This window comes from Christensenella sp. KGMB01412, from assembly GCF_055522415.1.
Map to the genome: position 1 here is coordinate 56,990 of NZ_JBVFVW010000006.1, position 57,671 is coordinate 114,660.

Sequence of the window (57,671 nt, forward strand, 5' to 3'; positions counted from 1 at the left end):
TTTGTAACCGTGAGGTGTTTGTCTCCCGGGGCAATATACACCCATCCGGGTTTTACAACATCGTTATCCGCGGCTTCCTTGACCGAAACGGCACATTCTTTATCCAGCCTCTGTGCGTACATATTGGTAAAAACCGGCGGCATGTGCTGCGTTACAACCATTCCCGGAATATTTTTAGGAAGTCTCCGCAAAATAACGCTCGTCGCTTCCGTTCCTCCTGTCGAAGCCCCAAGCGCAATCAGTCCGTGGGGATTACCCACAGTCACTCCCGGAGCTACATTTACCGTTTTTGTATTTGCGGCAGGCTTAGCCGGCCTTTGGAATCGTTTCATGGAAGCTTTGGATGCAATTACAATTTTGGCTGCAATTTCCTGGGTAAACGATTCGAGACATCCTTTTTGGCCGGCGGATGGCTTCGCGACAAAATCAACCGCACCCGCACGCATCGCTTCAAAAACAATGCCCGATACGGAGCTTACCACCACAACCGGCATCGGCCTTTGCGGCATCATAATCTTTAAAAAATCAATGCCGCTCATTTTTGGCATCTCAACGTCCAGCGTCATAACATCCGGTTTCAGGGCAAGTATTTTATCCTTTGCGTCAAATGGGTTTTCCGCAGTGCCCACAACCTGTATTTTAGGATGATTGATCAGCGAATTTGCGATTGCCGTCCTGTAAAATACGGAATCATCCACAATGAGCAGCTTTATTTTATTTTCGTTGCCGATAGCTTTCAAAGAGTTCTACCCCATTTCCGCTCAAATCAAATCGTTTGCATTTGGCATATTAATTTCCGTAATGCGGATTCCATAATTATCGTCAATGACAACTACCTCGCCCTTGCCGATACACTTTCCATTCACAAGGATGTCCACCATGTCCCCGGCTATTCTGTCCAGGACGATCACCGATCCGATATTAAAATCAAGAATATCCCTGATCTTTTTATGTGTTTTACCAAGCTCCACAGTTACGTTCATCGGAACGTCCATAATCATCTCGATATTGTCCAGCGACGGTATCTGCGGGTTCCCGGATATATTATTAAAGCTTGGAAATTGCGGTTCCGATACCCGTATGTTCTGCCGTTCCCGGATTACATTATTTTCCGGAGCGTTGTACGCCGGCTGCATATCTCCTTGCGGCTGCACATATTCGGCGGCAGGCTGCGGGTTGCTTTGCGGCTGCGCCTGCTGTGCAGGCGTCGCCGGTACTTGCGCAGCGGGCACAGAAGTCAATGGCTCTTCCGTCATTCCCGTGTCCTCCTGCATTTGACGCCAAACGCTGTCCGCCGTACTCTTTGCAAATTCCACCGGTATAATCTGCATAATCTCGCTCGTAAGCAAATCTTCGATTTCCATTTTAAAGCTGATCTTTACAAGCGGGCTTTCCGGATCCGCAAAGGAGTCCGACACTACGCCGCTGTCCATCACCAGCCGTCTGGTGGTCGGTGTGGAAATATTCACCAGCTTGTGCAGGATATCTGCGAGCGCCGTCGCCGAAGATCCGACCATCTGATTCATGATCTCCCCCATAGCGCTCATATGTATCTCTGTAAGCTCAATATGATCGGGATCCACTTCCTCCTCATCGCCAAGCATCAGATTTGTTATCAGCGCTACGTCATATTCTTTTAAAATCAGTAAATTATTTCCCTCAAGCCCCTCGGTATACTGCACCTCGGAAACCACAAGCGGCACAGGATACTCCCTGCTCAGGGAATCGAGCGTGTGGATCGATATCATCGGCGTTGTGATTCCTACTTTTCGTCCAAGAAGCGTAGACATTGTAGTGGCTGAGGTGCCCATACAGATATTGCCGATTTCGCCAAGCAGATCCTGTTCATTTTTTGTCAGATAATCATCCGTTAACAGGTCCGGCCCCTCACTCACCTGCCCTGCCTCTACGAGCATCTGCTCAATCTGGTCCTGGTCTAAAACTTCATTACTCAATGTTCTCATTCTCCTTGATAATCTTTGCTACCTGTACTGCATATTTATGATTTTCCGTACCGATCACACCCATAAATTTGGGAATCGATTCAACGCTTACATTAATCCCGTCCCTGATTCCATGATCCAGGCAGATAACGTCCCCCACCTGCATACCGATAATTTCAGAAAGAGGCGCCTTTGTTTCGTTAAAGGTGGCCTGCAGCGTCACATAAGTATTGTTAAGCTGCTCCTCCAGTGTTTTTTGCTTGCTTTCCTTTGCTTCCGTCACAGTATCGGCGAGCGTCCAGTTTACGGTATTCAGTTCCTTTGCCACCGGCTGGATCGAAAAATGCGGGATACAAAAGGATATGATTCCTTCAATCTCGTCCAGCTTCGTATTCATCGTAACAATAGCCGCCGGTTCATTCATAGCCGCGATCTGCGTAAACTGCGAGCTGTTTTCAATGCTTGTCAGGATGGGGTGCACATCCACGATCTTCTCCCACGCTTCCTTGAGCACGCCAATCATCTGGTGCAGAATATTTTCCACAATAGACATTTCGATTTCCGTAAACGATTTTTCGTTTTGCGAATAATCCGCCGCACCGCCAAACAACCTGCTGATCAGCGCATAGACGAGCGTTGAAGAAAGCTCTACAAGGATCGAACCCTGAAACGGCTTCATATCGATCACCCCAAGCACAACGGGCGAGGGAAGCGAATTATTGAATTCGCCAAAGCTTTGTTCCTCCACCGACACGACCTCCACCGTACAAACCGTGTGCAGGAGCCCTGTCAGTTTATTGGCAAACAGATACGCGAAGCTGTCATATACGACATTAAGGGTTCGCATCTGCTCCTTATAAAATTTATTTGCAGTTCGAAAATCATAGATTCGCACGCTGTTTGAATGATCGTTCGTTTCGTCGCCAAGCGAAAGGTCCTCCCCTGCGTTCAGCGCATTCAGCAGCTCGTCTATTTCATTTTGCGATAATACATTCGCCAATTAGCTTCCTCCTAAAGACTATTGCAGTTTCTGAAATTGTGGCGCATGCAACATTTGCATAAAACTGCTACGCAACAACATTTCCATGCGCACAGCGTGCGCTATGAATTGTTTGTATGCTGTAAAATATATAAGTAATGGCCTTTTTCTGGCTACTGTATAACGAAATCACTGATAAAAACCTGCACCAGGTCAGTAAGCTGTAACTCCTCCTGAATTGCAGCCGTCATTTCCTGCTCCAGTTGGTCGATTGCCCCCGGAGTGCGGAGGTCTTCTTCATTATGCGAGCGCAGCACCTTTACAATTTCGTTTCTGATTACCGCTACATTCGTTTCCAGGAAAGTAGTCTGATCCTTACCTGAAAGCGCAAGCGAGGTACTGGTTTTGCACAGCGCAGTGCTGTCTACAATATTTGTTACGAAATATTCACCGGGAACATAGTAATAAATTTCTTCATAATTGGTTCCTGTCGTGCCCTGATCCGTCTCGTCTTTATTCGCAAAAAAGTTAAAATATACAAAGAATGCCGCTGCAACTACAATTACCACAATTATGATCGGTACAATTTTCTTCTTCATCTTTTCCTGTATCCTTTGCTGTTATCGTTTTCCAATACCTCTATGCCCGTTTATTTGTCAGGCGGGGCGTTCATGCTCTGCACAATGAACTTGACGCGCCGGTTCTTCTGCCGGTTTTCTTCCGTATCATTTGGGGCGACGGGATCCTGATCCGCCCTCCCCGTCGTGTAAAACTTGTCATCCGTCAGATCGCTGTGCTCCGTCATATACCGCTTTACTTCATTCGCACGTTCGGAAGAGAGCGACCAGTTGTCCTTGAACTGCGTTGTGTTTTTGATGGGCGTACTGTCCGTGTGGCCCTGTACCGTAATCGCCCTGACGCTGTTTTGCGAATTTGCGATCATAGTTGCGACATTATTCAGAATATTCTCGGCATTCTCATCCCTGATATCGGCCTTTAGTTCGTCGAACAAAATTCCGTCCAGAACCGTAATATAGATATATTCCCCTTCCTTTTCCAACGCAATCGTGTTTTGCAGGCCGTTATCATTTACATACTGCTGGAGCTGCTCATACAGGTCATTAAATACCGCCGCAAGCTCCTGGTCGTATTCGTTCTCTTCAGGATTGTCATTACTGGCCTTATCTTCTTCCGTCTTATCCCGCGGCGTAACCTTTGGAATATAGTCGCTGGGCGCAAACCCCGATGTGGGGTTTAAGGGATCAATCGGCTCCACGATCGACGCAGCCGGTTCCCCGGTAAACGATTCCACAATACGAATCCATTTCGATTCACTCATCTGGGAAGATGCAAACAGCATAACGAAAAACGTCAAAAGCAGCGTCACAAAGTCACCATAGGTGTCCATCCAGTTTGCGCCGTCTGACTCGCGCTTTTTCTTCTGCCTTTTATCGCTCATTTGCCGTCATCTCCCGCTTCTTCCTCTTCTGTGGCGGTTTCCGGCTTCTTTTTCCCGCCGTTAAGGTCCGCGTCCGCAATGAAAGCATTGAGTTTATCCTCGATGACGCGTGGATTTTCACCATCCTGAATTGAAAGGATGCCTTCGATGATAATATCTTTGCAGACCTGCTCTTCCTGGTTTTTTGCACGTAATTGCGACGCAATCGGATTGAACACAAGATTTGCAAAAAGCACGCCGTACAGCGTCGTGATCAGCGCCAGAGACATAGAAGGCCCGATGGTGTCCATGTCGCCGGTCAGGTTTTTAAGCATATTGATCAGTCCAATCAGCGTACCAACCATTCCAAATGCGGGAGCTGCTTTTGATCCCGTTTCAAAAATCGAAATATAGTTGGAATGCCGCTCGTCCATAAAATACGACTCTGTCTCCATCATGCTTTTGACAAGCTCCGGATCAGTACCGTCAAGAATCAGCATCACACCGTTTTTGATAAACGGATCATTGATATCGGCAAGCTTATCCTCCAGTGCCAGCAGTCCGTTTTTTCGCGCGATATTCGCCATCTCAATAATTTCCGCAACCTGCCTGGAATAATCGGTATCGCTTTTTTTGATCGCAATTTTGATCAGCGTCGGTATTTTTTTCATATCCGCCATCGGATATGCTGCAATAATAGCTCCGATCGTACCGCCCGCAACGATTGCAAAAGATCCAAGATCCAGAAAATTTCCAACCGAGCCACCGTTGGTCATACCGATTGCCGCTGTTACAAATCCTATAACGATGCCTAAAATAATCGTAATGTTCAAGCCTATACACCTCTTGCCAGTCCTGTGTTTGTTCTAAGGTCTGCTACCCTTCCTGTTCCAAATTCTTCGCCACTACCCTGGGCAAACCCAAATAGATCCTTTGTTTGTACTCCACGATTTCATCTACAATTTCGGACGGCTTCTCCAGCACCAGGATTTTTTTTCCTGATGCCAGAGTAATCAGCGTGTCCGGAATGGTTTCGATCAAATCAATGGCTTCCGCGTTTACCATAAAGTGTTCGCCACTTATTTTAGAAACCTCAATCATACTTTATTCCTTTACCGTTTCAGGTTTACCAGTTCCTCCAGCATGGAATCCGTGGTGGTTATGATCCTTGAGTTCGCCTGAAATCCCCTTTGCGTGGTGATCATATTGACCATCTCCTCTGAAAGGTCTACGTTTGACATTTCAAGGGACGAAGGCGTGATGCTGCCCGTGCCGCCCGCGCCCGCGAGGTTATAGGATACGCGGCCCGTATTCGCAGTAGATGCGTAGAGGTTCGTCGCGACCTTTTCAAGGCCCTCCACATTTGGGAAGTTAGCAAGCGCCACATACCCAAGCACTACTTTTTCTCCCTTTGCCATCGTCTGTGCGCCGGGAATCGGCTGTCCGTCAGGGCCAATCGGAATCCCTTCCTTCTTGAGCTGTGCAATCACCGCTCCTTCCTCGTTGATCGTTACGTTTTCATACACGTCCTGGTCAATGATGATATCCCCAAGGCGGTTTCCCGCAGTAAACGTATCGTTGTTCTTTACCTCAACGCGCATATTGTCAATCACTGTGCTGAGATCTGAATAAACAGACGTGTTGAAATCTCCTGCGGCCACGTTTGCAAGGGCGTTAAACTCAAGCTTTCCGAAACCTGTATCAAGATGGTAGGTATCTCCCGCGGTCAATGCTGTCGCATCCGTTCCGTCCGCCGCCTTGATTTTCAGGTTGCTCTGCAGGATACCGTTTTTGTACATATTGACGGTTCCGTCCGCCTGCGCCTCAAACGTATAACTTCCGGCAGGCTGTGATTTTGCCGTTGCCGCATCCGGCGTCCATTTGAAGGTGTCATATTTCCCTGCAACCTGCGTATCGTTGGTTATGCCCACCGTAGTCGATGCGTCCCCGGCCGTGCCCTGCTGATAGATCGCGTTATATCCCTGAACAAAATATCCGCTGGGGCTTACGAGGCTGCCGTTGCTTGAAACAGACAGGTTGCCCGCACGCGAATACCGCTCTCCCGCGCCGGTACGAAGCACAAAATATCCGTCCCCGCTGATTGCAAGGTCCAGCGTATTTCCTGTATACTGCGCCGCGCCCGGGGTATGCTTGATTACGATCGAATTAACGTTTACGCCAAGCCCTACCTGCTGTGCATTAATACCGCCCTGCGTTGCCGAAGGTGCGGACGCCGGCGTTACCGTCTCGCTGTAAAGGTCAGCGAAATTTGCGGCGCTTTTCTTAAAACCAAGTGTGTTTACATTTGCAATATTGTTACCAATTACATCCATTCGAGTCTGGTGTGTCTTCAAACCAGTTACGCCCGAAAAAAGTGCTCTCATCATAATGAGCTGCCTCCTTAGTATGCTGTCTCTATGTCAATTATTGTTGTATCCATCATTATTATCCCTGCCATCATTGCAAATAATGTGGTACCTGCTGTACTTCCATATATCCGTCACATCCGTATGCGTCAGTCTATTAACTGATTTTTGTGATATATGAAACAGGGACTTCCTCTCCCTTAACGGTATTTCCATCCGCATCCACCGTATCCTTGAGCTTCGCGTAGAGTTCACCCGTGTTCTTGATCGTGATATACTCTACCTCGCCCTTTACGGTTACCTTTTGAGGTGTGATTGCGCCTGTGGCTTCATCCTTCACATCTTTTACGATCGTTGCTTCGACCGTTTTGCCGATCAGGTTCGCCGCCTGCGAAGTAAGCGCATTGGAATCCATTCCATTGTCGTACGTCGCCGTTACCGCACTGAGCGGCACATAGAAATCGCCAACCATCAGGTATTCCTTGCCTCCCTGGCTGGCTACCCCGCCTACCTTTCCGTAGACCTGCTGCTGCGTGCCGTTTTCATCCGTCACATTCCCAAGGATATATTTGCCGATCAGGGAATATGCCTGTGAGCTTGAAAACGACTGGTTCAAATTCTGCATTTGTGTCAATGAATTAAATTGAGCCATTTGTGCGATAAAGTCCGTATCCTCCATCGGCTGGAGCGGATCCTGGTTTGCGAGCTGTACTGCAATCAGCTGCAAAAATTCCTGTTCCCCAAGCTCGCTTGAAGGCGTTCTCTTGTTCGCGTTTACGGGACCGTTCGTGCCGCCCGTCGTTGGTGTTACTGCACTCGTATTTGCCATAATTACTCAAACAATCCTTTCAAAATTACTGTTTTCTTGCGTTTCTAAGCACTAAATTCCACAGAACCTCCCTGCTCTGCAAGTACATCGTAATAAGACAGATTGTCGTAAAACGCTGTTGCACTCTCGATGCTTTCCTGCGCCCCTCCGTGGCCGCCTCCCTTTGTTTCGTTCCATTGCCGCGATCCGCTGTTATCCTTGGAAGCAGAATCCGTCATCTGACCGTAGATCACTTCCATCTGAACCACATTGATGCCCTTATCCCGCAATGCTTCCTGCATTGCCGTCATATCGCTTTGCATCACCTGCTGCACATCTTTGCTTGAAGTCATCAGCTTTGCCACAATACCTTTATCCTCTGCCGAAAGCAGAATCGAAAGTCCACCCAAATGCTCCGGCTTCAACTGCAGGAAAAATTCCGTTTTTTCCTTTGTTACCGTGCTCTTGATTTGGTCAATCAGCTTTGGCAGCAATTCTTCCTTTTGCTGCACCTGTTGGTACTCCGGCTGCTGCTCTCCTGCAAGCTGGAACTCGACCTTGCCTTCTTTTGTGACGTTTGCGGTCATTGGAGACTGCAATGCAGTTTTTTCACCGCCGCCCTGTTTTTCTTTGCTGCGGGCTTCTTCGCTTTCTCCTGAAACCGTTTCCTCAGGCTGCAATGCCGGGACGGCAAATGTTTGATCTGTTTTTCCGGAGCCGCCTGCTTGCTGTCGTACAATCGCGTCCGCTTCACTCAGCGCCTGCCGTACAAACGGCTCCGCCTCGCGGTCTACCAAAACCGCAGCCTGCTCAGGCTCGCTGCTCGCTTTCTCCGGTTGCTTTCCAACCGCTGCATTCGCCTGACCGTCCAACACGTCAACCGCTTCCTGCAAAACAGGTTGTGTCTGCTGCGGCAACGGTCCAGTCCGGTCCACTGCTTCAGCAGCAGGCATTGGCGTTGACTCCACCGTTTGCGCGTCCTGCGCCGGTATGCTTTCCAGCGGCAACGCTACGGCTGCTGCAACAAGGCCCGCCTGACCGGCGTCGGGTTGCTTCTCTTCAGGTTCCGCTTTTTCACCGGGCGCCTTTTGCACGACGTCAGCTTCCGTTTCTTCCGGCTCCTGAGCTGCAACGGAATCATCTTTTACGGTTTCCGCTTTCGAGCTGTTGGCCTTATCGAGCTCCTGTGCAAATCCATCGTCTGTTTTTCCGTTTTCCGGAACGGTCGCAGTGTTCACTACAAGCTCCGTCACGTTTGTTATCTTCATCATCCTTTCTCACCTCCTTTCCTCACTTCTTTTATTTCAATGAGAATCATTGATTCATTTGCTGCGCCACGCTGCCCGCCTTTGCGGAATCCATAGCGCCCAGGATTTCAGCTGCTTTTTTCTGGTCCATCGCGCCCAGTACGCTTGCAATCCACTGGTCGCTGGCGACATTGTTAAAAATCCCTGCCGCCGCGTTCTTGTCCATATTTTCAAAAACGGAGGCAACCTCTTTGCCGGACGCTCCCTGTGTCGAGGTGCTCTTTGCGGCCTCCTGCGTCGTAAGCGCCGCTTCCCGCTCGTTTAACTGCTTTTCCCTGGTAACAAGTTCCTGCTGCTTTTGCTCAAGCTCCTGTTTCCCCTGCTCGTACGCCGTCTTTTCGCTCAGCATCATTTCGTATTGCGAATCCTGGGAAATAAAAAACGAAATAACCTTTGTTTTCACGCCAAGAAGGTTAAAATAGTACATCGCGCCGCCACCCGCTATCAGGATGACCACAATAATCGCTGCTACGGCTTTCCCGCTCAGCTTTTTCTTTTTGCCTTTCGGCCCCTCTTCCTGCGGTATTCCCTGTATTCTGTTATTTTCCTGCGCCGCTGCACGACTGTTATTCACCGCCACGTCTTTCTCCGTTCCCCGTTTAAATCGCCAGTGTTTCCGCTTTTGCCTGCATGAAGTCTTCTATGAGCTTATCATTATCCTTCTGGATCTCCGCCTTATATTCCTCAAGCTGCTCCTCGCGCATCCGTTCGAGCACCTTCTGCTCGTTCATCAGGCGCGCAAGCTGCTTCCTGCATTCCTCTATTTTTATATTGCAGTCCGCAATTTCGCGGTCTTTCCTGCTCATTTCAACGCTCAGGTACTGGAAATATTCCCCAAACATTTTTACTTCCGTCATACTCATTCCAGTCTTGCATTTCCTGCAATAAACCGCTTGTTGTCCATCGTAGGTTTGCTGCATGTCCACCCGCTGCGTTTGCAGTCCGGTCATCACCTTGTCAAGCCCCTTCAGTTCAACCCTTTTCTGGTTTTCCTCCGACTGCTTTACGTCGTATAGCTTATGTAGTGTAAACACAAATTTTTTCATCGCATTACTCCATCGTGCCTGCCGTTATCTCCCGCAGCCTGTCAATCGTTTCCTCAAATGTGGAACCTTCCCCAATCTCCTGCTTCAAAAATCCAAGAATCGGTTCGTGCAGGTTGATTGCCGTATCGATCCTTGGGTTTGCCCCCTGCTTGTAAGCTCCAATACTGATCAGGTCCTGCACCGCATTGTATTCCGACATCATGTTCTTGACATACCCCGCCATCTTCCGGTGCTCCGGTGTAACGATATCCGTCATCAGCCTGCTCACGCTCGCCAGTATATCAATCGCCGGATACTGGTTGTTGTTGGCGAGCTTTCTGGAAAGTACAAAGTGTCCGTCCAGAATGCCCCGCACCGTATCCGAAATCGGTTCGTTGAGGTCGTCGCCTTCTACAAGTACCGTGTAAATTCCCGTAATACTGCCCTTTTTTGACGTACCCGACCGCTCCAAAAGCTTTGGCAGCATCGAATATACGGAAGGCGGGAACCCACGCGATACCGGCGGCTCGCCCACCGTCATTCCAATTTCGCGCTGCGCCATAGCAAAACGCGTCAGGGAATCCATCATCAGCATCACCTTATATCCCATATCGCGGAAATATTCGGCGATCGCTGTTCCTACAAGCGCGGATTTCAAACGGAGCAAGGCGGGCTGATCCGAGGTTGCCACTACCAGTACAGACTTTTTGAGCCCCTCTTCCTTCAGGTCCTTTTCCATAAAATCAAGGACTTCCCTGCCACGTTCTCCCACGAGAGTAATTACGTTGATATCCGCGCTTGCGCGCCGCGCTATCATTCCCAGCAGGGTGCTTTTCCCGACGCCGCTTCCCGCGAATATCCCTATCCTCTGCCCCTGCCCCATGGTAAGAAGTCCGTCAATCGCCCGTACGCCAAGAGGCAGAATTTCCTTAATGCGTACCCGCTCAAGCGGATTGGGCGGCATATTCTCAACCGGATAATGCCCGTCTGTCACGACGGGGCCTTTTCCGTCCATCGGCCTTCCGAGTGCGTCAAGCACTCTTCCCCTCAAGCCTTCTCCTACCGCCACCTTATATTCGGTGCCTGTTGCAACCACTTTATTTCCCGCGCCGATGCCCGAAACATTTCCAAAGGGCATCAGCACCACATTCTCATCCTTAAATCCAACCACCTCGGCCAGAACCTCTTCGCCGCCGCTGTGTGGAAATATTTTGCAGATATCCCCCATTTTGACCATAGGGCCTTTGGACTCTATCGTCATGCCGACTACCTTTTTTACGGTGCCGCTCATCTCCAAAAGATTCGCGTGGTCGATCACCTGCTTCAATTTTTTGATTCTGTCTTCCAGCATTTTCAGCCTACTTCACGCAGCGCGTATCCCATTCTCTTAAGTTGCGTCCTTACGCCGGAACGTATTGTCCCGTACTCTGTTTCGATTACGCAGTCTCCCTTTTGCAGGGATAAATCCTGCTTTACCGTAATTCCGGAATTTCTCAGCTCTGTCACATATTCTTCTTCTTTTGCAAACAGATACTCATATTCGTGCTTGCTGACCTTTAAAATCATATCGCTATCGCTTTGTACCCTGGAAAGCGTATCGCTAAGTACATTCAGGAAGGCTTCCTCAGACTGGTCAAGCTTCTGCTTTACGATGTGCTCCGCAATGTAAAGGCTGATATCGAGCACGCTCTCCTCAACCCCGTCCATCATCTGCTCCTTTGCACGCACAAGCGTCATCAACGCCTGCTCCGCGGCTTCCTTTTCCTTCTGTCGTTCCGTCGCCGCAGCTTCCGCCGCGCCGGAAAGCCCGTCCTGATATCCCTGGGCCTGGGCGTCCCTGCGTATTTGTTCAGCCTGCTCCTGCGCCCCCGCGATGATCAGTTCCGCCTGTTTCTTTGCCTTTTGTATTTCAGCCTCAAGCCGCGCAAGTTCGTTTTGTTTTTTCTCTGCCGGGGAAGCGTCCGGTTCTTCCCGTTCCTGCGTTATTTCTTCCTCCTGAGAAGTGGAAACCAACTCCACGAGGTCCTCCAGCTTTGGCAGTTCAACCATCTCTGCCGAATATGTATCCTCTGCCGTCAGGGAATGCTTATCAATCCTAAACAATGAGTTCTTCCTCCGCTCCGCCTCTTGCAATCTCGATCTCGCCCGCATCTTCGAGCTTCCTGATCGCATTTACAATCGTCTGCTGCGCCTGCTCTACATCGCGTACGCGTACAGGTCCCATGTATTCCATATTTTCCACAATCATATCGTGCAGGCGCTTGGAGATATTCGCGAAAATCTTCTCTGCGATTTCCTCGCTCGCTCCCTTGAGCGCCATGGTGAGAACATCGTTGTCGATCTCTTTGAGCGTTTTTTGCAGATCCACGTCCGTAAGCTTGACAATATCCTCAAATACAAACATCTTCCGGTGGATTTCGTCGGCAAGCTCGGGATTATCCATCTCAATTTTGTCGAGTATGCTTTTCTCCGTACTCCTGTCGATTGCGTTAAGCATCTCAACAATCGTATCCACGCCGCCAACTGAGGTGTTCTCTTCCTGCCCGATACTGCTGATTTTGTATTCCAGTATCTTTTCTGCTTCCCGGATATATTCCATGGAAACAACGCTCATATTCGCGATCCGCTCAACGACCTTCGCCTGGTTTTCTTCAGGCAGCAGCGCCAGAATGTTTGCAGACTTTTCCGGTTCCAAATAGGAAAGGATCAGCGCAATGGTCTGCGGATGCTCGTTCTGGATAAAATTACTGACCTGCGTTGGATCGGCGCGTCTTACAAAGTCAAACGGCCTTACCTGCAATGCTGCCGAAAGCTTGCCGATCAACTCGTCCGCCCTGTCCCCGCCAACCGCTTTTACAAGAACGTCGCGCGCATAATCGATCCCGCCTTCCGAAATATATTTTTGTGTGACGCAAAGATCGTAAAATTCCGATATCACTTCATCGCGCGTTTCCTTGTCAAAGGCGCGCAAGCCTGTAATGCTCAGCGTCAACTGCTCTATTTCATCATCGGTCAGGTGTTTATATATTTTTGAGGAAAAGTCTTTCCCCAGAGCCACCATGAGGATCGCCGCTTTTTCCTTGGGCATCAAATTTTCAGTCAAAGCAATCCCCCCTAAAAGTCGTCAGAAAGCCAGTTGCGCAAAAGCTGTGCAATCGCGTCCGGATCTTTGTCAACCAGTCCCTGTATCTGTCCGAGCGTATTGTCATCCTTTTTGAGCAGCTCCTCAACCGACAGTTCGTCATCCACGGCAACATCGATATGCTGCCCTGTCGTATCCCCGCTCCATTCCTGCATTCTCTGCTCTTCAAGCTCCTGCTCGCGCCTTTTTCTCCTGTTCGACATAATCACGAGCAGGAGAATCAGGATTCCTGCAACGATTGCAATCGGCGGAATCAGCGTTTGAAGCATCTCACTGCGCTGCTGCTGTTCCATTGCCGCGGCTTGTTCCTCCAACGCCTGCTGGTAGAGCGTATTTTGCGTAAAAGGCATGCTGGATACAGTGATTTTATCTTCCGATACGCCAATCGCCGTAGCAATCTGCTGGCGCACCTGCGGCAGCACATCGGCGATAGAGTCGTCCCCGTTTATGATGAGGGTTGCTGAAAGTTCCGTAATGTCCCCCTGCGCCTCTTCAATCTGCTGGCTGATTTCGTTCACTTCGGCGTTGACCTCATTTACCGTCTGGTAATAGGTGCTGTCCTGCGCCGCATCATCTATCTCCTGATAGGTTGGCGCTCCTCCGTTCGGATCCTGTCCCGGTTCCCCTTCAGGCGTTGTACCGCCATTTTGCAGCCGTTCTTCCGTCTGCTTCATGCTGGTGATAATTCCCATATTTTCCGCATCATTTGTGGGAGGCGTCAGAGTCAGGGAATTTGTCGTCGTCTTATCAAAATTCAACGTAACGTTGACGCTTGCAGAGAGATTTTCCGGCCCAAACACCGGCGAAAGCAGATTGACAATCTGCTGCTCCAGGTCGCTTGCAACCTTCTGCTGCAGATTTACCTGCGTATCCACCTGGTTCACACCACTTGAAGCCGAACCCGATCCATAAGAGTGCATATTCTGGTCAACAACCGAAATATTTTCCTCCGTAAGCGATGGAACCGATTTTGTTACAATCGCACGGATCGCATCCACATCGCTCTGGGAAAGCATATCCGAGCTTGATTTCAACACAACCATGACGGCAGCCGTAGAGTTTGGATTGGAGTCGTCCGACAGTACAAACCCGCTTTTGTCCGCAAGGGAAAGCAAAACCGTGCTGCTCTTGATCTTATCCATCTGATTGATGATCAGCGACAGGTTTTGCTGGAGCTGCGCCTGCTCGTAATAAGCCTTGTCCTTATCTGTAGAACCAAACGCTCCGGCATTTGTGGAATACAGGTCGTAATCGAGCGTATCGCCCGCGGGTATCCCCTGAGCCTGAAGCTTGTACTTCAACTCGTCCCTTTGGCCTTTGGGCACCATCAGAGTGCCCCCCGGAAGAGATTTTACATCAATCCCCATTGTTTCGAGTTCGGTCACCACGGTTCCGGCTTCCTCATCGTTAAGACCTGTAAACAATGTCTCGTATTCCACCTGATTAGCCATTGTAACGACAACGCATAACGCAACTATGGTGAGTGCGATCACTGCAATAATCAGTATTTTCTGTGATTTTTTTGTCTTTTGCCACGATGCGAGCATTTTCTTGCCCATATCTGCGAATGCGTTATTCAGCGGAATTTCCTCCTTCGTTGTCCTGCCTTCAAAGCGATTATCCGGCCTATAAGGCCGGATATTTCAACCCCTCAGCCTGCCTTAATACTTTTCTCCGGAGAAATCCATGGAATCGTCCATTCCATCAGAATAGCTCCCGCTGTCGTACATATTGATCGAATCAACCGACTGGTTTTTAAGCCTGAACCGGCTTACCATCTGCTTCATCATATCTGCCTGGCCGGAAAGCTCCTGACTTGCGGCAGCGCTTTGCTGGGCTGTCGCAGAATTTGTCTGAACAACAGTAGAAATCTGCTCTACGCCCTGGTTTACTTCGCCGATTGCGCGCGCCTGCTCGTCTGACGAATTTGCGATATCGTCGATGTTCTGGCTGATCTTCACAGAGCTTTCCACAATACTCTTGAGTACGTCGGCCGTATCCAGCGCATTCTTGTTTCCAATCTGTACCTTCTGCACAGAACCTTCAATAAGCGCAGATGTTTCCTTTGCCGCCTCCGCGCTCTTTGTCGCCAGATTCCTGACTTCGTCCGCAACGACCGCGAAGCCCATTCCCGCGCTTCCTGCACGTGCCGCCTCAACCGCTGCGTTCAGTGCAAGAATATTCGTCTGGAAGGAAATATCGTCGATCACCTTGATAATCTTGGCAATCTCCGAAGAGCTTTTGTCAATCGCATCCATAGATTCCAGCATTCCCTGCATATGGACATTGCATGCCCCCACCTGATCGGCTGTTTCCTTAATCAGGCCCTGTGTTTCCTTTGCGTTATCCGCATTGCGCTGTACCTGGTCGGAAATCTGGTTGATCGAAGCAGAGAGCTCCTGTACGGAGCTTGACTGCTCCGTAGCGCCCTGTGCGAGCGCCTGTGCGCCCCTTGACACCTCGTTTGAACCGATCGCAACCTGCCCTGCGGACTGATCCATAGATTCAAAGGTTGCGTTCAGGGAAAGTATCATCTTATTGAGCGATTCTCCGATTTGCGTAAAATCACCCAGATAGTTTTCTTTTGTCTCAACCGCGAGGTTGCCATCCGCCATTTCGCTCAGCACGTCGGAAATCTCGCCGATATAGCTTTTCAGTGTGCCGACCATAGAGTTGATATTGCCGGAAAGCGTGCCGAGTTCGTCATTCGAGCTGTATCCGACTCCCACGTCCAGATTGCCTTTGGCAATTTCCGTCGTCGCATTCGCACATTCCTCGATTGGTTTGCGGATGCTTCTCGTAATCGCGATCGCAAGGAGCATCGCAACGACAACCTCGACGACGATCAGAGCAATGATCGCAATCAGGACGACAAACGCCATTTGGTCGGCATCCGCCTTGAAGGTGGACGCTTCCGTATTGATCGTATCCTGCATCTGGTTGATCACCCCGAGCGCCTTATCGAGTAGCGGCGTAAACTGGTTGCTCATCATCTGCAGCGCGGACTGCGTATCGCCTTTGCTTTGTGATTCCAGCATCTGGTTGATAAGCGGAGCCGCTTCCCCGACGATCGATTCAAAGCTGTCGACCGTAGAAGCCGCCTCCGGATAGATTTCTTTTAATTTGGCGGACGCCGCCATCATCTCAGTGTTCTTGCTTTCGACCATTTTTTTGACGTCCTCGAGCTGCGCCTGGTCTGACGTCATCATTGCGCCGTAAATATATTGCGTCGCCTGGTTGATGTCCACCTTGATCGTGGCGATCTCCTGCTGCGCGGCATACGGCCCATCATACAGTCCGTTGATTTTCCCGCTCATCATATTCGATCCGATGATCGAAACAGCGCCCAGTATGATCGTCAGGATAATCGCAATCAGGAAGCCGAAGAGCACCCTCGTTCCAACCTTCATCTTCTTTAGCATCTTATTTGTCCTCCCACTTTACTCATATTTCTTCTTTCCTATTCAAAATCTTGATCCCCAATGACCTTTTCGCAGGACATCAGTAATATCAGCTTGTTTTCCTGCACCGCAATCCCATTGATATATTGATCCGCTTGGGCACCGGTGCTGTGCGGCGGCGGATTAATTGTACTTTTGTCAATATCGAGCACTTCGTTTACCTCGTCCACGATAAGTCCAATTTCCATGTCATTCACATTCACGACGATAACGCAGGTTTTATCGGTGTATTCCTTCTCCTCATAGCCTACCCTCAGGTTCACATCGATCAGCGGTATGATAAGCCCCCGCAGATTGATAACGCCCTTCAGGTAGGGTGGGAACTCCGGCACCTCCGCAACATCCTGCATTCCGATGATTTCAATAACAAGTGCTATCGGTATTCCATAGCACTGCCCATTAATAAAGAACGTGAGGTATTTTTCTTTGTTTTCCGCCTCATTTTCCTGCTTCATTTCCTGTTCATCCAAAAGCCATTCCTCCTTGCACCGGCACTTCAGGTCTGCTATTCCAAAAGATTGTTGATATCCAGGATAAGCGCGATTCCGCCATTACCCATGATGCTGCAGCCATTAATCCCTTTTATTTTTCCAAATGATTTCACTACGTAAGGCGGCATTGGCTTCACAACCGCCTGCTGTTCTCCCAAAAGCGTATCCGCAAAGAGGCAGGCCGCCCCGCTGTCGCTCTCCACCAGCACCATAATGCCGCTGTTAAAATCTTCCACTCCATTTGCGACGTCAAATACCCTGTGCAGTCTTATGATCGGATAGCATACCCCGCGAATCATGATCATTTCGTTGCCGTTTGGCTCAACTATAATTTCGTATAATCTGGGTTCTAAAAATTCCCTTATCACAAGCGTGGGCACAATATAGATCGATTTCCCAACCGTGATTTTCATTCCGTCCATAATTGCAAGCGTGAGCGGAATGTGCATCGTAATCGTCGTTCCCTTGCCCGGTTCGCTGTCTACAGAAATACTACCCCCGACATTATCAAGATTTTTATGGACTACGTCCATGCCGACGCCCCTGCCGGAATATTCCGTCACTTCATCATTTGTAGAGAATCCCGGAAGCAAGGTAAATCCATAAGCTTCCTTATCGGAAATTTCATTCTCCGTTTTTGTGGTCAGCCCGTTCGCGATTGCCTTCTGGATAATTTTATTCCGATCCATACCCGCACCGTCGTCCATGACGCGTACGATTACGTCGCCGCTTTGATTACACGCCTCAAGCGTCACAGTGCCCTTTTCGCTTTTTCCTGCCGCAAGACGTTCCTGCGGCGTTTCGATGCCGTGATCCATTGCATTACGAATCAGGTGCATAAGCGGATCGGACAAATTATCGATAATATTTTTGTCAACCTCCGTATCCTCGCCGATAATCACCAGCTCAGCCTGTTTCTTTGTTTTTTTGCTGATATCGCGCACAATACGCTGCATTTTATGAAACGTGGTTGCAATCGGCACCATACGGATCGACATAACAATATCCTGCAACTCGTCCGTCAGCTTACGAAGCTGTCTCGCCTGTTTCTCGAAATTTTCCAGATGCAGGTCTGCAATATCCGTATTTTTCGTCACCATGGATTCTGTGGTTACAATTTCCCCCACCAGATTCATCAGCTTATCGATCTTATTGACATTTACGCTGATAAAGCTTTGTTTCAGGGCTTTTTCTTCCTTCGCCGCTTTTTTGACGGTGGATGGCTTATCCTGAGCCGGAGCCTCCTTGCTCTTTGCAGGCGTTCCCTGCGCTTCTGCCGCGCCGTTTGGTTCCCGCGGTTGCCCTTCTTGCTCCGCCTCCGGCGCATATTCCTCAAAATCCATCGTGGACAGGAACATCGTTTCAGAAATTTTCTGTTTGATCATTTCCGCGCATTCTTCCGTGGTGGATACCGCAATCCAAAAACCATGGTTTGCAATTTCTTCATCGTGGTTTTCTTCCACCTCTTCCGGATAGGTCGCAATCGCCGAATAGAGCTCCTCGATGGACATCAGCGCCCCATAAGCGCGAACAGTCTCCATCTGGCAGCCCTTATCCAAAAACATCCTGATCCAATAGATTTTCTCCTGCTCCTGCTGCTTTATCCGGGAAATCAGATCCCTGAGAATCTTTGCGTCCTCTCCCGCAGCGTCTTCTCCGTCTTCTGCCTCGCCAGCCTGCATTTCTTCGTTTACCGGTTCTCCTTCTTTTTCCCCTTCAATCAAGGCATTGAGGATATCGCCAAGCTCCCTGCACAGCTCGTCCGCCTGCTCATCGGGCAAATATCCCTGTTGCAGCTTTTCAATTTCATTTTTGAAAAAATCGATAGATTCCAGAACAACATCAAAAATACGCTCCCAATCGGAATCCTGAGGTTCCTTTTCCCTTATTTTGGAAAACAGGTCCTCAACGGCGTGTGCAAGCGTCGTCATCGCGTCATAACCCATCATTGCCGAAGAGCCCTTGATGGTGTGCATAACCCGGAACGTTTCATCTATTTGTTCCTTGCCAAGTTTTTCATTTTTTTCGCCGCCCAGCAGCAATTCCTCCAGCTGTTCGAGCAGTTGGCTGTTTTCCAGCACAAACATGGTCAGCATGGAATCATTCTCGCCCATTTGGCTTCACCCCCTCATTTGTATGCGCCTGCATACAAATAATCATTTGAATTTACTGAGCGCCTGAACAATGATATCTTCCTTGAACGGCTTTACAACAAATCCTTTTGCCCCAAGCATGACAGCTTCTTTTACCATGCCCTCCTGCCCCAGGGCAGAAACCATAACAACGTTTACCTTTGGATTTATTTTCATAATTTCTTTTAGCGCGTCGATTCCCGTCATTTCAGGCATCGTAATATCCATTGTAATAATATCCGGTTGTAATTCGGTACACTTCTGGATTGCCTGCGCACCATTCTCTGCTTCGCCTACTACATCAAAGCCATTTTTCGACAGCATATTTTTAATTGTAAGCCTCATAAAAGCAGCGTCGTCTACAACCATTACCTTGTTCATAATTTTCCTCCTAACAATATAATTGCTTTTCTTTCCATAATTTATATCAATTCATCAAATCGTCCTGGTTCCTTTGCCAACGGTTTTAACCATCAGGCTTCCATCCTCTGTATTGAGCTCGATCGTGCGCCCATAGCTTCCGCCCAAATCTTCAGCCGCGATTGGTATACGCAGTTTCAGCACCGCTATTTTACTTTTGAACGCGTTGCGTTCCCCAACCTTAAGCGTATTGCTTTTGCTGATCCCGCCAAACATATGTGCGCCACCCGCCACCTTGGCAACCATTGCCTGCTTGTTGGCGCCGGCTTTCAGCATTTGTTTCAAGAGCTCGTCTACGCCGGTATCGGCAAATTTTGCCCGCGCAGCATCTGTCCTGCCATTGCTTTCCGGGAGTACGATATGGACCATCCCGCCGATTTTATTGATCTTGTCAAACAATACAACCCCTACGCACGATCCAAGCCCAAGCGTCGTTATACGCTGCGGGCATTTCACAACCCCCAGCTCCGCCATACCAATCACCATCGTTTTCATAGCTTATATATACAACGCTTTCTTCAATACTTCGAGCGACTCCATCGTCGGCATCAGGAAAAAGTTGCCATTGATATTCTCCGCCGCCCCGCCAAATTTTGTATCCAGCATCAATACGGATTCGCCAAGTTCGCCATATACCAGAACCGGTACGTTCATAATGGCCATTGCCATATCGATCGTCATCTCCGGCACTGTTGGAATAATATTCAGCTGCATCATGGAAGAAATCGCTGAAAGATACGTTCCAACCAAAATATTGCATACCTCGCGCATTGGTTCATAGACCTCGATATTGAATTCCTCTGACTCGCTGATTTCCTGGCCCATCAATACCTTAATCGTATTTCTCGCATCATGAAGCTCCTGCGCAAGCAAAATGAAACCTTCAATATCACCGCTCATCTGGACAAGCATCCCAAGGATCACATTTTCTGCGCCGCCCATTTTATCCGCAATTTCCGAATAACCAATCATTTCACATTTTGGAACGTTTACGCTAACCGGCAGCCCCGTCATCTCCGACAGCGCGGAGGCAGCGTTTCCTGCACCGATATTCCCGATTTCTTTGAGCAAATCCAGATCTGCCGCACCAATCTCCATACTTTATCCTCTTCCTTCATGAAACAATGTTGTATTTGTCCGGTATTTTTTTGTGTTATAATTTAACTATCCTTTTCAGGTATTGTTTAATGAAAAACAACACAAAATACAGGCATCCCCTGTGTACACCTGTATTTGGTAATTCCCCCAGCTCACTGGAACGATGCGTTCCTCTGCAACAACACAACCCATTTTTCCGTCCTTCTTCTTTGTCCCCCGCTTTTACCTGACGGACAAAATTTTAATGCCATTGCTGTAATCCTTAATGTTACCACCGTTCCATAGTTGGTATCATTATATCGTAGGCCTACTACCTGCGGCAGGACGACGCCGGATACGGGTACTTGCTTTGGAAACACCAATCAGTTTGTTTCCATTGACACCCTGTTTCCGCGCTTACTCTTTCGCAATATATTGTATATTACGAACTTTTTGTTTTAAGAGTATTGCCCTGCATTTTTTTCGTGCCCTTTTGACGGCGGCTGACGGTCTAAACTTTTTAACAAGCGACCTTTTTGAGCTTTTTAATCGATTTCATTTTATTTTCACGCGTACAATGTGCATACCGTGAGAGCGTAATTTGCGGAGTGCTGTGCCCCAGCAGCTCGCTGAGCGTCTCTATCCCAATGCGCTGTTCAAGGCAACGCGTCGCGAACGTGTGGCGTAACGTATGGAAATGTACGTTATCTATCCTAAGCCTTTCCATGAACTGCGAAAAACGTTTTTGGACGGTTCTTGGATCGAGGTAGCTTCCGGTGCGGTTTTGAAAAACAAAGTTTTCACTTTGGCAACCGCCCTGTTTGAACTTCCGGGATAGTTTATCTAAAATGAAAAGAGGGACAGGTATCTCCCGGATGGATTCATCGCTTTTCGGTTTTCCCAATATGACTTCTGTTCGCGTGCTTCTTCCTTCGCATTTAACGCGCTTCACCGTATGGTTTACGAAAATAATTTTATTGTCAAAGTCTATGTCCTTCCATTTGAGGGCGCAGACCTCGCCAAGACGCAAACCTGTATACAGGCAAAGTATATATTCAAGCTTCCCTGTTGCGAGGGCCTCACGCTCAAGCTTTGCCTGTTCCGACAGAAGGAGTACGCGCGGCGCGCGCGTCTTATTCTTTGGTTTCTTGATGTCCCGGTAAGGGTTTTCGCGCAGCAATCCATGATCCTGCGCTTTTGTCAGGGCGGATCGAAGCAACCTGCAAACATTATGCAGCGTTCCTGGCTTTAGCCTGCTGCTTAGTTCGTTCACAAAGTCCTGGATTTTTTCCCTGCTGAGGTCCCTGAGATATAATGCGCCGAAAGCCGGATTGATATGGGTTTCGATCAGGCTCTGGTAAGAGTTAAAAGTAGACTGACCGACGTAAGGCTTCGTGGAAACCATCAGCCAATAGTCCAGCCATGCCCGAACCGTGCCGTTTCCATATGCCTGAACTGAGCAATCCGATCCTGAATATTCTGCACGCAGGATGGTAAGCTTGCGCTTTACCTCAGTATACTTTTTCGCATAAACATATCCGTATTTTGTACGGCCATTTTCATCCTTCCCTTTCACATATCTTCCTTCCCATCTTCCGTCTTTGCGCAGATAGATATTTTCTCCATGTCGTGCCATATATTATTATCTCCTTTTCGACTTTTATTGACGGCGTAACTGACGGCGTAAAAATCACGTAAAATTTAATGGTTTCCGTCTCCTTGGGTTTGCTTCAGATATTGTCGTAACAAAAGCATTCCACAGGATTTCAAAATCATATAGCTATTGATGTGAAAGTCATTGACACATGTGTGATCTTTTGATAACATACCTATGAAGCTATTAAATTTTGACGTATTTTACTTATTTTTCGTAATATACAATATATTACGAATTTTTTTTACGATATTTCATCGATTGGATCAGTTTATCGTTAATAATCGCTAAAATACGCATGGTGTAACAAACGCTTGTTTTCGTGTAACAAAAGATTGCAGGGAAAACGATAGGTTTACGATATGTTGCAAATTTATATCTGTGATGACGAGCCTTCCGTGCTGAAATACCTTTCCGGGTTTATCAGTCGCATTGCGCAAAAAAACAATCTGGAAATTTGTTTGTCTTGTTATGAAGATGCGAGGCAGTTAATCTTCGATCTGGAAGATCATATAAACGGAGCGGATATCATTTATCTGGACGTTCTGATGAATTCCTGTAACGGGATTGAGGCCGGAAAAAAGATCAGGGCGCTCGGATGCGAGGCGCAACTGTTGTACCTTACGAACAGCAAGCATCATGCGATCGCATCCTTTGATACTTCCCCCTTGCACTATATTTTGAAAGATGATATTGCTTCGGAAAAATTCGAGCATATTTTCCTTGCCGCTGTAAAAAAAGCACAAAAAAAGACACAGGACATATTTTATTACGAGTTCCAACAGGAGCTCGTATGTGTTCCTGTGCCTGATATTATTTATTTAGAAATTTGCGGCCGTATCGTGACGCTTCACACCAGCGCCGGCCCGCACCGGTTTTATTCCTCGATGAAAAGCCTTTCGGAACGCTTATCGCCTTTCGGCTTTATCCGCACGCATAAGTCCTTTCTCGTCAATCCGCGTTATATTGAACGTGTATCAAGTCATAAAATTATGCTGCGCGGTCAGGGTGAAATTCCTGTCGGCAATAAATATGCAAAAGAAATCAGGCGATCAATCCTGCATTATTTTAATCATATGTTTGGCAACCCTCCGTCCCTGGAATCGCAATCAATGCCGTAAAGCGTAAAACTCAGGGTAAACACGCCGTCCTTTTGCTCATATTCCAGCGCCCCGTCATATTGTTCGACTGCCCATCGGATGGCAAGCATTCCCCTTCCATGAAACCGTTTATCTTTTTTTGTCGTCTGCATGGAATCGCCCCTTCTGATAATCTTATCGTCGTCCGACGTGTTCGCAATACTGCCAAACAGCACATTCCCTTCCATTCTTATCCGTACGGAAATAAAACGCTGTGTTTTTTCAGACCGTTCGCACGCCTCTATTGCATTATCCATGATATTGCCCATCAATACGATCCAATAAGCAAGAGGAACGGGAATTTCCTTTGGAATCAACAGTTCCAGTTGCATATCAATTCCCAGTTCCTTCGCCATCCTCATTTTTTCCGTCAACAGGGAATCAAGCACCAGGTTACCCGTAGCCAAAAGATCCTCCCTGTTTGCATACGCGCCGGCAGTCAAAGCGGCATAGCTCTTTGCTTCTTCTATTTTGTCATCCCGCAGAAACTGGCCCAGCACCAGCATATGGTTTTTTGCATCGTGCCGAAAAAGCTCCATCTCATCGTTCATTTTCTCCAAATTTCTGCAATACTCCGTCTGTACTGTCATTTGCCTGCGAATCGAATAAGTCATTATCATTTCCTGATGGGCCTTTGACAAACTGATGATTGTAAGCGTTGTAAGTACGCTGATAACGGCAGCCACTGGCAGTGCGATATCAAACCGGTCTATCCGGACGCCGGATTGAAATATGGTTATCACGATGCTTACCGGCGTCAACAAAACCGCTACAAGCAAAATTAAATATTGTACTCCTGCCTTATGCAAAACCGCACGAACCAATACAACTAAAAGAACCACTGTCTGCCCTATGATTGAAAAAATTGCATACTGATAGCTATGACTGAAGTCAAACACCTGTGTCAGTTGACCGATCATGGCAAAAAGCAACATGCCAGCCAGCACATAGATCAGAATCAGTACCGGCCTGTTTTCACTTGATGGAAGGAAGTGGTAAACTGCAAGCAAAAATAAAATCGATATCAAAAGTCTGCATACGTTCTCAAGTATGAAAAAAAACGCATTGTTATTATACATAATTCCCCAGATATAAGACTCCGAAATGAGCCAAAAGCTAAGGCAAATCGTAAGCAGCGATAGATAGAGCACTGTTTTTTTACGCAGGGAATAAAGCGCATTTGATACAATATAAAAAATCAGCAGCGTGATTCCCACGGCAAATTGTATAACCGCCATTGTAAAAATCGGAAGCTGTGCCGTCACCATGTTTAAAACCAGTTGCGCCTTTGTCCCCATATATACAATCGGCGCATTTTCTGCCTTCAGCCCCGTAGAGGTGTCCAGCATTATGGTGATTTCTTTCCCTTCCGCAGCCTCAGCCAAAGGTATCAGTGTCAGCCGGTTTCCGGAGGTGCTTTCCAGTTCGTCCTTATCCAGTTCCTCATCATACTCCACTCCGTCGATGTAAACCTTATATTCCTGATTCGATGTCAGTATCATCAGATAGAGATCATTCTTGCCGTTTTCTTCAAGCTTTTTGCTCAGGTAAACTTTCTTGTTGTCAGGATTGTAAATCCGTTCCCCTTTCATTTCGGTTTCCCAACTTTGTCCATCCCCTTCCAGCCTGACCAGCCAGTCTTTTTCAGAATATGTATCAATGCCGTCCTGCAATCTCGATTGCTCCATTGGCAGTGCCTGTATCAACAGTGTTGCAATCAACAGCAAGATTACGGCCATAATTAGTACCGTACTTTTTTTCATACTATATAAATACCTCCTTTCCGCAGTCGTTATTCATTCCCCTGCTTTAATTAATTCATTATTCACATTTAAAAAGTACTATCCACTTCCAATAAAATGGTTTATAATACAATACATATCAAAATAAGGATTGATTGCGTTATGATATTTATACCTGTCGACGATTTGGAAGTTGGAAGCGTTTTGAAGGAGGATGTGTATTATTTTCACGTCGCCAGACTTGCGCTACTCAAAAGAGGACAGAAAATCACAACGCAAATCATCGATCGCCTCAGGCAGCATGATGCGCCGGGCGTGTACATGAAAGACATTGTCCCTGAAGGCGTCAAGATACCCAAACCGCTGATCAGTGACAAGCTGAAAAAAGAAGCGCTTGTGGCCCTTCAAAATATGTTTGAGACAACCGACGCGCCGCCCATCGGTGAATTAGGCAGCGTTGCCGGCGAGCTTGTCGATACCATTACCAATCATAAAAACGTACTTGTCAATATTTTCGATTTGAAATCTTATGATGATTATACTTACCACCACTCTGTAAGCGTTGCCGTAATATCGATTGCTATTGGTACAGAGATGGAGCTTCCAAAGCAAAAGCTGCATCAGCTTGCGTTGTGTGCGCTCTTGCACGATATTGGCAAAATAGAGATTCCAAAGGAACTGATCAATAAGCCCGGTAAGCTTACGTCCGACGAATTTACGGTCGTTAAGCAACATGCGGAATTTGGAATCGAATATCTCCAGCAGCACAAATTTGACGGTGAAGAAATTTATTCCGGCGTTATAAGCCATCATGAAAAATACAATGGCAAGGGTTATCCAAAACAGCTCTCCGGCGAGGATATTCCACTTTTTGGGCGCATTATTTCAATCGCCGACGTATTTGACGCGCTTACCTCAAAGCGCCCCTATCGCGATCCTATGTCTCCTGCCGATGCTGCGGAATACATTATGGGCAACAGCAATATTGCGTTTGATTATGAAATTGTGAAAGTCTTCATGAATAAAATGGAATTCTATCCTATCGGTACGCTTGTAAAGCTGAGCACGGGAAAACTGGCGGTTGTAGTACAAAGCAAAAAATCCCTGCGTCCGGTGGTCCGCCTGCTGGAAAAGCCCTTTTCAACGCTTGACCTTTATAACGACAGTCAGAATTTAAACATAACGATCATAAAAACGTTCCAGAAAATTTCCGAAGAAGACGCCATTCGCAGCGCCAAGGTAGGATAGAACTATTTGTGCCGCGGATTGTCTTCAACCACTTTAACGCCTTCCATGATTGCGGCAAGAATATCGGCCTGTCCCTGCGTGGTCTGGGCTACATGCCTTACCATAGCGTCGCCCACTTCAGTCGAAACATAATGCGGCGGTAGTTGGTTGAGCGCAAAGGCACGCACGTCGGCTTTGCAGATTTCACAAGTGCACATCCCACGTTTTTCCATACATTCGTCCACATACAGTTCAACGAAGTCCTCATTCAAATTTCTGATGGCGATTTTTTCTCCCATTTTCTCTCCAACGTTGCAATTTCTTTATAGCGTCAGCCGTTCGAATTCATAAAGCGGCATCGGCTTTGAGAATAAGAATCCCATACCGAAGTTGCAACCTGTTTGATTCAGAAGCTCGGTATGTTCCTGTGTCTCAATTCCTTCGGCAACGACCATAATGCCAAGTTCGTGGGCCGCCCGAATAATATTTTCCATAATGACGGCAATACTTTTCTCCGGCTTTGCATCCTTTAAAAAGCTCCTGTCAAGCTTAATCAAATTAATCGGCAATTCCTGGAACAGCCCCAATGAAAGGTATCCCGCTCCAAAATTATCCACCGAAACCCGAAACCCTTCCTCGCTAAGCTCCCGCATACGCTGACTGATATTCCTGCTGTTCTTCATAATTGCAGATTCACTCATTTCAAGCTCAATCAGGCAAGGCGGGACCTGGTATTTTTCGGTAATCTCAATAATCCTTTTGATAAATCCTTTTTTGTAAATATTAAGCGGTGAAATATTAACCGAAAGCGGCACCGGCATTTCCTCCCGCTCAGTCCATTTTTTCACCAATTTACATGCCTGCTCCAGCATATACATATCGAGTTCGATGATTTGTCCGTTTTGCTCAAGCATTGGTATAAACACCTGCGGCATTACGATCCCCTGATCCGGATGCTGCCAGCGTGCAAGCACATCCGCGCCCACGATGCGCTTTGTATTCAGGTCGTACTTTGGATGAAAAAACGGAACAAACTCCTGCTTTTGCATTGCGCCGCCCGCGTCCTGCATCAGTTTTCTCATCCGGTTTATCTCCTCGCGCATATCCTTTTTGAAAAAACCAAACGCGCTGTTTTGCTGACGTGCTTTTTTTCGCGCAAGCTCCGCCATATCCCTGATGTCGTCAAAGCTCTCTCCCTCGCCTGTTACCTCAAATACGCCGCATGTAAACCAGCGCGGATATTCATATTTTGAGGTTCTATCCGTGATCTCTATGGATGAAAGTATCTTCAGGAGCCCTTCTACGCGCTGCAACAGTTCGTTTTCCCCATGATACCGGAACAGAATATCAAAATGGTCGAGCATATCCCTGCACACGCTTTCATCTTCATGCAGGTCTTCACGAATCGCATCCGCAACAGCAACCACATTAAGGTGCCCTGCGTCGTAGCCAAACAAATCATACAACTGGAAAAAACGTTCCATGCAAATTGTCATGTACGCATATCCTGCGCCGCCCGCGGGCAGCGTTTCAAAAAAGCGTTCCATTCCTTCCCTTGTCGGCAAACCGGTTACCGAATCATACGGCATGTTTACCCCTATGTAACGGTCCTGTTCCTTGCGGACATCAGTTGCACTTTTTTGAGTTTTAAATAGAGCCATTTTTCTTCCTCTTCTTTTCTATATAGAACTAAAGTTAAGTTCGCTTCTGTTTTTCGCGATCACACAATAATTTTTTTCCTGCATATTTGTGTAATGTACCTCATCAATATTGAGCGCCACATTCGGATAAAGCTTTCCGCTCACGGTGATTTTTCCGCTGGGACTCAACCCCTCTCTTGCGTTGATTTCTTCAATTACTGCATTCTGTTCTTCGATCTCCTGCTCCAGTTTCTTCTTGGCGTAGGTGATCCGTATCGCCAGAGTCTTTATTTCTTCTTTGTTTTTTGCTTTGTTCATCGCTGCTTTCATCGCCCGCAGCATCTGATCGATTGCGGCGCGGCATTCTTCGATCCTTGTCAGAGCCGCATCCTTTTCTTTTTGGAGCCTCTTCTGGCCAATCAGCGCAACTTCTGTAAGAACATTTGCATCATTTCCAATATTTTTGGCGTTCAGGTCTTTCCCAATCTGGCACGAACCTCCGATCAGCGCCGCGCGCCTGCCCGACAACGTCAGCGTCCCTCCGCACCGTATGTTTGCAAGCATAACGACGTCAGATACAATGTCCTTTCCCGCATGAATTTCCGCCTTCTCGATGAAGTAACTCCTGATATTTCCTCCTGCCCTGATACTGCTGTTTTTACCTGTAATTCCTTTGCACAGCGTAACGTTGCCTCCCGCCTCCATCACGGCGTTCTGCACGGAACCCTTGATAATGATATCACCGCTTGCTTTGATCCGGCTTCCGTTTGTAACGTTCCCCTCAACAAATACAGTACCGTCATATTCCAGGCACGCATTTTCCAGCATCACAACCGTTTTCGCGCTGAATACGTTCACCTTGCCGTTTTGCAGGCTCACAAGACCGTCGCACGTCGCATACAGCAGCGTGCCCGTCAGTACTGTATTCGTACCGGAAACGTCGCCAATTCCGTCCCCGTCCTTGCCCGGCAGCGTCTGCCCCAAAACATTCCATCCCGACCTTCCGTAGGTGGAAGGCAATATTTCACACAACAAATCGCCCGCCTTCACTTTTTGAAACTGGATACGGGCATAATCCTCTTTGCTGTAGAACGCCGTAGCTTCCTGCTCTGTCTCAAAATGACATTTAAGCTGCGCGTCGGTCCCGTCAATTTTCTCTTCGCCCTGGGCTATTTTGAATGTTTTATTGTAGACCGTATGATTGGCAAGCCTGTAAATATATTCAAATTTGATCCCTTTGATAATCCGTTTTTCACGCAGCTGTTCCAGGATGTCGTCTTCCGTAATGCCTTTTCCTCCTTCTGCGGGAGGAGATATCCGTATCCGCGCCGACATTTTGTCCTGCGCGATTGTTATTTTAACCTTCGCATCCTTTTCTTTATCCCTTTGCCGCTCAGGCGCAGCGCCTGCTTTGATATCAGCCAACACCTTTTTTACCAGATTTTGGTTATCAAAAACATCCATCCAACTGTCGTCCAAAAGCTTTTCTTCTGCGCCCGCCAGTTGTACGGCAACTTCCTTTTTACTGATATCCCCTTTATCTATCTGGGAAATTTCACTGCATTCCTCAAGTATTTCGTCAATAAAATCCTGTCGTTTGATATGATTCCCGCTTTGCCCCTCCATGATAAATACACCTCACCTTTCTATATCGTTACATCAGGTGTATCTGTTTAGCTTTTTTATTGTCCGACAACCTCATTATCCCATGGCAATGGGCAATACCCGCCTTTTTGTTCAAGCATTTTTTCGAACGACCGCAGCTCCACAGGCTTCAGGAAATAATACCCCTGCACAATATCGCAACCCATTTTTTTCACAAATTCCAACTGCCCAAGCGTCTCTACTCCCTCGCATACCACTTTGATATCAAGCCGCTTTGCCATGGAAATTAAAGAGGATATGATAACCTCGCTTTTCCGAGTCTGCTCTATCGTATAATCGACCAGGCTTTTATCCAGCTTTAAAACATCAAAATCAAGATCAAGCAAAAGATTTGTAGAGGAATAGCCAGCTCCAAAATCATCGATGGAAATTTGATAACCATAACTTCGCAGCTTCGTGATAATGTGGCGTGCACGGTCTACCACTTCGTCAAAAAAGATGTTTTCTGTCAGTTCGAATTCAATTAGCGGAGGCTTTATGTTGTACGACTGAATCAGGCTGTGGACATTATCTGCAAACGTTTCGTCGCGCAAATGTAACCGCGAAACATTGATCGAAACCGGAACAACCGGCAGCCCTTCCCGTATCCGCTGGTACAGGTAATGGCATACCTTGTCGTATACCTGGAAATCCAGCTCCGTAATACTGCCGTCGCGTTCCATTAACGGTAAAAACTCCCCGGGATAAATCATCGCGTTATTTTCGGACATCCGTACGAGCGCCTCAGCGCCTACGATCCTCCCGCTTGTTAAGCTGACCTTGGGTTGCAGGCAAAATGAAAAATCCCTGTTGGCCAGAGCCGTCTTGATTTCCGCGTTGAGCCGCGCCTCCTCGTTCTTCTTGCGCTTGATTGCACTGTTAAATACGAGGCATTCGGTACGGTAACTTGCCTTGGCGATTTTCCGGGCTTCGTTTGCATTGTCGATGGCCTGGTTAAGCCCGTTAAATCCATCTTCAACCTCGCACAGTCCCGCAACTATCTCGATCTTGCACTTCGGATGATAGACGCGCTGGTCCTTCAGAAATATCCTAAAGCTTCTCACAAGTTTTTTTGCCAGTTGCTCAAGCGTATCCTTTTTGTCCATGGAAAACAATAGAATAAAAAAATCCGAAAATATCCTGGTACCTGTATATATGTCTAATTTTTCCCGCAGCAACTCTGCAATTTCAAATAATTCCCTGTCTCCCTCCGCATATCCGTAATATTCGTTCAGTGCTTTAAAATCCAGGATGTCAAGATACATAATCGCAGTTTTTTTGTCCTGCTGATGCAGGTATTCTCCCTCGATGAAATAATTCGCGAGCTCTCCTTCAAAGGATGAATAGACGGGGAATTTTGTGATTGTATCATATTGAATGGCGCTGTGGTTCGGCGTTGGCGGGATTTTCGACGCAAAAGCTTTATACTGCGCCTTTTTAAAAATATACATTTGCTCGTCCGCCTTGTGCAGGATGTCCTCCGTTGTCATCATCGAGTTGTGCCCGATCGAAATAATGCCATAGCTTACGCTCATTGCATACTTTTTTGTTAAGCTCAACCGCAACAGGGCATTTTCTGTCTTTTCCATGTTTTTTTCAAGGATACCTGCGTCATCTCCTCCAGAAATAATCGCAAACTCATCCCCGCCGATCCTGCAAATAATATCGTCTTCCCCGAAAACCTGCTGCAGCGCACGCACCACGAGCCTAATGTATTGATCCCCTTCCAGATGTCCAAAGCAGTCATTGACAAACTTAAGGTGGTCGATATCCAGAAAACAAACGGAAAACTGCTTATGTCCTTCCAAATTCCGTTCCAGGCCGTCCATACAATAACGCCTGTTGTAGATACCGGTAAGCGAATCCGTGTAGGCATCCTGCTCAAGTATTTTTATATTCTGCTGCTGGGTAATATCGTAGATAATGCAGGCATTTGCTTCGGTTCCTTTCCAGAAAACATGAAACATATTCACCTGGTACATTTTCTGGATTTCGCTTTTGTCATGGACAAGCAGCGAAATATTATGGTGCCTTTTTCCTGCAGATATCGTATTCTGAGACAGGTTTTTACAGACCTCTTCCGAAATCTCCGGATGCTTCTTGAATTCATCCTTGGCGGTTTGATTTACAAACAATATCTCTCCTGTCTCGGTTCCAATTACAATAACCCATCCCAGGATGTTATTCATAATGGAATAGAGCAGATCATTGGCTTCCTTTAAAGTATCAATTTTTTTCGCAGCCCTGCTTGTCTCCAGTTTTAAATTGACTTCCCGCTGTTTGAGCTGCTCGACCATAATATTAAACGACTCTGAGAACTCGCCCAAAAAATCTACGTGCTGTTCATAATCTCCATGTGCAATTTGCTGTGTCTGCCAGGCAAGGTGCATCAGGTTTGAGCATAGCGCTTTGAGGGGCCAGCAAAAGCGGTTTGCCCTGTCAGGAGCCTTTTCCGGAAAAATCCCCTGGGAAATAGCCCCTGCATATTGTTCCATTTCCATAATATACCGGTTCAGGTAATTAAGGTTATCGCCAAGCTCCCGGAATCCGGATGAAAGCAGCATCGTATTGAGTGGCGGCACGTTATCCTGTTCCAGAATGTCACGAATAAAGCGCAACAAAATATTAGCGTCCTGATTGCTCATACCAATTTACTCCAAGGTGATTGTAATAGTTGAAATTTACTTAGCTGCCACTCGTGCGTCAAACCGGCACACACGATCTCCCATTGCCCAGCAATCAATTTCCGTTACGATGTAATCTTTCTTTGTATATTCCGCAAGAATACCCGCGATAAATCCTTCGTCATAATTGCATACGGTTTCTCCTGTAACAGGCAAACCCGAGCAATCAAGGTCCTCGCTTACGGTCAGGATTGCGTTTCCTGTTTCCGTATCAAATTTTTCAATCCGCAGGATTCCTATTTTGGTCTGGGCAAGCACGCTTTGTAACTGGGCGATAAACGGATTCAGCTCCAGTGTCAGGTCCAGATTATTTGTTGCAAATTCATGTCCTGCCTGCTCGCCTGCCGTACGGAACAGGTCAATCATCTCTTCTTTTCCATAGCGCCTGCTTAAAACGTCGCGCATTGTGTATTGGAACAGGCGGTAAACCATCACCGGCATCTCTTCCCCCAGATTGATGCGCCCCTTTGAAACGTCCCCCAGTTGATTCCATTTAAAATCTGAATGCTCCATTTTTTTATCCCCCTTAATCATTTTCTAAAACGAATCAATATTAATATCGGCATTTTTAATGAAAACTTTAGCATATTCTGCCAAATCGTATTAATATAGGAAGGAAATTATTTTAGGTGCGGGGGACTATTTACTTATGATCCGGTTGTTGCAATGCTTTTTTACGTTTGATGACCTGGTATACGATCAGAAGAACGGCAAACCATGCAGCGCCAAGCAATGTGCTGAACCTGGTGGATGGATTCACAAACAGTAATACCGCAACCGCTGCAAAAAAGATCAAAAGCAATATGTTCGACACCGGATAAAACGGCATTTTCAACGTGCTTTTTGCATCCGGCTGCATTTTCTTGAATTTAAGGTGCGATAGCACAATGGCGCTCCACACAAACAGGAAACAGACCGTTGTAATGCTCGCAATGATCTCAAACAATTTGGACGCGTCCGGCACCAGAAAGTTCGCGAGCAGGCCAATCAGGAATATCCCGCAGGAAAAGAGGAGGCTGTGCGTTGGTATTCCTTTTTTGGACACATGATTGAAAAATTTCGGCAGCAAGTGGTTTCGCGCGCCAGTATACAAAATCCTGCTGGTGCTGTACAGCGCGGTATTTGACGACGAAAGCGATGCAATCAGCACGGTGAAATTAATAATGCCTGCTGCCGCCGGAATTCCAACAAGGTTAAACGCAGAGACAAACGGGCTTTGGCTTTGGCTGATTTCGTTCCACGGCACTAAGATCAAAATAATGGCAATCGCGCCAAAATAGAACAGCAATAAACGGGCCGGCAGAGCGTTGATCGCCTTTTTCAGGTTCCTGCCCTCATCCTTGGTTTCACCTGCTGTAAGGCCGATCATTTCAATTCCGGCAAAACCAAACAACACCATTTGGAAGGACATAAGAAAGCCCTTTATGCCATTGGGGAAAAAGCCTCCATAATCTATTAGGTTTGCAACGCTTACGGTTACCTGCCCGTGCGTCTGGCTTTCATAAGTGGGATGACGGAATGCAAGTACGATTCCAAAAGCAATAAAAAGGACAATAACCAATATCTTGATGATGGAAAAACCCGATTCCAGATTCCCAAACGTCTTTACGATTGAAAGGTTGATTACGATCAGAAAACCAAGGGCTATCAAGCCCGAGACCAGCGAAGGTATTTCAGGAAACCAATACCTGATATAGATTCCGATCGCCGTAAATTCCGCCAGTGCTGCCGTTACCCAGCAAAGCCAGTATGTTAGCGTAACAAGGAATTCCCAGCGCTGTCCAAGAAAGGCTCCCACAAAATCTCCGATCGACCGGAACGTCTCGTCGGAAAGCAATATTTCACCCATGGCCCGCATAAATAAAAATACCACAACGCCAGAAATGATATACGCGATCAATATAGACGGCCCCGCCAGCTTGATTGCCGTCGAAGATCCCAGGAACAGCCCGGTTCCAATCGATCCTCCCAGCGCAATGAGCTGCAGGTTAAAGTTTGATAACGACCTTGTGAGTCCTTTCTGTTCTTTCATACTCCCATTCCCTTTCCTGAAATGAAAATGGAAGCCCTTCCCCTGATTACGCGTTCCAGAGGAAAGGCTTTCCCGTTCCGATTAATGATACTGTTATTTACCAGTTGCTTTTGCCGTCTTCTGCGCTGCTGCAAGCTGGTCTGCATGCGCTTCCTTCGGAATATTATGCGGTTCATTTTCCATCAGCTTCTGAACCTGCGCCGCCCAGTCCGGATTGCTCTTTTTATTGATGATCAACGGAATGATCAGGAACGCAAACGCTACCACCAGCGTAAAGATAGCGCTCATCGGCGAACTGTAATAGACCGAGAAGAAACACGCAACGCAGATAACAGCGATGAGTATTACGACAATCGTCCACAACAGCCCATTTCCCTTCTTGCCAACCCTGAACGGACGCTCAAGCTGGGAATGCGTTTTTCTCAGCTTCAAAATACCGACTGCCATGATGATATACACAAAGCAATAAATGATTGTCGTTGCATTTACAAGCGTCAGGAACGCGCTGTTTGCGCCGGGTATCAGAAGATATACAAGTGAGAAAATCGAAATGACCGCGGCCTGTGTAACCAGTACCGCTTTGGAAACGTCCAGCTTATTGGTTTTCCAAAAATTGAATTTGGGCGGGTATTGTCCCCTGCGCGCGCTCTGCGTGATCGTCTTTGACGGGCCTGTGATCCACGCGGACAGCTGCACCATAACGCCTACAAACACAAGGATGCCAAAAATATTTCCAATTACCGTTGGAATGCCAAGTATCTGGCAGAACATCACAATCGGCTGCGCTATATTATTGAGGTCAAGCTTTCCGGCAGGTACGACATTTGCAACGATGAATGCGCTCAGCGTATTGACGATCAGCATGATCGCCAGTGCTGCAAATATTCCTGCAGTATACTGCTTTACAGGTTTTTCCAGACGCTTGATGTATACCGAGGACATTTCAATCCCCACAAAGATGAATATAATCGGCGCAAAGTACTGCATGGTGTTAAATGATTTCCCCGTGGGTAATAGTGCCTGCGCGTCAAAAGCCCCAAGCGTGCTTTTGGGATCGATCCCCGTTTTGACCGTCGCGGCAATGCCAAGGGCGAATATCATAATGATAGGGATATACAGCATAAACCATATGCCCCATTTGCCGCCGATCTTTGCCATGTCAAACTTCATGTTCAGAAGCGTAACACCCCAGTACACAACCAGTATTACGACCAAAATAACGACATTGTTTTCGCCAAGGGATTCCTGGCCGATTCCCACGCCAAGCATCGGCGCAAGAACCGAACCAACCATAACCATGCCGGGGAACATCTGTACCCATAACAACCACGAGGTCACAAACCCCCACTTTTTACCGAGCGCGTTTGACGTCCAAAGCTCAGGGCCGCCTGCATCGGAGGGGTACATTCCCGCATATTCGCCCGAAATGAGTGCAATGGGTAATCCAAACAATACTACCGCGACGATTATGTAGAAAAACATTGTCCAGCCTGTAGCCGCTACGTCCGGAATATTCCGGACGCTGGCAACAAGGGCGCAAGTCATGCCGATAAAGGTAAACGTACTGACCTTCGAGAGGGAAGTCCCCTTTGAAATTGTCATAGGCTTTGTCTTATTCATAAGATTCACTTCTTTCTCTTCGCATTACTGCGGATTATTTGCTTTCGCTGTCAAGGATTTCCGTCAGCTTTTTCTGCATGGCCTGCGTGATCCCTTTTGTATAAAAATCAAAGAGCTTATCGCTGTTCATATACGGAGTCATAATGGCAGCACGCATCAGCGTCACCTGCTTCTCCTTTTCCCATTCCGATTCAGGAAGTCCCATTTTCTCTACAAATGGGAGCGGGCTGTCGCCATAATCAGACTGGTTGAAGGTGGTATGCGAGGAGATAAACCGGTTGGCATATACGCTTCCATCCAGATAAGAGGAGTAATCGTACATCTTTTCATTGAGGGCGTTGATCTCCTTCAAATCCGTACTGCCCTTTTCCTTAAATACCCAGTCCACCATGTTGAAATCCGGATGGTTAAGCGGATAGACCTCGATGGTCTTTCCATTGATGTCAAAGGTCAGGTTCCCAAGATAATCCCGGAAGCGCTGCGCCGCCTCGATCGAAGAGGCGATCAGCTGCCCGTAGCCTTCTATATTAAGCGGCAATACCTGATGCGCCGCCCATACCGCAGCCGCCGTGGCGCCTGCCTTGGAGCCCTCGAGAATGTATGCACCAAGAAGGTCGGGAGCCGTCGTCGTGGATTTCTCAAATACATAGGATGCAAAATATGAAATAATATTACGCATATCCTTATGCTTGATCGCAATTCCGCCCGCCGCATATGGAACATATCCCATTTTATGTGGATCAACCGTTACGCTCTCAGCGTACTGGATTGCTTCGAAGCCCTTATAAACGTCCTCCTGCAGCTTGACCGGATAATGGAACGCGCCATATTCCTTGTGCATTGCCGCAAGGTTGTCGTATTTTACAAATTCGCCGTCTTTATCCATGTAAAGCGCGCGCGCATATCCGCCGTAAGCCGCGTCCACATGCAGATAGAAGTAAATTCCCTCTTTTTTGAGTTCTTCACGCAGCACGACAATTTTATCTACCTCGTCCACCGCTCCCTCTTCCGTCGTTCCAACGACCGCTACGACTCCAAGAATCGGTATCTGCTGTTTCGCCAGATCGCGAATGGCTTCTTCCAGCTTATCAACGTCCATTCTGTAATTGCTGCGTACGGGAATTGAAACCATCTGGTCTAACCCTACGCCGGAAATATCGAGGGCTTTCTCCCACGAATAATGCTTGGTTTGGGGAACGATCCACTTGCCAAGCTGATTGATAAACTTTCCACTGCGCGAGGAAGCCGCCTTAACCGCGTCGATCTCCTCTGAAGACAGCTTTGCAACAGCATCCAATATTTCCTCAACGCTCATGTTAAGGAGCTCCCAGTCAGATTTCCCCGCAACCTTATCCGGATAAACTTCCTTCATTGCCAGCGGTATCGATTTAAAACAGCGTGCATACCATAACCCTTCCAGATTTGCGATAGAACCATCCGCAGCGATGTGTCCCCAACCGTCCTTGAAGCTGAACAGCTTTGCAAAATCCGCTCCGACTTCCGCTTCCATCTGCGATGTAGCCATGGAAGACTCAAGGGCAACGTTATTCGGATTCCAAAGCACTGCGTAATTATATGCAAGAAGCGCGGGCATCAGCGTTTCTGAATTCATCTGGCCCCAGTAGCGCCCTGCACTCTGCCATGGGATAGAACCCGAGCGCATGCGCTGGCTCAGGTCGTCCAGTACGTCGAGCACGTGGTCCTTGGTTGCAATAAAGTCCGGCTGCTCTTTGTCTTCTTCCGAAATCGCTGCCATGTCGGACGGAATATAGTCCTCGCGCCAACCCATATGCTCGTTTACAAGTCTGCTCATTTGGTTCTCATAAAAGTCCCTGTTCTCTGCCTTATCTCCTACAAACAAGGCCTTTAAATTTAAGTTTTTCAAATCCCTTCTCCTTTCGAGTTCTGAATCAAATTTGTATTTTAGTTTGGTCTCTAAATCTTTTTATTCTTACACTTTCTGTTGCTCCCTAAACATGGCCAATGCCCTAAAAATACTTTTATAAAACAAAAAAAGCCTTCACCGCGGCTTTTTTAAACCATTCATTAAAATTTGCCTGTTCGTTGTACCAAAAACCTTATCCTTACTGTTTGTAGTGTGCCTCATCATTCCGATTTTTTGCAGCTTTTCAAAATAATTTTTCTATCCCGCTTTTGCTGCAAAAAAGCCTGTTCCCCAGATAGGAACAGGCCTTCATTTTTCGTTCATTCAGTTCAGACCACAAACGCAGAATCCTCCTGCGTTTGGGCAACATACGCCCTTTGCGCGTTCTCCATCCGTTCGCGCAAAAAGCGGTTTGACAACTCCACATACGGAAGAAACGCACATTTTTCATCTCCCCACATTTCCGCAACCAGCAGCCCGCTGAACCGATGCTTTAACAGGGAAGCATAAACGCCCTCGAAGTCCACGATTCCTTCCCCATAATTTACCCTTCGCACCTCGCCTTTTTTAGCGTCCTTCAAATGGATTGCCACGACATGTCCGTCCATATCGCCAAGCTTGTTGCAAAAGTCATAACCAGCCGCGGCAATATTGCCCACATCCGCATAAATCTGTACATAAGGCGAATTGATATCCTCCACCAGTTCCAGTGTCTTCTCCAGTGAATCCGCAAAGCTCGTATCCATTGTTTCAAGCGCAAGCATCACCGCGCGGCTTTGTGCATAGTCTGCACATTCCCTGAGGTTTTCCAGAAACAGTCTTCTGGTTTTTTGATTGCTCACCCCTTCATAAGTATCGTATGTGGAAAGCTGTATCAGCCTCACGCCTGTTTTGCAGGCAAAATCCACAGACTTTTTTACGATGTCCACCCCCGCTGCGCGCACATGCCCGCACAGGTCGCCAAGCGGATACGCACGCAGCGCGCTCACCGCCATAGAAAGGACTGGAAACCCTGTTTCATCAATCGCGCGCCTCAGTTCAAGCGCCGTTTCGTCGTCCGGTTCGAGCCGCACAAGGCGCTGCGGCGTGGGATCGATGCTGAGCTCCATAAAATCGTATCCCGCATCCCGTGCGACGGCAAACTTTTCCTTCCACGGTAAAATCATTGGAATCGCTTTTTCGTAAACGCCCAGCTGCAAACTCGATAATTCTCTCATGTGCGCCCCTTTACTTCCCTTTTTGCCCGCATTTCCTGAAGGCCTCGACCGCTTCATTTATCTGTGCTTCATCCAGTACCGGAACCTCGCCGCCCGCGTTTTTCGCAAGCAGGTAAACCTTTGCCGCCTCTTCCATATATACCGCGGCATACAGCGCTTCCTTCAGCGTCCCGCCAACGGTTAGTACGCCGTGGTGCTTTAGAATCACCGCCCGTTTTCCATTGAGGTTTTCCACAGCTGCAATTCCCATTTCAAGGCTCGCCGCCGAGCTGTAGGGCGCAACCGCCACCGCGCCAAGCGTCGCATTGGCAAGCGTTGTTACGCAAACCGGCAGCTCGTCCGCAACAAGTCCCACTGCCGTTGCATACGGCTGGTGGGTATGGATGATTGCATTTACTTCCGGCATATTGTCGTACACATACTTCAGGGCAATGAAATCGACTGACGGTTTCATCATCCCTTCTATGATTTCACCGCCTTTATCCATCACCAGAATGTCGTCTGGCTCCATTGTCTCATAATACGTTCCGGACGGGGTCACCAGAATATCGCCGTTTGGCATCCGTATGGATACGTTCCCTCCCGCCAGCATAATCAGTCCGCTTTCTTTGATTTCAAGGGCTGCTTTGATTACTTCTCTTTTTTCTTCCGTATACATATCGTTTCCTTCCTTTTGCCGCTTACTGCGCAGATGTTTTCCCGCAGTCCTCTTTTACGGATTCCGTGAATATATTGGCCGCTTCCGCAGCCTTTTTATAGCTTTCATATTTTTTATGGTATATCTCCGCTTTGGTACGGTCCGGCAGGTACGTATGGTCTACGATTGTCATTTGCCGCGCAGCCTCCTGCATCGATCCAAACTCTCCGCAGGCCACGGCAGCGCACATCGCCGCGCCCTTGGCACCCTGCTCTTTTCCATTTACAACCTCAACCGGCATTTGCAGCGCGTCGCACATCATCTGCGTCCACGGAACCGAATTTGTCATACCTCCGCTCATTCTTACCATACGAAAATCATCCTTGTGCCGTTTCAGCTTCTCCAGATGGTACAGCGTACAGAATACAATGCCCTCATAAACACAGCGAATAAAGTGCTCCTTTGTGTGGAAGGCGTTGATGTTGAAAAACGCACCGCGTGAAAAAGGATTGGTATTGGACGCATAAAGATACGGCAGGAAAATACACGAACATTCTTCCGGCGGTATTTTTGTCAGTATCCCATCGCACTGTCTGTAAAACTCCGCTTTGCCTCCGGCCTCCTGCACCCACGCGCCGAGTACGTTGTCCATCATCCAGTTTAAATTACTTGCCGATGTGGAGCTTCCTTCGGCAATCATGTAATAATCCGGCAAATAGGAAAACGCATTGATAAAAAGGTCTTTATCGTCCACAAGATCCGGGGAAAGATATTCCACGATTCCCCATGTGCCCGTTATGATGGCAAGGTCCCTGCCGTCCTGAAGCCCGTTCGAAAACGCGCACGCTTCAATGTCGATCATGCCCCCCGCGACGGGAGTACCCTCCGAAAGTCCTGTTTCCCGGGCAGCTTCTCGAGTCACATAACCGCAGATATCCGAGCTCAATTTAATTTCAGGCACCAACCGGAACAAATCCCCGATCCCAAGAATTTCAAACACTTTCTTTTCTGCTTTGCCATCCCTGATGTTCGTAAACCCGTCAGCCGACGCGTCCGTTTGTTCCATACACTGAACGCCTGTCAGCTTCATCCTGATATAGTCCTTGATGTTCAAAAACGCCGTGCTTTTTTCCAGTACCTCCGGCTTGTTGTCCTGCATCCATTTGAGGAGCAGGAGCGGCTGCGCTGCCCAGGTGGACTGGTAGGTTTCCCTGTATATCTGCTCGCTTTTTCCTGTTTCATATGCCCACCGGACATATTCCGCCGCTCTTGAATCCGTGGATACGATATGCGGATACGTGCTGTTGTTTCCTCCGTCCACCAGATGAAGCCCGTTCCCGTATCCGCTCACGCCAATCCCACGAACCTGCTCTCCGGTGATTCCCGCTTTTTCCAACACCTCGCAGATAACTTCGCAGTTATTCTTCCATACGTTTTCCCCGCTGCGTTCCGTAAATCCCTTAGCGGTCTTTTCCGTGCTTGCGTGGGGTTTTCCCGCAACGGCGATTTCGTGGCCTTCCCGGTCATATAGCGCGGCTTTCACGTTTGATCCGCCGTTATCTATTCCCAGTAAATAATCCTTCATTCCATTTTCCCCGCTTTTCCTACCCGCCAATCGTGCAAAGGATTCCGTTCTCCTCAATTTGCCGTACAAATCCTTCCACTTCTTCATCTTTTATGGCCTGCTCGTCCCTGTAACGGTAGTCCATCCCCAGCGACGCATATTTATGCTTGCCATACTGGTGGAACGGCAGCAAATCGATCTGCTTTACCCCGTTTTCCTTTGCAAATGCCACCACCCGCGCAATATGCTCCGCATTATCGTTAAAGCCCGGAATAATCACGCACCGGAACACCACTTTTTTGCCAAGCCTGCACAGTTCGCGCACATTGTTTTTTACCATTTCAAGCGCATTCGCCTTCATATCGATACCACCCGCAACTATTTCTGCAAACTGCTGCGGTATCAGCGTTTTGATGTCAAACAGTATTTCATCGCAATATTCACAACACTTCCACATATTTTCCCATGTAGCAAGCCCGCACGTTTCAAGCGCCGTATACAAACACTCGTTTTTGCATTCGCGCATCACCGCGTTTACAAAATCCGCCTGCAACGTCGGTTCGCCTCCGCTCACCGTAACGCCTCCCTGCGAGCGCATGAAAAACGCCATATCCTTTGTAAGTGGCTCCATCACTTCGGAAACCGTCTTTTGTTCACCGTAAATCTCGATCGCCCCGTATGTGCATTTCTCCTTGCAGGCGCCGCACAGGATGCACGCCTGCCTGTCTATTACATTTCCCTGTGCGGAAGGCGAAATCGCCTTCTGCGGGCAAACGCCGATGCAACTTCCGCATTCCCTGCAAAGGTTTTTATGGATTGCGACCTCTCCCGTGCCATGCTGGGATTCCGGGTTGCAGCACCACGGGCATACCAGATTGCAGCCCTTGAGGAACAAAGCGGTACGGATTCCCGTGCCGTCGTGGATCCGGTAGCGCTCAATATTAAAAACCATACCAGTCGTTTCGTTCTTGTTCATTGTCTCTCCTACTGCCTGTTTCCCCGCAAAGCATCTGCTTCTCAGGCCGCTTTGGGATTCCCCGTAAAGCGGCCTTCCTGCAAGTACCGTTTTGTTGCTACAGCACATGCTCCGTGCGCGCTATGATATCGTTCTGCAACTCCGGATCGAGCGGCGTAAAGAGCGCGCTGTACCCTGCCACACGCACCATCAGGTCTTTATATTCGTCCGGATGCTGCTGTGCGTCGCGCAGCGTTTCACTGTTGATCATATTAAACTGGATGTGCATTCCTTTCAGGTCTCCAAGGAATGTCCTGAGCATATACACCAGCTTTTCCTTTCCGCCCTCCTTTTGGATGGAGGTTGGGTTCAAACGCATATTCAGGAGCTGTCCGCCCGCCACCAGCATGGAGGGAAGCTTGCTGACCGATTTCAGCGCCGCCGTAGGCCCGTTGCGATCCGTACCGTGCATGGGCGAAGTGGTATCCGCAAGCGGACTGTTCGCATATCTTCCGTCCGGAAGCGCGCCCACTTTCATGCCGTGCGGTACGTTTGAGGATACCGAACTGACCGACGGCTGCCATACGCCGCCAATCGGGCCCCTGCCGTAGCGCGTGGTTTTGTATTTACATACCTCGTCGCACATAAACCGGAAGGAAGAGGTCATCAGCGAGTCTACATAATCCTCGTCATTACCGTATTTTGGCGCTTCCGACAGCATTTTGTTGATCTCTTTTCCTGTCGGATTTGTCGTTTCATCCTCAAAATTGGTTTTAAGCGCATGTAACAGCTGGTCCTTTGTGAGTGATTTTTCCTCAAAAATCACCTTTTTAATCGCCGCAAGGCTGTTTCCTATGTTTGCAACGCCTACAAACTGTGGGGCAAGGAAGTCATATTTAGCGCCGCCCTGTTTGATCGTTTTACCCCGTCCGATGCAATCCTCTACCAGCATGGATACGAGCGGATCGGCAATTCCTTCCTCTGTAGCAACGTCGTGAAACGTGTCAACGATCATTTGCTGTTTGGTATAATAAGCAAACACCTCTTTGAAATCCTCATAGAATTCCTCAAACGTTTTGCTCTTCAAAAGCCCCTTCTGCGAAATCAACCGGGTTCCTGTCGCCGGATCGGTTCCGCCGTTCACGGCAATCTCCATAATCTTTCCAAGATTGACAAACGCGCTTCCGCTTGGACGATTACCCTGCTTTCCTTCCACAATCGCCTCCGCACAGCCAACGATTGAATAATCCGAAGCGTCCTCCAAAGAAATTCCCCTGTTTACAAGTGCGGGAATGTAGCTTTCATCCGAATAAATCGCAGGTTGTCCGCCGCCAAGCTGGATACAGTCAATGGCAGCCATCAGCACCTTGTTTCCCATCCTGTCGTGATAGCGCAGGGAAAGCGAGGGCTGGTGCAGGTTGATTTTTGCCTGTGTTTCAAGCAGCCGGAACGTCAGGTCGTTCGTGCAGTCCGCCCCGTTCTCGTCCTGTCCGCCGATCGTGATGTTCTGGAAGGTTTGATAACCGCCGAAATACTGCGTGCTGTCCCAATTCTGGATTCGGTTCAACTGGAAAATTTTCAGGAAGAAGGAGCTTAACAGTTCGTTCGCATCTTCTTCTGTGAGCACTCCGGATTCTATATCCTTCTTGTAGAACGGATAAAGATTTTTATCCATCCTGCCAAGGGATACCGCGAAACCGTTGTTTTCAAGCTCCAGGCACAGATTCGTAAACCAATAAGCATGCAGCGCCTCATGAAAGCTGCGCGCAGGTTTTTCCGGTACCCGTTCACAAATATCCGCAATCAGCAAAAGCTCTTTTTTACGCTGCTCATCCTGTGTTTTTTCTGCCTTCTCACGTGCAAGCGCCGCATAACGGTGAGCAAAATTTACGATTGCTTCAATATAAATCAGCACAGATTGCAGGAAATACAGCTTCTGGGATTCCTCCCTGTCCTGCAGATCGAGGGACGCGATCTTTTCCTCCGCCTGTTTGCGGAAGGATTCTAGCCCTTCGTATGCAACGCGTTTGAGGCCTACCGTAAGATGTCCTTCCCCGCCGGTCATGAGCCAATAGGAGCTAAACGCGCCCTGCTCATGCGCCTTCCACGCTTCCTCCGGCATACGCGCAAGGCACCTGTCCTCGTGAGTGCGGCCCTTCCAGTACTCTGTAAGCTCACGCACCTTTTTTTCATCCTCCGCCGAAATATCAAAGGAATCCCCCGGCCTGTCCGGCGGGCGGACCGGATTCCCGTCAAGCTCTTCGATGAGCCAGTTGACAGAAAATTCCGGGAACAGCGGCACGCCTCTTGGCGAAGAAGCCAGGTTTCCCACAAGCAATTCGTGGTCAAGTATCATGATCGTCATCGTTTCCACAGTCTTTTTAAAGGCGAGCGCCCGTCTGATACAAACAGGCTGCTCTTCCGTTTCCTGATAGCTTTGTGTGTAGGCTTCCATTCGCTGCGGGCACAGCACCGGCTCAAAGCCAAGCAAATAATTACGGAGCTCTTCTATTCGTTTGCTCCTGTAAATTTTTTTGCCTCCTACCGTGATTCCCGTGTCAACAAATTTGCCAGTTACTTCATCTACAAATCTCATTTTTTACCTCCTGCAGATTTTCCCGTTTTTGGATATAAGGATTGCGCCCGCAATGTATATCCCTGCTATGATTTTTCAACCATTCCGGCGCTTATTCAGATTAAAATTACATTTGGATTCTTTTTTTCAGACCGATGTTATAAAATGATGAGCATGGTATCATGCTTGTATAATCTTATTGTAGTTTTGTTTGTAAAATTTGTCAAGACATATTTTATGAATTTTGTCTTGACGAAATTTTCGCTCCGTATTATAGTGATAGTAATCAAGAAACATATACATTATTTTACCACCCCGGCAGATAAAGGAAACATTAATATGGATATCAGAAACGCCAAATACGACATACAAATTCTCGCCCAGGTCGCGGAAATGTATTATCTGGAAGACATGAGCCAGCTTGAAATTTCCAAGATGCTTTCCTGTTCCCGCTCGATGATTTCTGTTATGCTTTCCGAGGCGAAGGAAAAGGGGCTCATCGAAATCAAGATCAAAAACCCGGCCGGAAACGTTTCAGAGCTTTCTGATGTGCTCAAAAAGCATTTTGGCTTAAAAAACTGCGTTGTCGTGCCAACCATGGCGACCTCCCTCAAAATCCTCAACCGTATTGTTTCTTCACAGGCCGCAAATCTTGTGAAGGGCTATTTTCGTCCCCACAAATCAGTGGGCGTTGCGTGGGGAACAACCTGTTATGAGTTTATGCACATATTTCCCGCCTCCTCCATGATTTCCAATATCACCGTAGTGCCGCTTGTAGGTGGAAGCGCTTCAGCCGCCTTTGAATACCAGCTCAACGAAATGGTGCGTATGTTTTCTGAAAAGACCAACGGTATTCCATCCTTTATTTACGCTCCCGCTTACGCTGATTCCGAAGAAGATAAAAAGCTCTATATGAACAGCGCAGGCATGAAAAACATTGTAAACCTCTGGGATCATCTGGATGTTGCCATTGTCAGTATCGGTGCGCCTCCCGATTATTACATCAACAATGATATTGAAAACCCATACGAGGTTCTGGAGCAGTACAAAGCTAATCCTGCAAAGCCGGTTGGCGATATTATCGCCCGGCGGTTCAACCTGAATGGGGAATTCCTGTCTTCGAGCTTTAATAACCGTCTTGTCGCGGCAACGCCGGAGCAACTAAAGCGCATCAAGGATGTTTTTTGCATCGCCGCCGGCAGGCACAAAATCCTTTCTATCATTGCGGGCCTGCGGACTGGCATCATCAACCATTTTATCACAGATGAAAATACAGCCAAAGCCGTCGTCAGTTTTTTAAACGATATTTGACGCCTTTTCAGTCATTTTGTGCATCCAGTTTTTCGATGTGTCATATGCCTCGATATATTTTTCAAAATAAAACCGATATTCCTCATGCCTGCCTGAATCCGGCTGGATCGTTTCTTTGATCTTTACCATTTGCGCGGAGGCTTTTTTGATGTCCGGATATACCCCTGCAGCCACCGCCCCGAGGATTGCGGCTCCCAGGCAGGGCGCTTGCGTCACTGCCGGCACATAAATCGGCAGGTTACACACGTCTGCGTGTGTTTGCATCCAGAACCGGCTTGCCGCAGCGCCGCCGCAGGTATAAATTCCTTTCAGCCCTGTTCCGCTTTTGCGGAATGCCTGCATCACGTTTTCCGTACCAAAACAAATTCCTTCGATCATTGCGCGGTAAATATGGTATGGCGTATGCTTTAGGGATAGCCCGTAAAGCATTCCCCTCACATCCGGATCGGCGTGGGGTGTGCGGTTCCCCTGAAAATAGTCCAGCAGTAAAAGTCCTTCCGCGCCTATCGGCAGCTTTTGCGCGCCTTCGTTCAGTAAATCATACACAGATTTTCCCTGCTCTCGCGCCTCTTGCTCTACGCCGCTGCAAAAGTTGGATTGAAACCAGCTGACCATTGAGCCTGTAGAGGTTTGCCCTCCTTCGATGAGCTGCAGTCCCGGTACGATCGCATCCGGATAAGAGCCCCACATACCCTGTGAATGGAGTTCATTTTCCACCAAACCAAGATGCAGGTGCGACGATCCCGTGATCATGGCGATTTTTCCGGGGGATACAACGTCAAGGCCTATCATGCCCACAAATGCGTCTGCGCCGCCTTCGCCCACCGGAAGCCCTTCCGGCAGCCCGAGGTCCACTGCCGCTTCTTTGTTCAGCGTCCCGGCGCGTACGCCCATATCAACGACCTGCGGTGGGAATTTTTCAAGAACATCCTCAAGGCCAAACGCGCCGTAAAAATCCTCCCGGAATCCTCCGCCCGGATGGTCGTAATACCACCGCGCTGCCGCGCAGGATATGCTTGCGTTCATCTCGCCGGTCAGCCTGTACATCAGCCAATCCGTACATTCCACAACATAGCGGGCTTTGTCGTAGGTTTCCCGTTCGTTCTCCTTAAGCCACAAGGCCTTTGCAGGCATGGTCTCAGCCGATACGTTTCCGTATCCGTTGAATTTCAGCATATCGTGCCCAGTTGCCGTAATCCGTTTCGCCTGGCCGGATGCGCGCACATCCATCCACATAATTGCCGGACGCAGCACATTCATATGTTCGTCCATCAACACAACTGTGCAACAGGTAGTATCTACGCTCATGCCAATAATGTCCGTAGTACAGACGCCGCTGCCCGCAATGAGTCTGCGGACTGTAGCAGCTACCGTATTCCACCATTCGTCTGCTTTTTGTTCCGCCCATCCGGATTGAGGAGTATAAAGCGGGTAAACCCCATCCGCAAAACCGAGCGGATTACCATATATGTCAAACAATCCGGCTTTCACGCTGGAGGTTCCCATATCGATTCCAAGCAAACAGGTTTTCCGCTCTTTCATTACCATATCTCCCTTCCTGCCTGTTCTAAAAATGGATCGCCCCGCTGCTTGCGCCCAAAAAGGCCTCCATCAGGGTTTCCGAAAGCGTCGGATGCGCATGGATCGTGCTTCCCGCTGCTTGCGCAGTCGCCTCGCAGCGCATTGCCATCACAGCCTCCTCGATCAGGCTGGACGCTTCCGCGCCAATGATGTGAACGCCCAGTATTTCGCCCCACCGCTCGTCTGTGATCACCTTCACGAATCCTTCCGTCTCGCCCAGCGTCAACGCTTTCCCATTTGCCGAATACGGGAATTTAAATGTTCTTACGGGCAGCCCCTTTTCCCTTGCCTGTGCTTCCGTCAGTCCAATGTACGCAATTTCAAGGTCCGTAAAAATACACGACGGGATTGCCTGGTCTTCCGTGTCCTGCCTGTCTGCAAACATATGCTCCGCCGCCAGGATTCCCTGCGCGGATGCGGCATGGGCCAGTTGGAATTTCCCGTTGATATCGCCGATTGCGTAAATGTAGTCCGCGCTCGTACGCATCATATCGTCCACAACCACATAGCCTTTCCGGTTCCGTTCCAGCTTAAGCCCTTCAACTGCGCCTGTCTCCGGTTTTCTTCCTACCGCTTCAAGCACCGCATTACAACGGATCGTTTCTCCGTTTGACAGCCGGACGATGTAATCTTTGTTTTCCTGCGTAATATCCTCGCAGGTTGTCCCTGTCAGTATCCTTACGCCTTTAGCCTCCATTTTCCTGTGAAGTTCAGCCGCTACTTCCTCGTCGGTCATCGGCAGTATTTGCGGCAGAAGCTCTACAATCGTCACCTCTACGCCAAATGAATTCATAATTCCCGCCATCTCGCAGCCAATCACCCCGCCTCCTATGATTACCATGGATTCCGGAAGTGCTTCCAGATCGAGCACGTCGTTTGTGTTCATGGGTTTCACCTGTGTTTTCAGCACAGATGCGGGTTTCGCCCCTGTTGCGAGCAGGATATAAGCGCATGTATACGCTTTTTCGTCCACCAACACCTCGTTAGGGTGTTTCACACTCGCGTTGCCCTTTAAAAGCGTGATGCTATTTTTTTTCAGGAGTCCGGCTACGCCTGCGACAAGCTTACTGACAATTTCGTTTTTGCGGGCGCGGATCGCCTGCCAGCTAAAGCCGATGTGATCCCCTTTCAGCCCGAATTCTTCCGCCCGCTTCATGTCCTCATACCGATTGGCGCTTGCATAATACGCCTTGGTAGGGATACAGCCGCGATTAAGGCAGGTTCCCCCGACAGAATCTTTTTCCACTACCGCAACCTTTGCCCCAAGCTGCGCTGCCCGAATCGCAGCCACATAGCCGCCCGGCCCGGCCCCCACAACGATCAGGTCAAAATCAAAGTTTCCCGCCGGGCGCTCTGTTTTCCCAGTTTTATTTGCAGGTTTTGGCTTGGACGTTTCCGTAACAACAGGTATCTCTTTTGCTTTCTCAGCCTGTTTCACTGGTTCCTGCGGGGCAGGACGCTCCGGAATTTCTTCCCCTTCCGCGCCGATAAACGCAACCGGCTCGTTTACCGGAACCGTACTTCCTTCCCCATAATATATTTTCAGCAATGTTCCGGAATACAGGCTGTCCACCTCAAGCGAAGTTTTATCCGTTTCCGTCTCAAAAATGTAATCCCCTTTTTCTACCTGTGCGCCCTCCTGCGCCAGCCAACGAATAATCTTTCCTTCCGTCATCGTCATACCAAGCTTTGGCATTGTAACAAAATTTCCCATGTCAGTTCCTTTCCTTCAATCCTTCAGGATGCTCCAAAATTTCTTTCAGATCCCTCAAAAACCGTTCGCCCGTCGTTCCGTCGATATGCCTGTGATCCAGCGTCAGGCTCAGCCCCAGCATTGGACGGATACCGATATCCGTACCGATTGCAACAGGTTTATTGGTCATATTCCCAATCCCCAGTATCGCGCTTTCCGGCTGGTTGATAATCGGCGTAAAATACTGTACGGGCGTTCGTCCGTAATTCGATATCGAAAATGTTCCTCCCGTATATTCATCCGGCTTCAGCTTTCCTGCCCGGGCACGCGCCACAAGGTCGTCACGCTGCCTTGTAATTTCCTCGAGCGACAGCATATGCGCGTTTTTGATATTGGGAACAATAAGCCCATTCTCTCCAAGCGAAACCGCAAGCCCAATATTGATCTCGCCCTTCACTAGAACGTGGTCGTCCATAAAGTATGCGTTCAGCAATGGATTTTTCTGCAAGGAAAGCGCACAGGCCCTGATAAACAAATCGGAAAACGTTGGCTTAATTCCAGTGCTCTCCACGCACTCCGCAGTGTATTCGCGCATCAGCGCTTTCAGGCTGGAACACTCTGCCTCGCCCATAATGGTATACTGCGCCGCCGTTGAAAGACTTTCGCACATGCGCGCCGCTATCGTTTTGCGCATACCATCGAGAGGAATGATCCTGTCTTCGCCCAGCCGCGCTTTATACGCCAGTACATCTTCCTTGCGAACTATGCCTTCTGCCGTTTCCACAGCTTCGATATCCATCCCCAAATGCCCCGCAACCGCGCGGGCAAGGAATGTAACCCTTCCGCCTTTCATTGCCAGCACATCGGATAGCTGCACATATCCGCCAATTCCCGTACCCCTGACTTTCGCAAGGTCTATTTTTCTTTCCCGCGCCGCCCTTCGCGCCGCAGGCGTGGACTTGATGCTTGCCATATTCGCGTCCCCCTATTTCAATAACTCTTTTGCAGCCTGGTAAATCGTATCTGCCTGCGGCACCACCATAGACTCAAGCTGCGGCGAATACGGAATCGGCATATCTGCGCCGCCAAACCGCCTGATGGGCCTGTCGAGGTAAAAGAACGCGTCACTGTCCGACAGCATAGCGGAAATTTCAGCTCCTACGCCAAATTTTTCTACGCTTTCGTGCGTAACCAGCACCCTTCCTGTTTTTTTCGCCGATGCAATCAGCGTATCCCGATCGATTGGCGAGAGCGTCCGCAGGTCTATAACCTCCGCATCTATCCCGTCCTTCTCGAGCATTTTTGCCGCTTCGAGCGTTTTCAGTAATGTCAGCGAATAGCTGATCATCGTAATATCCCCGCCTTCGCGCTTGACGTCTGCTTTTCCAATGGGAAGCGTATATTCTTCCTCAGGTACTTCACCCTTCGTGCCATATAACAGCTTATGCTCGTAAAACAGCACCGGATTGTCTTCACGGATTGCCGTCTTCAGCAGTCCCTTCACGTCATATGGGGTGGAAGGCATTACAACCTTAAGCCCCGGCACGTGGCAAAACCATGCTTCCAGAGACTGTGAGTGTTGTGCCGCAGCTCCGGTTCCGCTGCCCGCAGGCGTACGCACCACAAGCGGCATCTTTACCTGCCCGCCAAGCATAAACCGCTGCTTTGCAGCCTGGTTGCAAATAGGATCCATCGCCACTGTTACAAAGTCAGAAAACATATATTCCACAACCGGCCTGTAGCCCGCCATCGCTGCGCCCACCGCGACAGAGGTAAATCCGCCTTCGGAAATCGGCGTATCCATCACACGCTCTTCCCCAAACTCATCCAGAAACCCGCGTGTCACGCCAAAGCACCCGCCATATACGCCCATATCTTCGCCCAGCAGAAATACCTTTTCATCCCTGCGCATTTCTTCCCGCAAAGCGTCGGACACGCTTTGTAAAAATGTCATTTCCATCGTATTCCTCCCGTTCATGCAAAAATCAGTTCTTTTGCTTCGTCAAGGCTCAGTGTTTCCGCATTCTGTGCGTATTCCACAGCCTCTTCACATTCCTGCTCGATCCCGTTGCGGATTGCCGCCAGTTCCTCTTCCGTGAAGCCGTTTTCCAGCATATAAGCTCCAAAGGATTTGATCGCATCCCTTGCCTTCCATTCCGCTTCCTCTTCACGTGTCCGGTATGCGCGTTTATCGCTCTTGGAGTGTCCAAGGTAGCGGTACGTTTTTGCTTCGATCAGCGTAGGCCCTTCCCCTCTGCGCGCACGCTCCGCCGCTTCGGCCACAGCGTCCATCACAGCAAGCACATCCATTCCGTCTACGATTACGCCCGGGATGCCATAAGCTTTTGCCCGTGTTGCAATATCTTCAACCGATACGCTCTTTGAAACCGGCGTGGACATTCCATACAGATTATTTTCGCAAAAATAGACAATCGGTAATTTCCAAAGCGCCGCCATATTGAGCGCCTCGTGGAACATCCCTGAATTTGTCGTTCCGTCCCCAAAGAAATCCAGGATTACCTTGTTGCTCTTATCTTTTTTGATTGCAAGCGCAATACCCGTTGCAATCGGTATTGCCGGTCCAATGATTCCATTCGCGCCAAAATTGCCCACCGATATATCCACAATGTGCATCGAACCGCCGAGGCCCTTGCAAAAGCCGTCCTTTTTTCCAAGCAGCTCGCACATCATACGCTTCAAGTCCGCTCCCTTTGCAATACAGTGCGAATGCCCCCTGTGGCAGCTCATGATGTAATCATCCGGGCGGATCGCGTTAACCGCTCCCGCCGCCGTGGCTTCCTGCCCCACGGAAAGATGCGTCGTACCGTGGATCAACCCCTTCATAAACATCTCGTTTACGCGTTCTTCGAACGTACGCGCACTATACATCTGATAATAGATCTTTTGCATTTGCTCTCTTGTTAATTCCATTTTTTCACCTGCTTCTCAAAAATGATTGGTTGTATTTCGTTTGTTTACATTTGTAAACTAATTTATCTTTTGTAACCTTTACTGCTACTATAACGCCAAGCAGGTTTTCTGTCAATAACCTTTTTTGGAATCCTCTCGTTTGTTGTGTGATAAATCATTGATAAAAGCTTTTATACAGGAAAAAATGCAAATAAAAATTCCTCCGTATTACAAAACCGAATGACGGAGGACGGAAAATTTACAAAGGATTTGACATTCCAATCAAAAACAATTATGATTATAGTAGTAGTTTACAAAAATTATATTACTTTTATTATGTAAAAATTAGGAGAGCACATAAATATGCCACTTTCTTCTGAAGAACGGTATTATATCAAGCTGAAAGCTTCGTATTTATACTATAAAGAAAACAAAACGCAGGCGGAAATCGCCGAGCTGTTCCATATTTCCAGACCAACGCTCATAAAGCTGCTCAATGATGCACGCAAAGAAGGCATCGTAACGATTGAAATCCATGATATCCGTATGGGCAGCCAATATATCGAGCTGGAGCAGGAGTTATGTAAAAAGCTGGGTTTGAAGGATGTTAAAATCGTAGGCGTGGGAAGCGCTTCACAGGAAGCGGTTAACAGCAGTATCGGCGAAGCGGCGGCGGCTTATTTTGTGAATGCGCTCAGCTCCGGCATGACCATTGGCATTGGCTGGGGCAATACCCTGCAAACCATGGCAAACTTTATGCGTCCCGATCTTTCGGTCAAAGGCCTGGACATTATTCCCCTCCTCGGCGGATTGCGCAGCACCGGCAGCGACAGCTACACCATGTTTGCCAATTCCCTGTGCGAAACCGTAGCTTCCCGTTTTCAGGACGCCTCCGTTTCCATGCTGTATACGCCTCTCATCGCCCAGGACCGTAAAATTGCGAAAACGCTTCTCGCCTCCGAGGATGTAACCTCCATATTTGATAAAATGAAACATCTGGATATCGCAATCGTGGGAATTGACGGAGATCCCGCTCATTCCACAACTGTAAAGCTTGAAAAAAACCTGCAGTCTATTTACTATGAATTGCAGCAAAAGCAATATGTGGGAAATATCTGTTCCCGTTTTTACAATCTAAAAGGGGAGCTTGCAACGCTCAGCCTTGAGGAGAACATTATTGCCGTCTCCCCGGAAAACCTTCGGAATACTCCGACAGTCATCGGCGCGGCAGGAGGAGAATATAAAGTTCCATCCATCATCGGCGCGGCACGCGCAAAGCTGTTCAACATTCTCATCACAGATGAATATACCGCCAAAAAGCTGGTGGAATATCCTGCGGAATAAAAACGGCCTTACCTGTTATTTTTATTTGTCATGCTGTATGAGTGCAATGCGGACTCCGTTTGGATCTGCAATAAAAGCCATACTGCCCACAAGTGTCCTGACAGGCTCCATCGTAACCGTTACTCCCTTGTTTCGAAGCTCGTCCAACGTTTGCGGCAAATCGTCCACATTCATGCCCACAGAATAAAGCCCGGTTTCATACGCGCTGTTTTCGATCAGCTCAACCATTGCATCCCCTTTTCCGCGCATGAGGGTAATTCTCCCTCCCGGTGGAGGATTATACTGGCTGTCTACTTCAAAGCCCATAATATCCCTGTAAAAACCAACCGACTCATCCATGTCTTTCACAATCATAGTTGTGTATTTGATTTCAATGTCCATGCTTTTTACTCCTTTTCAAGACAGGTCTCACGTTTGTAAAGCGATATCATCCATGCTTTACAGCATTATTATACCATGAATACAGGTTGTGTTGTTATTGCGTTACGTTCCTGCAAGATTGATCAATATCCCCCCTGTTACCACAAGCGCCAATCCCCCCACAACAGCCTTCATCTCTTTTTTCGTTTTTTTCTCACCGAGCAGGAATATGCTCCCGAGCGTTGCGATTACTACATTCATTTGCGACAGGGTGAAACCGATCGCAACACCGTTGCGGGCGGTTGACAGCAGGTAAGTGAGCGCCCCAATAGAAAAAACAAGCCCGGGCAATATATTTTTGTAAGACGATTTTTGCCCAAGCGCACTGCCCCTTGTCATAAAAAGCGAAAAAATAACGGATGCGGAAAACATACCGACTGCCTGAGGCAAAAATTCCGCCCAGCCATTTGCGCTGACAAAACGGGGAAAACCGGAATACCCTACGTATCCGACCACCGAAACCAGTAAGACGATAACCGCCTTTTTCATGTTGGCGTTGTCGTTCTTTTTCTTGTTTTCCTGATAAGATGTGATAATTACGCCGACGATTACAATCGTAACAGAAGCGAAGCCGATCAGCTTTGATTGTGCCGATGCCCACTCGCCAAACGCGATTACGCCAAGCAGGGATGTGCCAAGAAGCTGCATCCCGGTAGAAAGCGGCATTGCTTTTGAGACGCCTATTTCCGTATATGCAGTATATTGCAGCATTTGTCCAAACGCCCAGAACGCACCGGAAATAAAACAAAATAAAAAAACGGTGCCGGAAGCCGACTGACCGCTGGCAGCCTGCACAATCAGGGCGACGAGCAACGCGCCCAGCGTCGTGCCAAGTATCTGGTTAATGGGCTTTCCCCCCAGCTTGCTCACTGCAAGGGGCAGCAATCCCCAACTGACCGCCGGTATCAATCCGATCAGGATGTCCATTCCTATCCTCCAATGCAAACTCTATGATTAGATGTCTCGAATCTGTTTTATATATACGATAATATAAACCAAAGGAAATCGAAGAAACCAATGATGAATAAGAAAGCAGTTGTAACGGGCGGGAGCAATGGAATCGGTCTGGGCATTGTGCGTTGCCTTGCGGAAAGCGGGTATGATATTGCGCTCAGCTATCATTCACATCGCGAAGGCGCCGAAGCGATTCAGTCCGAGGTTCGGGAGCATTATGGACGCGAATGCCATATCATGCAGGCCAATTACGTGGAGGATGGAGCCGGAAAACGTTTTTTTGCCCAAGCCGTAACAGCTCTTGGCAACATCGATCTCTTGGTAAACAATGCCGGGATCACACGGTTCGAAAGCATATTTAACCTTACGGAAGAAACGATGGACACGGTCCTGAAGGTTGATTTTCGTAATTATATGATACTCATGCGCGAGGCCTGCCTTTTTATGCGTAAAAAGGGCGTTTGCGGAAGCATTGTCAATATTACTTCCACACGCGGGGAACGCGCCTATCCGAAAGATGCGGTCTATGGGGGCGTAAAGGCCGCTCTTAACCGCGCCCTCCAGTCAGTTGCACTTGACGCAGCCCCATATGGCATCAGGGTAAACGGCGTTGCGCCCGGGGCGACGCGTGTAAACAGCAAAGCGGAAATTGAAGCAAAAGGACAGCCAGACTATCTTGAAGAATTATCCAAAGAGATTCCACTGCGAAGGCCGGGGATACCTGAGGATATCGGTCAGGCCGTCGTGTGGCTTGCATCGGATAAAGCCTCCTATGTGACGGGCGTCACGCTGCGCGTAGACGGCGGTTTGATATTGCCCGGGCCTCCCGAAGCCCCGCACTAAAATAACGATTTGTTCCTCTTTTATCTACTGTATACAAAAAAGCCATAACCGCCGATTCCTGGCGGTCATGGCCCGTATGCTATCCTATAAAATAATTGCCGTTAGTTTACATATTTCCTGCTGCCGTCCAAATATCTTAAATATGCGTTCCCGCATTCATCCGCACAGGCGGCAGGTATTCCGCGTGCAATCCTTTTCAAAACAGCGCTTCTCTCGTCCATCTCGTTTTGTCTGTCTGCGCCGTCCTCGCCTGATTTCAATTTAAATTTCATCTGTTCCACCATCGCTATCGCCTCCCCGGAGTCATCATTATACTACTCTTGACTCAAAGCTGCAATCATATTTTTTCAAATATTGACCATGCCGCCTTATTTGCTTTTATTCCCGTCAATCGCCTCACATAATGTTGCATGCAACAGTTTTACATCGATTGGTTTTGCGATATGTGCCGTCATACCTGCGTCAACGGATTCCTGCACATCCTCGGCAAAAGCGTTTGCAGTCATCGCTATGATTGGTATTGTGCCCGCGTCATTACGCTGCATCCTTCGTATCGCCCGGGTTGCTTCATAGCCGTTCATTTCCGGCATACGGATATCCATCAAAATAGCGTCATAGGTTCCCGGCTGCGCTTTGCCGAATTCCTCTACCGCCTGCAGGCCGTTCGCCTTTGCCACTGCTTCTGCCCCAAACATCCTGAGTATCCCGCATACAATTTCCGTATTGAGTTTATTGTCCTCCGCAATAAGGAAGCGCCGTCCCGCCAGGCTTTCTTCCGCTCGTGCCGAGGCACTTAACGTTTCTTTTTTATCTTCTGCACCGCACCCCTTTTGAGCCTCCTCAAATTCCAGCTCCACACAGAAAGAAGAACCTTCCCCAATCCGGCTTTCAACAGAAATCGTTCCACCCATGAGCTCCACCAGCCCTTTTGTAATACTGAGTCCAAGGCCTGTCCCCTCAATCTCCTCCACCTTGTCTCCGCGTGTAAAGGGATCAAATATATGCAGAAGCGTTTCCTCTTCCATGCCAATCCCTGTGTCGCTGACCGTGAACCTGTAACGAAATCTTTTTTTATCAGGATCGAACCCTGCTTCCTCCGCCAGAAAATCGATCCGCCCTCCCTCCGGCGTGAATTTAACGGCATTGCTCAGTATATTGATCAATATTTGATTGATACGCAAAGCGTCTCCGCAAAAATACTTGTGCTCGATGCCTTCCGCGTGGATATCAAGCCTTATCCCCGCCTGCTCCGCCTGCGGGCCTATCATACCGGAAATCTGCTCCAATAATTCCGGAAGCACGATCGCCGTTTTGTTCAATGTGATTTGCGAACGCTCTATCTTGCTCATGTCCAGAATATCATTGATGAGGCTCAGCAGATGGTTGGATGAAACCGATATTTTTTTCAGGCAATCCGCAACCTTTTCCTTATCGTCAAGATGCGCTGTCGCAAGCGTCGTCATTCCCATGATCGCATTCATTGGCGTACGGATATCATGGCTCATGGCAGAAAGAAAATCACTCTTTGCGCGGTTTGCTTTTTTAGCGAGCACCAGAGCTTTTTCCAGAGCATCCTTTGTTTCCCGCTCCGTAGCCAGCATATCGGTTACATCCGCCCGTACTATGCACACCGTCCTGTGGTTCTCGTCTCCCCACAGTACGTTAACCTGCTTATACCGAAGATCTCCGTCCTTACAGTATGGAAATACAAAGTCATATCCCGCCGGCCTTTCTTCCAGCCGGCTAAGCATCGTTTCCAAACTGAATTGCTTCTTTACTTCGTCTTTTTCTTCCTCCAGCCCATAATACTC

Annotated in this window: 51 protein-coding genes (2 of these 51 running past the window's edge); 5 read left to right on the top strand and 46 right to left on the bottom strand. The window is 48.3% G+C overall.

Annotation, left to right across the window (positions count from 1 at the left end; genetic code table 11):
- The 23 genes from ACS5WU_RS10510 to ACS5WU_RS10620 all read right to left on the bottom strand — a co-directional run.
- Positions 1 to 740 carry the 5' portion of a protein-glutamate methylesterase/protein-glutamine glutaminase gene (locus ACS5WU_RS10510; RefSeq protein ID WP_320606849.1) on the bottom strand. Its footprint begins 334 nt before the window's first position, so only the first 740 of its 1,074 coding nucleotides appear in the window; it begins with the start codon at positions 738 to 740; its stop codon lies off the left edge, out of view.
- 21 nt (positions 741 to 761) lie between these two features.
- Entirely contained in the window at positions 762 to 1,955 is a 1,194-nt protein-coding gene (fliY, locus tag ACS5WU_RS10515) for a flagellar motor switch phosphatase FliY (protein ID WP_052740490.1), read from the bottom strand.
- Positions 1,948 to 2,943 (bottom strand): flagellar motor switch protein FliM, encoded by a 996-nt coding sequence (gene fliM / locus ACS5WU_RS10520; RefSeq protein ID WP_046443814.1) that lies wholly within the window; start codon positions 2,941 to 2,943, stop codon positions 1,948 to 1,950. Before fliM ends, fliY begins: the two co-directional genes overlap by 8 nt.
- A gap of 152 nt (positions 2,944 to 3,095) precedes the next feature.
- Positions 3,096 to 3,521 carry a flagellar basal body-associated FliL family protein gene (locus ACS5WU_RS10525; RefSeq protein ID WP_302760142.1) on the bottom strand — a complete coding sequence of 142 codons (426 nt, stop codon included), beginning with the start codon at positions 3,519 to 3,521 and terminating at the stop codon, positions 3,096 to 3,098.
- Between the two features lie 50 nt (positions 3,522 to 3,571).
- Complete coding sequence (locus tag ACS5WU_RS10530; RefSeq protein ID WP_046443812.1) at positions 3,572 to 4,381, bottom strand: OmpA/MotB family protein; 810 nt, start codon at positions 4,379 to 4,381, stop codon at positions 3,572 to 3,574.
- A complete protein-coding gene (locus tag ACS5WU_RS10535) occupies positions 4,378 to 5,193 on the bottom strand; it encodes a motility protein A (protein WP_302760143.1) in 816 nt (271 codons plus the stop codon). Before ACS5WU_RS10535 ends, ACS5WU_RS10530 begins: the two co-directional genes overlap by 4 nt.
- Positions 5,194 to 5,236: 43 nt before the next feature.
- Positions 5,237 to 5,461 carry a flagellar FlbD family protein gene (locus ACS5WU_RS10540; RefSeq protein ID WP_046442877.1) on the bottom strand — a complete coding sequence of 75 codons (225 nt, stop codon included), beginning with the start codon at positions 5,459 to 5,461 and terminating at the stop codon, positions 5,237 to 5,239.
- A gap of 11 nt (positions 5,462 to 5,472) precedes the next feature.
- Positions 5,473 to 6,747 carry a flagellar hook protein FlgE gene (locus ACS5WU_RS10545; RefSeq protein ID WP_046442878.1) on the bottom strand — a complete coding sequence of 425 codons (1,275 nt, stop codon included), beginning with the start codon at positions 6,745 to 6,747 and terminating at the stop codon, positions 5,473 to 5,475.
- Between the two features lie 136 nt (positions 6,748 to 6,883).
- Entirely contained in the window at positions 6,884 to 7,555 is a 672-nt protein-coding gene (locus ACS5WU_RS10550) for a flagellar hook capping FlgD N-terminal domain-containing protein (protein WP_082674821.1), read from the bottom strand.
- 44 nt (positions 7,556 to 7,599) lie between these two features.
- Complete coding sequence (locus ACS5WU_RS10555) at positions 7,600 to 8,805, bottom strand: flagellar hook-length control protein FliK (RefSeq protein WP_302760144.1); 1,206 nt, start codon at positions 8,803 to 8,805, stop codon at positions 7,600 to 7,602.
- 43 nt (positions 8,806 to 8,848) lie between these two features.
- Positions 8,849 to 9,415, bottom strand: a complete 567-nt coding sequence (locus ACS5WU_RS10560; RefSeq protein ID WP_131924818.1) for a MotE family protein — start codon at positions 9,413 to 9,415, stop codon at positions 8,849 to 8,851.
- Positions 9,416 to 9,440: 25 nt separating this feature from the next.
- A complete protein-coding gene (fliJ, locus tag ACS5WU_RS10565) occupies positions 9,441 to 9,887 on the bottom strand; it encodes a flagellar export protein FliJ (protein ID WP_046442881.1) in 447 nt (148 codons plus the stop codon).
- 4 nt (positions 9,888 to 9,891) lie between these two features.
- The gene (gene fliI / locus ACS5WU_RS10570) at positions 9,892 to 11,217 is read right to left on the bottom strand and encodes a flagellar protein export ATPase FliI (protein ID WP_302760145.1); all 1,326 of its coding nucleotides are present in this window, start codon (positions 11,215 to 11,217) and stop codon (positions 9,892 to 9,894) included.
- 2 nt (positions 11,218 to 11,219) lie between these two features.
- Complete coding sequence (locus ACS5WU_RS10575; protein WP_059109087.1) at positions 11,220 to 11,969, bottom strand: FliH/SctL family protein; 750 nt, start codon at positions 11,967 to 11,969, stop codon at positions 11,220 to 11,222.
- Positions 11,962 to 12,954, bottom strand: coding sequence for a flagellar motor switch protein FliG (gene fliG / locus ACS5WU_RS10580; protein ID WP_046442936.1), 993 nt, complete (start codon positions 12,952 to 12,954; stop codon positions 11,962 to 11,964). Before fliG ends, ACS5WU_RS10575 begins: the two co-directional genes overlap by 8 nt.
- A 26-nt stretch (positions 12,955 to 12,980) precedes the next feature.
- Complete coding sequence (fliF, locus tag ACS5WU_RS10585) at positions 12,981 to 14,648, bottom strand: flagellar basal-body MS-ring/collar protein FliF (RefSeq protein ID WP_330379188.1); 1,668 nt, start codon at positions 14,646 to 14,648, stop codon at positions 12,981 to 12,983.
- Between the two features lie 21 nt (positions 14,649 to 14,669).
- Complete coding sequence (locus ACS5WU_RS10590; protein WP_052740331.1) at positions 14,670 to 16,430, bottom strand: methyl-accepting chemotaxis protein; 1,761 nt, start codon at positions 16,428 to 16,430, stop codon at positions 14,670 to 14,672.
- Between the two features lie 38 nt (positions 16,431 to 16,468).
- Positions 16,469 to 16,939: a chemotaxis protein CheW gene (locus ACS5WU_RS10595; RefSeq protein ID WP_235843829.1), complete on the bottom strand. Its 471-nt coding sequence runs from the start codon at positions 16,937 to 16,939 to the stop codon at positions 16,469 to 16,471.
- Positions 16,940 to 16,974: 35 nt separating this feature from the next.
- Positions 16,975 to 19,074: a chemotaxis protein CheA gene (locus ACS5WU_RS10600; protein WP_302760148.1), complete on the bottom strand. Its 2,100-nt coding sequence runs from the start codon at positions 19,072 to 19,074 to the stop codon at positions 16,975 to 16,977.
- 42 nt (positions 19,075 to 19,116) lie between these two features.
- Complete coding sequence (locus tag ACS5WU_RS10605; protein WP_046442886.1) at positions 19,117 to 19,473, bottom strand: response regulator; 357 nt, start codon at positions 19,471 to 19,473, stop codon at positions 19,117 to 19,119.
- Between the two features lie 54 nt (positions 19,474 to 19,527).
- A complete protein-coding gene (locus ACS5WU_RS10610; protein WP_302760149.1) occupies positions 19,528 to 20,007 on the bottom strand; it encodes a chemotaxis protein CheD in 480 nt (159 codons plus the stop codon).
- Positions 20,008 to 20,010: 3 nt separating this feature from the next.
- Positions 20,011 to 20,610, bottom strand: a complete 600-nt coding sequence (locus ACS5WU_RS10615; RefSeq protein ID WP_320607082.1) for a chemotaxis protein CheC — start codon at positions 20,608 to 20,610, stop codon at positions 20,011 to 20,013.
- Positions 20,611 to 21,109: 499 nt separating this feature from the next.
- Positions 21,110 to 22,225 carry a tyrosine-type recombinase/integrase gene (locus ACS5WU_RS10620; RefSeq protein ID WP_302760151.1) on the bottom strand — a complete coding sequence of 372 codons (1,116 nt, stop codon included), beginning with the start codon at positions 22,223 to 22,225 and terminating at the stop codon, positions 21,110 to 21,112.
- Between the two features lie 380 nt (positions 22,226 to 22,605).
- On the opposite strand from ACS5WU_RS10620, the gene ACS5WU_RS10625 reads away from it, so the two are divergent.
- The gene (locus tag ACS5WU_RS10625; RefSeq protein WP_465089150.1) at positions 22,606 to 23,364 is read left to right on the top strand and encodes a LytR/AlgR family response regulator transcription factor; all 759 of its coding nucleotides are present in this window, start codon (positions 22,606 to 22,608) and stop codon (positions 23,362 to 23,364) included.
- Here the strand turns inward: ACS5WU_RS10625 and ACS5WU_RS10630 are convergent.
- The gene (locus ACS5WU_RS10630; RefSeq protein WP_052740333.1) at positions 23,316 to 25,145 is read right to left on the bottom strand and encodes a sensor histidine kinase; all 1,830 of its coding nucleotides are present in this window, start codon (positions 25,143 to 25,145) and stop codon (positions 23,316 to 23,318) included. The genes ACS5WU_RS10625 and ACS5WU_RS10630 overlap by 49 nt on opposite strands.
- 141 nt (positions 25,146 to 25,286) lie before the next feature.
- On the opposite strand from ACS5WU_RS10630, the gene ACS5WU_RS10635 reads away from it, so the two are divergent.
- On the top strand, positions 25,287 to 26,372 hold the full coding sequence (locus ACS5WU_RS10635) for an HD-GYP domain-containing protein (RefSeq protein WP_465089151.1): 1,086 nt from the start codon (positions 25,287 to 25,289) through the stop codon (positions 26,370 to 26,372).
- 2 nt (positions 26,373 to 26,374) lie between these two features.
- On the opposite strand, the gene ACS5WU_RS10640 is transcribed toward ACS5WU_RS10635, so the two are convergent.
- From ACS5WU_RS10640 to ACS5WU_RS10700, 13 genes are all read right to left on the bottom strand, one after another.
- Complete coding sequence (locus ACS5WU_RS10640) at positions 26,375 to 26,650, bottom strand: late competence development ComFB family protein (protein WP_046442892.1); 276 nt, start codon at positions 26,648 to 26,650, stop codon at positions 26,375 to 26,377.
- 24 nt (positions 26,651 to 26,674) lie between these two features.
- Complete coding sequence (locus ACS5WU_RS10645) at positions 26,675 to 27,940, bottom strand: GGDEF domain-containing phosphodiesterase (RefSeq protein WP_302762149.1); 1,266 nt, start codon at positions 27,938 to 27,940, stop codon at positions 26,675 to 26,677.
- A gap of 90 nt (positions 27,941 to 28,030) precedes the next feature.
- Complete coding sequence (locus ACS5WU_RS10650) at positions 28,031 to 29,617, bottom strand: DUF342 domain-containing protein (RefSeq protein ID WP_302762150.1); 1,587 nt, start codon at positions 29,615 to 29,617, stop codon at positions 28,031 to 28,033.
- 56 nt (positions 29,618 to 29,673) lie between these two features.
- Positions 29,674 to 32,280 (bottom strand): EAL domain-containing protein, encoded by a 2,607-nt coding sequence (locus ACS5WU_RS10655; RefSeq protein WP_320606934.1) that lies wholly within the window; start codon positions 32,278 to 32,280, stop codon positions 29,674 to 29,676.
- A 36-nt stretch (positions 32,281 to 32,316) separates the two neighbouring features.
- On the bottom strand, positions 32,317 to 32,832 hold the full coding sequence (locus ACS5WU_RS10660; RefSeq protein ID WP_302762198.1) for a V4R domain-containing protein: 516 nt from the start codon (positions 32,830 to 32,832) through the stop codon (positions 32,317 to 32,319).
- Positions 32,833 to 32,962: 130 nt separating this feature from the next.
- Entirely contained in the window at positions 32,963 to 34,351 is a 1,389-nt protein-coding gene (locus ACS5WU_RS10665; RefSeq protein WP_046442897.1) for an amino acid permease, read from the bottom strand.
- A gap of 93 nt (positions 34,352 to 34,444) precedes the next feature.
- Positions 34,445 to 35,971, bottom strand: a complete 1,527-nt coding sequence (locus ACS5WU_RS10670; protein WP_235843830.1) for an amino acid permease — start codon at positions 35,969 to 35,971, stop codon at positions 34,445 to 34,447.
- Between the two features lie 34 nt (positions 35,972 to 36,005).
- Positions 36,006 to 37,856: a tyrosine decarboxylase gene (tdc, locus tag ACS5WU_RS10675; protein WP_465089152.1), complete on the bottom strand. Its 1,851-nt coding sequence runs from the start codon at positions 37,854 to 37,856 to the stop codon at positions 36,006 to 36,008.
- A gap of 329 nt (positions 37,857 to 38,185) precedes the next feature.
- Positions 38,186 to 39,073 (bottom strand): L-ribulose-5-phosphate 3-epimerase, encoded by an 888-nt coding sequence (locus ACS5WU_RS10680; RefSeq protein ID WP_046442899.1) that lies wholly within the window; start codon positions 39,071 to 39,073, stop codon positions 38,186 to 38,188.
- A 10-nt stretch (positions 39,074 to 39,083) separates the two neighbouring features.
- Entirely contained in the window at positions 39,084 to 39,731 is a 648-nt protein-coding gene (locus ACS5WU_RS10685) for a class II aldolase/adducin family protein (RefSeq protein WP_046442900.1), read from the bottom strand.
- 22 nt (positions 39,732 to 39,753) lie between these two features.
- A complete protein-coding gene (locus ACS5WU_RS10690) occupies positions 39,754 to 41,382 on the bottom strand; it encodes an FGGY-family carbohydrate kinase (RefSeq protein WP_302760214.1) in 1,629 nt (542 codons plus the stop codon).
- Positions 41,315 to 42,250 (bottom strand): glycyl-radical enzyme activating protein, encoded by a 936-nt coding sequence (locus ACS5WU_RS10695; protein ID WP_302760215.1) that lies wholly within the window; start codon positions 42,248 to 42,250, stop codon positions 41,315 to 41,317. Before ACS5WU_RS10695 ends, ACS5WU_RS10690 begins: the two co-directional genes overlap by 68 nt.
- Positions 42,251 to 42,347: 97 nt before the next feature.
- Positions 42,348 to 44,825: a glycyl radical protein gene (locus ACS5WU_RS10700; protein WP_302760216.1), complete on the bottom strand. Its 2,478-nt coding sequence runs from the start codon at positions 44,823 to 44,825 to the stop codon at positions 42,348 to 42,350.
- A gap of 318 nt (positions 44,826 to 45,143) precedes the next feature.
- Here ACS5WU_RS10700 and ACS5WU_RS10705 point away from each other — a divergent pair, with 318 nt between their 5' ends.
- Positions 45,144 to 46,115 carry a sugar-binding transcriptional regulator gene (locus tag ACS5WU_RS10705; protein ID WP_302760217.1) on the top strand — a complete coding sequence of 324 codons (972 nt, stop codon included), beginning with the start codon at positions 45,144 to 45,146 and terminating at the stop codon, positions 46,113 to 46,115.
- Here the strand turns inward: ACS5WU_RS10705 and ACS5WU_RS10710 are convergent.
- The 5 genes from ACS5WU_RS10710 to ACS5WU_RS10730 are packed head-to-tail and all read right to left on the bottom strand — an operon-like array spanning position 46,101 to position 52,320.
- Positions 46,101 to 47,657 (bottom strand): FGGY-family carbohydrate kinase, encoded by a 1,557-nt coding sequence (locus tag ACS5WU_RS10710; RefSeq protein ID WP_302760218.1) that lies wholly within the window; start codon positions 47,655 to 47,657, stop codon positions 46,101 to 46,103. The two genes, ACS5WU_RS10705 and ACS5WU_RS10710, sit on opposite strands and share 15 nt — an antisense overlap.
- 25 nt (positions 47,658 to 47,682) lie before the next feature.
- Positions 47,683 to 49,410, bottom strand: a complete 1,728-nt coding sequence (gene lpdA, locus ACS5WU_RS10715) for a dihydrolipoyl dehydrogenase (RefSeq protein WP_465089153.1) — start codon at positions 49,408 to 49,410, stop codon at positions 47,683 to 47,685.
- Position 49,411: 1 nt separating this feature from the next.
- Entirely contained in the window at positions 49,412 to 50,362 is a 951-nt protein-coding gene (locus ACS5WU_RS10720) for a dihydrolipoamide acetyltransferase family protein (RefSeq protein WP_302760220.1), read from the bottom strand.
- A 12-nt stretch (positions 50,363 to 50,374) separates the two neighbouring features.
- Positions 50,375 to 51,349 (bottom strand): alpha-ketoacid dehydrogenase subunit beta, encoded by a 975-nt coding sequence (locus ACS5WU_RS10725; protein WP_465089154.1) that lies wholly within the window; start codon positions 51,347 to 51,349, stop codon positions 50,375 to 50,377.
- 14 nt (positions 51,350 to 51,363) lie between these two features.
- The gene (locus ACS5WU_RS10730) at positions 51,364 to 52,320 is read right to left on the bottom strand and encodes a thiamine pyrophosphate-dependent dehydrogenase E1 component subunit alpha (protein WP_320606997.1); all 957 of its coding nucleotides are present in this window, start codon (positions 52,318 to 52,320) and stop codon (positions 51,364 to 51,366) included.
- 342 nt (positions 52,321 to 52,662) lie between these two features.
- On the opposite strand from ACS5WU_RS10730, the gene ACS5WU_RS10735 reads away from it, so the two are divergent.
- Positions 52,663 to 53,643, top strand: coding sequence for a sugar-binding transcriptional regulator (locus tag ACS5WU_RS10735; RefSeq protein ID WP_046442906.1), 981 nt, complete (start codon positions 52,663 to 52,665; stop codon positions 53,641 to 53,643).
- Positions 53,644 to 53,664: 21 nt separating this feature from the next.
- Here the strand turns inward: ACS5WU_RS10735 and ACS5WU_RS10740 are convergent, their stop codons facing one another.
- Positions 53,665 to 54,024, bottom strand: a complete 360-nt coding sequence (locus tag ACS5WU_RS10740; protein ID WP_302760223.1) for a VOC family protein — start codon at positions 54,022 to 54,024, stop codon at positions 53,665 to 53,667.
- A gap of 102 nt (positions 54,025 to 54,126) precedes the next feature.
- Complete coding sequence (locus ACS5WU_RS10745) at positions 54,127 to 54,990, bottom strand: GRP family sugar transporter (protein ID WP_302760224.1); 864 nt, start codon at positions 54,988 to 54,990, stop codon at positions 54,127 to 54,129.
- Between the two features lie 90 nt (positions 54,991 to 55,080).
- Here ACS5WU_RS10745 and ACS5WU_RS10750 point away from each other — a divergent pair, with 90 nt between their 5' ends.
- Positions 55,081 to 55,860 (top strand): SDR family NAD(P)-dependent oxidoreductase, encoded by a 780-nt coding sequence (locus ACS5WU_RS10750; RefSeq protein WP_302760225.1) that lies wholly within the window; start codon positions 55,081 to 55,083, stop codon positions 55,858 to 55,860.
- Positions 55,861 to 55,961: 101 nt separating this feature from the next.
- On the opposite strand, the gene ACS5WU_RS10755 is transcribed toward ACS5WU_RS10750, so the two are convergent.
- Both ACS5WU_RS10755 and ACS5WU_RS10760 read right to left on the bottom strand, forming a co-directional pair.
- Positions 55,962 to 56,132: a hypothetical protein gene (locus ACS5WU_RS10755; protein ID WP_465089155.1), complete on the bottom strand. Its 171-nt coding sequence runs from the start codon at positions 56,130 to 56,132 to the stop codon at positions 55,962 to 55,964.
- A gap of 96 nt (positions 56,133 to 56,228) precedes the next feature.
- Positions 56,229 to 57,671: the 3' end of a PAS domain-containing hybrid sensor histidine kinase/response regulator gene (locus ACS5WU_RS10760; protein ID WP_302760227.1), read on the bottom strand. 2,091 nt of this gene lie beyond the right edge of the window; only the last 1,443 of its 3,534 coding nucleotides appear in the window; its start codon lies off the right edge, out of view; the stop codon is at positions 56,229 to 56,231.

Excerpts from the sequence above, each read along its gene's own strand:
- ACS5WU_RS10525 (WP_302760142.1), bottom strand. The coding sequence starts at position 3,521 with ATGAAGAAGAAAATTGTACCGATCATAATTGTGGTAATTGTAGTTGCA.
- ACS5WU_RS10530 (WP_046443812.1), bottom strand. The coding sequence starts at position 4,381 with ATGAGCGATAAAAGGCAGAAGAAAAAGCGCGAGTCAGACGGCGCAAAC.
- ACS5WU_RS10540 (WP_046442877.1), bottom strand. The coding sequence starts at position 5,461 with ATGATTGAGGTTTCTAAAATAAGTGGCGAACACTTTATGGTAAACGCG.
- ACS5WU_RS10545 (WP_046442878.1), bottom strand. The coding sequence starts at position 6,747 with ATGATGAGAGCACTTTTTTCGGGCGTAACTGGTTTGAAGACACACCAG.
- ACS5WU_RS10550 (WP_082674821.1), bottom strand. The coding sequence starts at position 7,555 with ATGGCAAATACGAGTGCAGTAACACCAACGACGGGCGGCACGAACGGT.
- ACS5WU_RS10555 (WP_302760144.1), bottom strand. The coding sequence starts at position 8,805 with ATGATGAAGATAACAAACGTGACGGAGCTTGTAGTGAACACTGCGACC.
- fliJ (WP_046442881.1), bottom strand. The coding sequence starts at position 9,887 with ATGAAAAAATTTGTGTTTACACTACATAAGCTATACGACGTAAAGCAG.
- fliI (WP_302760145.1), bottom strand. The coding sequence starts at position 11,217 with ATGCTGGAAGACAGAATCAAAAAATTGAAGCAGGTGATCGACCACGCG.
- fliG (WP_046442936.1), bottom strand. The coding sequence starts at position 12,954 with ATGCCCAAGGAAAAAGCGGCGATCCTCATGGTGGCTCTGGGGAAAGAC.
- ACS5WU_RS10590 (WP_052740331.1), bottom strand. The coding sequence starts at position 16,430 with ATGCTAAAGAAGATGAAGGTTGGAACGAGGGTGCTCTTCGGCTTCCTG.
- ACS5WU_RS10600 (WP_302760148.1), bottom strand. The coding sequence starts at position 19,074 with ATGGGCGAGAATGATTCCATGCTGACCATGTTTGTGCTGGAAAACAGC.
- ACS5WU_RS10605 (WP_046442886.1), bottom strand. The coding sequence starts at position 19,473 with ATGAACAAGGTAATGGTTGTAGACGACGCTGCTTTTATGAGGCTTACA.
- ACS5WU_RS10610 (WP_302760149.1), bottom strand. The coding sequence starts at position 20,007 with ATGAAAACGATGGTGATTGGTATGGCGGAGCTGGGGGTTGTGAAATGC.
- ACS5WU_RS10615 (WP_320607082.1), bottom strand. The coding sequence starts at position 20,610 with ATGGAGATTGGTGCGGCAGATCTGGATTTGCTCAAAGAAATCGGGAAT.
- ACS5WU_RS10620 (WP_302760151.1), bottom strand. The coding sequence starts at position 22,225 with ATGGCACGACATGGAGAAAATATCTATCTGCGCAAAGACGGAAGATGG.
- ACS5WU_RS10625 (WP_465089150.1), top strand. The coding sequence starts at position 22,606 with ATGTTGCAAATTTATATCTGTGATGACGAGCCTTCCGTGCTGAAATAC.
- ACS5WU_RS10630 (WP_052740333.1), bottom strand. The coding sequence starts at position 25,145 with ATGAAAAAAAGTACGGTACTAATTATGGCCGTAATCTTGCTGTTGATT.
- ACS5WU_RS10635 (WP_465089151.1), top strand. The coding sequence starts at position 25,287 with ATGATATTTATACCTGTCGACGATTTGGAAGTTGGAAGCGTTTTGAAG.
- ACS5WU_RS10640 (WP_046442892.1), bottom strand. The coding sequence starts at position 26,650 with ATGGGAGAAAAAATCGCCATCAGAAATTTGAATGAGGACTTCGTTGAA.
- ACS5WU_RS10645 (WP_302762149.1), bottom strand. The coding sequence starts at position 27,940 with ATGCCGTATGATTCGGTAACCGGTTTGCCGACAAGGGAAGGAATGGAA.
- ACS5WU_RS10650 (WP_302762150.1), bottom strand. The coding sequence starts at position 29,617 with ATGGAGGGGCAAAGCGGGAATCATATCAAACGACAGGATTTTATTGAC.
- ACS5WU_RS10655 (WP_320606934.1), bottom strand. The coding sequence starts at position 32,280 with ATGAGCAATCAGGACGCTAATATTTTGTTGCGCTTTATTCGTGACATT.
- ACS5WU_RS10660 (WP_302762198.1), bottom strand. The coding sequence starts at position 32,832 with ATGGAGCATTCAGATTTTAAATGGAATCAACTGGGGGACGTTTCAAAG.
- ACS5WU_RS10665 (WP_046442897.1), bottom strand. The coding sequence starts at position 34,351 with ATGAAAGAACAGAAAGGACTCACAAGGTCGTTATCAAACTTTAACCTG.
- ACS5WU_RS10670 (WP_235843830.1), bottom strand. The coding sequence starts at position 35,971 with ATGAATAAGACAAAGCCTATGACAATTTCAAAGGGGACTTCCCTCTCG.
- ACS5WU_RS10680 (WP_046442899.1), bottom strand. The coding sequence starts at position 39,073 with ATGAGAGAATTATCGAGTTTGCAGCTGGGCGTTTACGAAAAAGCGATT.
- ACS5WU_RS10685 (WP_046442900.1), bottom strand. The coding sequence starts at position 39,731 with ATGTATACGGAAGAAAAAAGAGAAGTAATCAAAGCAGCCCTTGAAATC.
- ACS5WU_RS10690 (WP_302760214.1), bottom strand. The coding sequence starts at position 41,382 with ATGAAGAAGTGGAAGGATTTGTACGGCAAATTGAGGAGAACGGAATCC.
- ACS5WU_RS10695 (WP_302760215.1), bottom strand. The coding sequence starts at position 42,250 with ATGAACAAGAACGAAACGACTGGTATGGTTTTTAATATTGAGCGCTAC.
- ACS5WU_RS10700 (WP_302760216.1), bottom strand. The coding sequence starts at position 44,825 with ATGAGATTTGTAGATGAAGTAACTGGCAAATTTGTTGACACGGGAATC.
- ACS5WU_RS10705 (WP_302760217.1), top strand. The coding sequence starts at position 45,144 with ATGGATATCAGAAACGCCAAATACGACATACAAATTCTCGCCCAGGTC.
- ACS5WU_RS10710 (WP_302760218.1), bottom strand. The coding sequence starts at position 47,657 with ATGAAAGAGCGGAAAACCTGTTTGCTTGGAATCGATATGGGAACCTCC.
- lpdA (WP_465089153.1), bottom strand. The coding sequence starts at position 49,410 with ATGGGAAATTTTGTTACAATGCCAAAGCTTGGTATGACGATGACGGAA.
- ACS5WU_RS10720 (WP_302760220.1), bottom strand. The coding sequence starts at position 50,362 with ATGGCAAGCATCAAGTCCACGCCTGCGGCGCGAAGGGCGGCGCGGGAA.
- ACS5WU_RS10725 (WP_465089154.1), bottom strand. The coding sequence starts at position 51,349 with ATGGAAATGACATTTTTACAAAGCGTGTCCGACGCTTTGCGGGAAGAA.
- ACS5WU_RS10730 (WP_320606997.1), bottom strand. The coding sequence starts at position 52,320 with ATGGAATTAACAAGAGAGCAAATGCAAAAGATCTATTATCAGATGTAT.
- ACS5WU_RS10735 (WP_046442906.1), top strand. The coding sequence starts at position 52,663 with ATGCCACTTTCTTCTGAAGAACGGTATTATATCAAGCTGAAAGCTTCG.
- ACS5WU_RS10740 (WP_302760223.1), bottom strand. The coding sequence starts at position 54,024 with ATGGACATTGAAATCAAATACACAACTATGATTGTGAAAGACATGGAT.
- ACS5WU_RS10745 (WP_302760224.1), bottom strand. The coding sequence starts at position 54,990 with ATGGACATCCTGATCGGATTGATACCGGCGGTCAGTTGGGGATTGCTG.
- ACS5WU_RS10750 (WP_302760225.1), top strand. The coding sequence starts at position 55,081 with ATGATGAATAAGAAAGCAGTTGTAACGGGCGGGAGCAATGGAATCGGT.
- ACS5WU_RS10755 (WP_465089155.1), bottom strand. The coding sequence starts at position 56,132 with ATGAAATTTAAATTGAAATCAGGCGAGGACGGCGCAGACAGACAAAAC.